The sequence below is a fragment of the Lysinibacillus sp. FW301-JW8 genome, assembly GCF_058788755.1.
Genome location: NZ_JBYTBB010000012.1, coordinates 1 through 57,186 on the forward strand (window position 1 = coordinate 1; position 57,186 = coordinate 57,186).

At 35.9% G+C, this 57,186-nt stretch carries 62 protein-coding genes, 1 pseudogene and 1 riboswitch (1 of these 64 only partly in view); of the genes and pseudogenes, 26 read left to right on the forward strand and 37 right to left on the reverse strand.

The window, feature by feature from the left end; translation table 11 throughout:
- Window positions 1-104: 104 nt before the first annotated feature.
- The 4 genes from AC3WOM_RS07000 to AC3WOM_RS07015 are packed head-to-tail and all read right to left on the reverse strand — an operon-like array spanning window position 105 to window position 2,158.
- Window positions 105-935, reverse strand: coding sequence for a helix-turn-helix domain-containing protein (locus AC3WOM_RS07000; protein WP_492445819.1), 831 nt, complete (start codon window positions 933-935; stop codon window positions 105-107).
- Window positions 917-1,411, reverse strand: coding sequence for a DinB family protein (locus AC3WOM_RS07005; protein WP_427537492.1), 495 nt, complete (start codon window positions 1,409-1,411; stop codon window positions 917-919). The genes AC3WOM_RS07000 and AC3WOM_RS07005 overlap by 19 nt, the downstream gene beginning before the upstream one ends.
- Before the next feature lie 16 nt (window positions 1,412-1,427).
- Window positions 1,428-1,994: a nucleotidyltransferase family protein gene (locus AC3WOM_RS07010; protein ID WP_492445821.1), complete on the reverse strand. Its 567-nt coding sequence runs from the start codon at window positions 1,992-1,994 to the stop codon at window positions 1,428-1,430.
- A gap of 17 nt (window positions 1,995-2,011) precedes the next feature.
- The gene (locus tag AC3WOM_RS07015) at window positions 2,012-2,158 is read right to left on the reverse strand and encodes a hypothetical protein (protein WP_427537483.1); all 147 of its coding nucleotides are present in this window, start codon (window positions 2,156-2,158) and stop codon (window positions 2,012-2,014) included.
- Between the two features lie 259 nt (window positions 2,159-2,417).
- Between AC3WOM_RS07015 and AC3WOM_RS07020 the strand changes: the two genes are divergently transcribed.
- Window positions 2,418-3,218, forward strand: coding sequence for a sulfite exporter TauE/SafE family protein (locus AC3WOM_RS07020; RefSeq protein ID WP_492445823.1), 801 nt, complete (start codon window positions 2,418-2,420; stop codon window positions 3,216-3,218).
- A 38-nt stretch (window positions 3,219-3,256) separates the two neighbouring features.
- Here AC3WOM_RS07020 and AC3WOM_RS07025 read toward each other — a convergent pair.
- From AC3WOM_RS07025 to AC3WOM_RS07035, 3 genes and pseudogenes are all read right to left on the reverse strand, one after another.
- Window positions 3,257-3,456, reverse strand: a pseudogene (locus AC3WOM_RS07025) (DUF4440 domain-containing protein); the annotation flags it as partial.
- Window positions 3,457-3,521: 65 nt separating this feature from the next.
- Entirely contained in the window at window positions 3,522-4,391 is an 870-nt protein-coding gene (locus tag AC3WOM_RS07030) for a DMT family transporter (RefSeq protein ID WP_492445825.1), read from the reverse strand.
- Window positions 4,392-4,420: 29 nt separating this feature from the next.
- Window positions 4,421-5,380 carry a proline dehydrogenase family protein gene (locus AC3WOM_RS07035; RefSeq protein WP_492445827.1) on the reverse strand — a complete coding sequence of 320 codons (960 nt, stop codon included), beginning with the start codon at window positions 5,378-5,380 and terminating at the stop codon, window positions 4,421-4,423.
- 113 nt (window positions 5,381-5,493) lie between these two features.
- Here AC3WOM_RS07035 and pdxR point away from each other — a divergent pair, with 113 nt between their 5' ends.
- Together pdxR and AC3WOM_RS07045 are read left to right on the forward strand one after the other, a co-directional pair.
- Window positions 5,494-6,894: a MocR-like pyridoxine biosynthesis transcription factor PdxR gene (gene pdxR / locus AC3WOM_RS07040; RefSeq protein ID WP_492445828.1), complete on the forward strand. Its 1,401-nt coding sequence runs from the start codon at window positions 5,494-5,496 to the stop codon at window positions 6,892-6,894.
- Between the two features lie 210 nt (window positions 6,895-7,104).
- The gene (locus AC3WOM_RS07045) at window positions 7,105-7,596 is read left to right on the forward strand and encodes an SRPBCC family protein (RefSeq protein ID WP_492445830.1); all 492 of its coding nucleotides are present in this window, start codon (window positions 7,105-7,107) and stop codon (window positions 7,594-7,596) included.
- Window positions 7,597-7,740: 144 nt separating this feature from the next.
- Here the strand turns inward: AC3WOM_RS07045 and AC3WOM_RS07050 are convergent, their stop codons facing one another.
- From AC3WOM_RS07050 to AC3WOM_RS07060, 3 genes are all read right to left on the reverse strand, one after another.
- On the reverse strand, window positions 7,741-8,568 hold the full coding sequence (locus AC3WOM_RS07050) for a hypothetical protein (RefSeq protein ID WP_492445832.1): 828 nt from the start codon (window positions 8,566-8,568) through the stop codon (window positions 7,741-7,743).
- Window positions 8,569-8,635: 67 nt separating this feature from the next.
- On the reverse strand, window positions 8,636-10,267 hold the full coding sequence (gene abc-f / locus AC3WOM_RS07055) for a ribosomal protection-like ABC-F family protein (protein ID WP_492445834.1): 1,632 nt from the start codon (window positions 10,265-10,267) through the stop codon (window positions 8,636-8,638).
- 348 nt (window positions 10,268-10,615) lie between these two features.
- On the reverse strand, window positions 10,616-11,065 hold the full coding sequence (locus AC3WOM_RS07060) for a hypothetical protein (protein WP_427537459.1): 450 nt from the start codon (window positions 11,063-11,065) through the stop codon (window positions 10,616-10,618).
- Between the two features lie 396 nt (window positions 11,066-11,461).
- On the opposite strand from AC3WOM_RS07060, the gene AC3WOM_RS07065 reads away from it, so the two are divergent.
- A complete protein-coding gene (locus AC3WOM_RS07065; protein WP_492445835.1) occupies window positions 11,462-12,322 on the forward strand; it encodes an endo alpha-1,4 polygalactosaminidase in 861 nt (286 codons plus the stop codon).
- A gap of 21 nt (window positions 12,323-12,343) precedes the next feature.
- Here AC3WOM_RS07065 and AC3WOM_RS07070 read toward each other — a convergent pair whose 3' ends face one another.
- Both AC3WOM_RS07070 and AC3WOM_RS07075 read right to left on the reverse strand, forming a co-directional pair.
- Window positions 12,344-12,862, reverse strand: coding sequence for a DNA-deoxyinosine glycosylase (locus AC3WOM_RS07070; RefSeq protein WP_492445837.1), 519 nt, complete (start codon window positions 12,860-12,862; stop codon window positions 12,344-12,346).
- A gap of 18 nt (window positions 12,863-12,880) precedes the next feature.
- A complete protein-coding gene (locus AC3WOM_RS07075) occupies window positions 12,881-13,675 on the reverse strand; it encodes a DUF2268 domain-containing putative Zn-dependent protease (protein ID WP_427537450.1) in 795 nt (264 codons plus the stop codon).
- 108 nt (window positions 13,676-13,783) lie between these two features.
- On the opposite strand from AC3WOM_RS07075, the gene AC3WOM_RS07080 reads away from it, so the two are divergent.
- Window positions 13,784-14,044, forward strand: a complete 261-nt coding sequence (locus AC3WOM_RS07080; RefSeq protein ID WP_427537447.1) for a hypothetical protein — start codon at window positions 13,784-13,786, stop codon at window positions 14,042-14,044.
- Between the two features lie 59 nt (window positions 14,045-14,103).
- On the opposite strand, the gene AC3WOM_RS07085 is transcribed toward AC3WOM_RS07080, so the two are convergent.
- The 3 genes from AC3WOM_RS07085 to AC3WOM_RS07095 all read right to left on the reverse strand — a co-directional run bounded on the left by AC3WOM_RS07085 (window position 14,104) and on the right by AC3WOM_RS07095 (window position 17,156).
- Window positions 14,104-14,841, reverse strand: coding sequence for a polysaccharide deacetylase family protein (locus tag AC3WOM_RS07085; RefSeq protein ID WP_492445840.1), 738 nt, complete (start codon window positions 14,839-14,841; stop codon window positions 14,104-14,106).
- Window positions 14,842-15,087: 246 nt separating this feature from the next.
- A complete protein-coding gene (locus AC3WOM_RS07090) occupies window positions 15,088-15,960 on the reverse strand; it encodes an RNA polymerase sigma-70 factor (RefSeq protein WP_492445841.1) in 873 nt (290 codons plus the stop codon).
- Window positions 15,961-15,974: 14 nt separating this feature from the next.
- The gene (locus AC3WOM_RS07095; protein WP_492445843.1) at window positions 15,975-17,156 is read right to left on the reverse strand and encodes an NAD(P)/FAD-dependent oxidoreductase; all 1,182 of its coding nucleotides are present in this window, start codon (window positions 17,154-17,156) and stop codon (window positions 15,975-15,977) included.
- Between the two features lie 177 nt (window positions 17,157-17,333).
- Between AC3WOM_RS07095 and AC3WOM_RS07100 the strand changes: the two genes are divergently transcribed.
- The 3 genes from AC3WOM_RS07100 (at window position 17,334) to AC3WOM_RS07110 (ending at window position 19,136) form a co-directional block, all read left to right on the forward strand.
- Window positions 17,334-17,636 carry a YunC family protein gene (locus AC3WOM_RS07100; protein WP_427537435.1) on the forward strand — a complete coding sequence of 101 codons (303 nt, stop codon included), beginning with the start codon at window positions 17,334-17,336 and terminating at the stop codon, window positions 17,634-17,636.
- 200 nt (window positions 17,637-17,836) lie between these two features.
- Entirely contained in the window at window positions 17,837-18,442 is a 606-nt protein-coding gene (locus tag AC3WOM_RS07105; RefSeq protein WP_492445933.1) for a DUF2238 domain-containing protein, read from the forward strand.
- A gap of 43 nt (window positions 18,443-18,485) precedes the next feature.
- The gene (locus tag AC3WOM_RS07110; protein ID WP_492445845.1) at window positions 18,486-19,136 is read left to right on the forward strand and encodes an SIMPL domain-containing protein; all 651 of its coding nucleotides are present in this window, start codon (window positions 18,486-18,488) and stop codon (window positions 19,134-19,136) included.
- 51 nt (window positions 19,137-19,187) lie between these two features.
- On the opposite strand, the gene AC3WOM_RS07115 is transcribed toward AC3WOM_RS07110, so the two are convergent.
- Both AC3WOM_RS07115 and AC3WOM_RS07120 read right to left on the reverse strand, forming a co-directional pair.
- Entirely contained in the window at window positions 19,188-19,835 is a 648-nt protein-coding gene (locus tag AC3WOM_RS07115) for a uridine kinase family protein (protein WP_492445847.1), read from the reverse strand.
- Window positions 19,836-19,845: 10 nt separating this feature from the next.
- A complete protein-coding gene (locus AC3WOM_RS07120; RefSeq protein WP_492445848.1) occupies window positions 19,846-20,385 on the reverse strand; it encodes a histidine phosphatase family protein in 540 nt (179 codons plus the stop codon).
- Window positions 20,386-20,678: 293 nt separating this feature from the next.
- On the opposite strand from AC3WOM_RS07120, the gene AC3WOM_RS07125 reads away from it, so the two are divergent.
- Window positions 20,679-21,455 (forward strand): hydralysin-2, encoded by a 777-nt coding sequence (locus AC3WOM_RS07125; RefSeq protein WP_427537420.1) that lies wholly within the window; start codon window positions 20,679-20,681, stop codon window positions 21,453-21,455.
- A 79-nt stretch (window positions 21,456-21,534) separates the two neighbouring features.
- Here AC3WOM_RS07125 and AC3WOM_RS07130 read toward each other — a convergent pair whose 3' ends face one another.
- From AC3WOM_RS07130 to AC3WOM_RS07140, 3 genes are read right to left on the reverse strand one after another with little or no spacing between them, the layout of a single operon-like run.
- On the reverse strand, window positions 21,535-22,395 hold the full coding sequence (locus tag AC3WOM_RS07130; protein ID WP_492445849.1) for a DUF4097 family beta strand repeat-containing protein: 861 nt from the start codon (window positions 22,393-22,395) through the stop codon (window positions 21,535-21,537).
- A 28-nt stretch (window positions 22,396-22,423) separates the two neighbouring features.
- A complete protein-coding gene (locus tag AC3WOM_RS07135) occupies window positions 22,424-23,122 on the reverse strand; it encodes an ABC transporter permease (RefSeq protein WP_492445851.1) in 699 nt (232 codons plus the stop codon).
- Window positions 23,115-24,038, reverse strand: coding sequence for an ABC transporter ATP-binding protein (locus AC3WOM_RS07140; protein WP_492445853.1), 924 nt, complete (start codon window positions 24,036-24,038; stop codon window positions 23,115-23,117). Before AC3WOM_RS07140 ends, AC3WOM_RS07135 begins: the two co-directional genes overlap by 8 nt.
- A gap of 158 nt (window positions 24,039-24,196) precedes the next feature.
- Between AC3WOM_RS07140 and AC3WOM_RS07145 the strand changes: the two genes are divergently transcribed.
- Window positions 24,197-24,919 (forward strand): response regulator transcription factor, encoded by a 723-nt coding sequence (locus AC3WOM_RS07145; protein ID WP_427537408.1) that lies wholly within the window; start codon window positions 24,197-24,199, stop codon window positions 24,917-24,919.
- Window positions 24,910-26,001 (forward strand): sensor histidine kinase, encoded by a 1,092-nt coding sequence (locus AC3WOM_RS07150; protein WP_492445854.1) that lies wholly within the window; start codon window positions 24,910-24,912, stop codon window positions 25,999-26,001. Before AC3WOM_RS07145 ends, AC3WOM_RS07150 begins: the two co-directional genes overlap by 10 nt.
- Window positions 26,002-26,056: 55 nt before the next feature.
- Here the strand turns inward: AC3WOM_RS07150 and AC3WOM_RS07155 are convergent, their stop codons facing one another.
- On the reverse strand, window positions 26,057-26,968 hold the full coding sequence (locus tag AC3WOM_RS07155; protein WP_492445856.1) for a DMT family transporter: 912 nt from the start codon (window positions 26,966-26,968) through the stop codon (window positions 26,057-26,059).
- A gap of 128 nt (window positions 26,969-27,096) precedes the next feature.
- Between AC3WOM_RS07155 and AC3WOM_RS07160 the strand changes: the two genes are divergently transcribed.
- Together AC3WOM_RS07160 and AC3WOM_RS07165 are read left to right on the forward strand one after the other, a co-directional pair.
- Window positions 27,097-28,434, forward strand: a complete 1,338-nt coding sequence (locus AC3WOM_RS07160; protein ID WP_492445857.1) for an aminotransferase-like domain-containing protein — start codon at window positions 27,097-27,099, stop codon at window positions 28,432-28,434.
- 77 nt (window positions 28,435-28,511) lie between these two features.
- Window positions 28,512-28,754 carry a group-specific protein gene (locus tag AC3WOM_RS07165; protein ID WP_492445859.1) on the forward strand — a complete coding sequence of 81 codons (243 nt, stop codon included), beginning with the start codon at window positions 28,512-28,514 and terminating at the stop codon, window positions 28,752-28,754.
- Window positions 28,755-28,819: 65 nt separating this feature from the next.
- On the opposite strand, the gene AC3WOM_RS07170 is transcribed toward AC3WOM_RS07165, so the two are convergent.
- The 8 genes from AC3WOM_RS07170 to AC3WOM_RS07205 form a co-directional block, all read right to left on the reverse strand.
- The gene (locus AC3WOM_RS07170) at window positions 28,820-28,978 is read right to left on the reverse strand and encodes a DUF1540 domain-containing protein (protein WP_283869956.1); all 159 of its coding nucleotides are present in this window, start codon (window positions 28,976-28,978) and stop codon (window positions 28,820-28,822) included.
- Window positions 28,979-29,265: 287 nt separating this feature from the next.
- Entirely contained in the window at window positions 29,266-30,531 is a 1,266-nt protein-coding gene (locus AC3WOM_RS07175) for an erythromycin esterase family protein (RefSeq protein ID WP_492445861.1), read from the reverse strand.
- 30 nt (window positions 30,532-30,561) lie between these two features.
- On the reverse strand, window positions 30,562-31,299 hold the full coding sequence (locus tag AC3WOM_RS07180; RefSeq protein ID WP_492445862.1) for an ABC transporter permease: 738 nt from the start codon (window positions 31,297-31,299) through the stop codon (window positions 30,562-30,564).
- On the reverse strand, window positions 31,300-32,010 hold the full coding sequence (locus AC3WOM_RS07185) for an ABC transporter permease (protein WP_492445865.1): 711 nt from the start codon (window positions 32,008-32,010) through the stop codon (window positions 31,300-31,302).
- Window positions 32,007-32,918: an ABC transporter ATP-binding protein gene (locus AC3WOM_RS07190; protein WP_492445867.1), complete on the reverse strand. Its 912-nt coding sequence runs from the start codon at window positions 32,916-32,918 to the stop codon at window positions 32,007-32,009. The genes AC3WOM_RS07185 and AC3WOM_RS07190 overlap by 4 nt, the downstream gene beginning before the upstream one ends.
- Window positions 32,919-33,061: 143 nt before the next feature.
- A complete protein-coding gene (locus tag AC3WOM_RS07195) occupies window positions 33,062-34,447 on the reverse strand; it encodes a sensor histidine kinase (protein WP_492445869.1) in 1,386 nt (461 codons plus the stop codon).
- Entirely contained in the window at window positions 34,444-35,112 is a 669-nt protein-coding gene (locus tag AC3WOM_RS07200) for a response regulator transcription factor (protein WP_492445871.1), read from the reverse strand. The genes AC3WOM_RS07195 and AC3WOM_RS07200 overlap by 4 nt, the downstream gene beginning before the upstream one ends.
- A 207-nt stretch (window positions 35,113-35,319) precedes the next feature.
- Window positions 35,320-35,760 (reverse strand): VOC family protein, encoded by a 441-nt coding sequence (locus AC3WOM_RS07205; RefSeq protein ID WP_492445872.1) that lies wholly within the window; start codon window positions 35,758-35,760, stop codon window positions 35,320-35,322.
- Between the two features lie 292 nt (window positions 35,761-36,052).
- On the opposite strand from AC3WOM_RS07205, the gene AC3WOM_RS07210 reads away from it, so the two are divergent.
- Window positions 36,053-36,898, forward strand: coding sequence for an aldo/keto reductase (locus tag AC3WOM_RS07210; protein WP_427537372.1), 846 nt, complete (start codon window positions 36,053-36,055; stop codon window positions 36,896-36,898).
- Between the two features lie 55 nt (window positions 36,899-36,953).
- Here the strand turns inward: AC3WOM_RS07210 and AC3WOM_RS07215 are convergent, their stop codons facing one another.
- On the reverse strand, window positions 36,954-37,337 hold the full coding sequence (locus AC3WOM_RS07215) for a winged helix-turn-helix transcriptional regulator (RefSeq protein ID WP_427537370.1): 384 nt from the start codon (window positions 37,335-37,337) through the stop codon (window positions 36,954-36,956).
- 109 nt (window positions 37,338-37,446) lie between these two features.
- On the opposite strand from AC3WOM_RS07215, the gene AC3WOM_RS07220 reads away from it, so the two are divergent.
- From AC3WOM_RS07220 to AC3WOM_RS07240, 5 genes are all read left to right on the forward strand, one after another.
- Window positions 37,447-38,631, forward strand: coding sequence for an MFS transporter (locus tag AC3WOM_RS07220; RefSeq protein WP_492445874.1), 1,185 nt, complete (start codon window positions 37,447-37,449; stop codon window positions 38,629-38,631).
- 148 nt (window positions 38,632-38,779) lie between these two features.
- Entirely contained in the window at window positions 38,780-39,745 is a 966-nt protein-coding gene (locus AC3WOM_RS07225) for an ABC transporter substrate-binding protein (protein WP_492445876.1), read from the forward strand.
- A gap of 70 nt (window positions 39,746-39,815) precedes the next feature.
- A complete protein-coding gene (locus tag AC3WOM_RS07230) occupies window positions 39,816-41,390 on the forward strand; it encodes a helix-turn-helix domain-containing protein (protein ID WP_427537361.1) in 1,575 nt (524 codons plus the stop codon).
- 566 nt (window positions 41,391-41,956) lie between these two features.
- On the forward strand, window positions 41,957-42,256 hold the full coding sequence (locus AC3WOM_RS07235; RefSeq protein ID WP_427537358.1) for a YuzC family spore coat inner layer protein: 300 nt from the start codon (window positions 41,957-41,959) through the stop codon (window positions 42,254-42,256).
- 357 nt (window positions 42,257-42,613) lie between these two features.
- Window positions 42,614-42,719: riboswitch (SAM riboswitch) on the forward strand.
- A gap of 117 nt (window positions 42,720-42,836) precedes the next feature.
- A complete protein-coding gene (locus tag AC3WOM_RS07240; protein ID WP_427537355.1) occupies window positions 42,837-43,574 on the forward strand; it encodes a cyclase family protein in 738 nt (245 codons plus the stop codon).
- Between the two features lie 45 nt (window positions 43,575-43,619).
- On the opposite strand, the gene AC3WOM_RS07245 is transcribed toward AC3WOM_RS07240, so the two are convergent.
- Window positions 43,620-44,210 (reverse strand): DedA family protein, encoded by a 591-nt coding sequence (locus AC3WOM_RS07245; RefSeq protein WP_427537352.1) that lies wholly within the window; start codon window positions 44,208-44,210, stop codon window positions 43,620-43,622.
- A gap of 235 nt (window positions 44,211-44,445) precedes the next feature.
- The gene (locus AC3WOM_RS07250; RefSeq protein ID WP_427537349.1) at window positions 44,446-45,219 is read right to left on the reverse strand and encodes a Cof-type HAD-IIB family hydrolase; all 774 of its coding nucleotides are present in this window, start codon (window positions 45,217-45,219) and stop codon (window positions 44,446-44,448) included.
- 361 nt (window positions 45,220-45,580) lie between these two features.
- Between AC3WOM_RS07250 and AC3WOM_RS07255 the strand changes: the two genes are divergently transcribed.
- The 3 genes from AC3WOM_RS07255 to AC3WOM_RS07265 all read left to right on the forward strand — a co-directional run bounded on the left by AC3WOM_RS07255 (window position 45,581) and on the right by AC3WOM_RS07265 (window position 48,261).
- Complete coding sequence (locus tag AC3WOM_RS07255) at window positions 45,581-46,276, forward strand: DUF2225 domain-containing protein (RefSeq protein ID WP_427537346.1); 696 nt, start codon at window positions 45,581-45,583, stop codon at window positions 46,274-46,276.
- A 22-nt stretch (window positions 46,277-46,298) separates the two neighbouring features.
- Entirely contained in the window at window positions 46,299-46,652 is a 354-nt protein-coding gene (locus AC3WOM_RS07260) for a hypothetical protein (protein WP_492445880.1), read from the forward strand.
- Window positions 46,653-46,836: 184 nt separating this feature from the next.
- Window positions 46,837-48,261: an erythromycin esterase family protein gene (locus AC3WOM_RS07265; protein WP_492445881.1), complete on the forward strand. Its 1,425-nt coding sequence runs from the start codon at window positions 46,837-46,839 to the stop codon at window positions 48,259-48,261.
- Window positions 48,262-48,309: 48 nt separating this feature from the next.
- Here AC3WOM_RS07265 and AC3WOM_RS07270 read toward each other — a convergent pair whose 3' ends face one another.
- Together AC3WOM_RS07270 and AC3WOM_RS07275 are read right to left on the reverse strand one after the other, a co-directional pair.
- Window positions 48,310-49,485 (reverse strand): DUF4272 domain-containing protein, encoded by a 1,176-nt coding sequence (locus AC3WOM_RS07270; RefSeq protein ID WP_492445882.1) that lies wholly within the window; start codon window positions 49,483-49,485, stop codon window positions 48,310-48,312.
- 28 nt (window positions 49,486-49,513) lie between these two features.
- Entirely contained in the window at window positions 49,514-50,791 is a 1,278-nt protein-coding gene (locus tag AC3WOM_RS07275) for an SMI1/KNR4 family protein (protein WP_492445884.1), read from the reverse strand.
- 288 nt (window positions 50,792-51,079) lie between these two features.
- Here AC3WOM_RS07275 and AC3WOM_RS07280 point away from each other — a divergent pair, with 288 nt between their 5' ends.
- Together AC3WOM_RS07280 and AC3WOM_RS07285 are read left to right on the forward strand one after the other, a co-directional pair.
- A complete protein-coding gene (locus tag AC3WOM_RS07280; protein ID WP_492445885.1) occupies window positions 51,080-51,721 on the forward strand; it encodes a TetR/AcrR family transcriptional regulator in 642 nt (213 codons plus the stop codon).
- A gap of 71 nt (window positions 51,722-51,792) precedes the next feature.
- Entirely contained in the window at window positions 51,793-53,202 is a 1,410-nt protein-coding gene (locus tag AC3WOM_RS07285; RefSeq protein ID WP_492445887.1) for an alpha/beta hydrolase family protein, read from the forward strand.
- Window positions 53,203-53,250: 48 nt separating this feature from the next.
- On the opposite strand, the gene AC3WOM_RS07290 is transcribed toward AC3WOM_RS07285, so the two are convergent.
- Window positions 53,251-54,081, reverse strand: coding sequence for a MerR family transcriptional regulator (locus AC3WOM_RS07290; RefSeq protein ID WP_427537328.1), 831 nt, complete (start codon window positions 54,079-54,081; stop codon window positions 53,251-53,253).
- 85 nt (window positions 54,082-54,166) lie between these two features.
- On the opposite strand from AC3WOM_RS07290, the gene AC3WOM_RS07295 reads away from it, so the two are divergent.
- Both AC3WOM_RS07295 and AC3WOM_RS07300 read left to right on the forward strand, forming a co-directional pair.
- Window positions 54,167-54,634, forward strand: coding sequence for a GNAT family N-acetyltransferase (locus tag AC3WOM_RS07295; RefSeq protein ID WP_492445889.1), 468 nt, complete (start codon window positions 54,167-54,169; stop codon window positions 54,632-54,634).
- Window positions 54,621-55,961, forward strand: coding sequence for an MATE family efflux transporter (locus AC3WOM_RS07300; protein WP_427537322.1), 1,341 nt, complete (start codon window positions 54,621-54,623; stop codon window positions 55,959-55,961). Before AC3WOM_RS07295 ends, AC3WOM_RS07300 begins: the two co-directional genes overlap by 14 nt.
- A 62-nt stretch (window positions 55,962-56,023) precedes the next feature.
- On the opposite strand, the gene AC3WOM_RS07305 is transcribed toward AC3WOM_RS07300, so the two are convergent.
- Both AC3WOM_RS07305 and AC3WOM_RS07310 read right to left on the reverse strand, forming a co-directional pair.
- Entirely contained in the window at window positions 56,024-56,224 is a 201-nt protein-coding gene (locus AC3WOM_RS07305; protein WP_492445890.1) for an excalibur calcium-binding domain-containing protein, read from the reverse strand.
- Between the two features lie 118 nt (window positions 56,225-56,342).
- Window positions 56,343-57,186 carry the 3' portion of an MDR family MFS transporter gene (locus AC3WOM_RS07310; protein ID WP_492445892.1) on the reverse strand. Its footprint extends 368 nt past the window's final position, so the window shows 844 of its 1,212 coding nt (coding positions 369-1,212); its start codon lies off the right edge, out of view; it ends in the stop codon at window positions 56,343-56,345.

A 57,186-nucleotide genomic window follows, 5' to 3' on the forward strand; every position in this document is an offset into this window, starting at 1 on the left:
TCGTTTTGAAAAAGAGCTATATTTTTTTATTTGTCACCTTGATTTCATTGACATAATAGTATTTCAACAACATGAAAGCTATTTCTTTTTCAAGAAATAGCTTTCTATACATATTTAGCTTCCTCCATTATTGCTTTCCGATAGACAGTTGGGGACATTCCCGTACATTTTTTGAAAACCCGGCTAAAATAAAAGCAATCTACGTAACCTACACATTCTGCTATCTCCGCTATCGTAGAATCGTGATATTCCAATAAATCCTTCGCTCTCCGTATACGGTATTCTGTTAAGTACGTGCTAGGATTCATACCCGTATGTTGCTCAAATAAATAAGCAAATCTACGACGCTCTACACCGAATTCCTCAGCTATCTTTGAAACTGATATTTGCTTAGCGTAGTTCTCATGTATATACTGTAAAGCTTGCTCCATAATGTCACTTGCTGTATCAAGAATCTTCACTTTTGCCGAAATAAGGATAGTCTCCAAGAGATTCATAAATAATGTTTTAGATTTCAATATTGCCATATTTCCAGGCAATGATTGACTCTCTATTAATTGCTGGACATAATCTATAATTTTTGTATGATAGCCTGTATCAATTAAAAAATGCTGATTTGCTAAAGGGTATTTGTTGATTTCTTCTATAGGGATATAATAATGGACAACTGCATATTCCCAAATCTGATTACCAATAACCTTAATTTCAATTGGCATTTGGGGTCCTGCATGTATAACCATACCAGGCTCCATTATGTATGGTACGCCATTGAAACTAAAGCTAGCATTTCCTGCAAGTGGAACAACTAGACCACACTTACCAGGGGCAGTTGTTCGCCCTCTATCTACTTGATTAGGCATCATCCTATTTGAAAAAATATCCGTAAATTTCACAGTTGCATGTGCATAGTAGTCAATTAAATGCTTGATATCCATTTTTCAGCTCCCACATTTTTTAAAGCACTTTGGATTTGTGAAAAATGATGAAGATCGTGATCTATTAAACCAGTAAAGTAACTTAATAATGTTAATTCAGAAGCCCCTATTTTCAATGATTGCTGCCATCGTTGGTCTTCTATCTGATGAATTGCACCAATTAGTAAATTTCTATTTTCTAAAAAAATTTCAATCGTTTCCTCTTTACTTTTTAACCGACTTTCCTTTGCGGCATGTGCATTTATTTCTTCAGCATTTGGTCCCTTTGGTAGAATTTCATCAGCCAAAAGAAATGGTAGCCGGTGATGGTACACGAATTCATCCCATGGAGTAAGATGTCCAATTACTTCTGCCACTGTCCATTTTCCAGGTTCAATAGGTAAACGCCATTGTTCCTCCGTCAGTTCCACTAAACCTTCCACAAATTGTAGAGACGCTTCATAATGAATGAGTATTTGATTTTTATCGTGATACAAACGCTATAGCTCCTTCCTAATCGTTAACAATCTGTAGCTTTGGCCAAATAGATGTCCAATTTTTCTGCTGAATTCTGCGCTTATAAATTTCATGCATTAGCGTGTCTTTCTGAAAATACGGTGTAGGAGCAACAATCCCAGAAATTAAATGCTGAATACCATGGGGTGCAGCGATTTGAAGAATTCCATTGGTAAGTCTTATACCAATAGCTGTTGGCGTTTCGGGAAAATGAGCAACTCCATCCATCGAAGAATGATAAGGTTTAGTGTTATTCACTACATGCATTCTCGCTTGATTTTTCACAGACCATGGCTCATTTGGTAATAATTCTCTCAGCTTTTGCTCATACTTTTTTTCATCTTTTTCTGAAAGACTTGCTTTATCAAAATATATCACATCAATATCAGCTAAAGGTGTTCTGCTTTCATAATGATGAAGATAATCCCATACCTTTGAACGAATAAATCCAGCACAAATCCAGGAATCTGGTAACTCTAGCCTCTCCACAGCTGCTACTATTTCCATCATCCAACTATCTGCTTCAATTAAGTGTTTTAACTCTGCTTCTGTTTTTAAAATCATCGTATCAGCCCCAATTTTCAACAATAAATCCATTTCTTTATTTCTGTAGCAACACTGTGTCCAGCAACAGTAATAGGCGCCACTTCTAGATCATATAGACTAGCATGTAAAAAGATTAAAGTTGGATTTTCGATGTTTCCCCATTGATAGACATGTTGCTGCATAATAATTCTCCTCTACATTCTGTTCCGAAATTTTTTCCATTAATTACTATAGTAATGATAATATTTGTTTTATCCAAGGATTGATATTATTTTTGCTCTACGTTATTAGGAATGAGTGAAAGTTGACTTCTTATAGCTATACCTTATAGCAATTAAGAGAAAATACATAAATTTTATTTATAGAAATCTAAAAATAATATATTAGATTTATCAATCGATTCCATCTACCCTTTAACTAGCAAAGCTAAAGGAGATGCTTATGAAAAAATCTTTTATTTTAATTGTCACACTTATTATTGTAATAGGACTTTTTTATACGAGGCTTTCACTAACACTTGTTAGTATAGGGGTTATTGCTGCTTTTATTGGTACCCTTGCGGGAGGTGGCGGGCTTATAACAATCCCAGCCATGATGCTTGTGGGTATACCTATCCATACAGGCATTGCTACAAATAAATTTTCTACAGGCGTCGCAGCATTATCTAGTATCTTTTATCTCCTTTATCAGCAGGAGCTTCGCCTAGCTTCTATTGTGAAATATGTCGCTATCGCATTTACTGGAGGAGTTTGCGGGGCACTTTTAACAGTAGCCATGTCAGAGCAGATCATGAATATGATTGCTTGTATACTACTCATTCTCGTATTGTTTCTAACGTTAAAAAGAAAAGAATGGACTGCACAGTCAGATGGAAATAAGGCAAATCATAGCTATACATTATGGCAGCCATTTTTTATTTCGGTATATGATGGTGGCTTTGGTCCCGGCTCTTCAACCTTCAGCATATTACACTATTTACGCCAGCATCATTCTTACATAAAGGCTGTACAGCTTACACGCGTACTTCTGTTCGGAAGCTGTACAGGGGCATTTTTAGTCTTTTATCAAACTGGTTTTATACAATGGAAATATGCGATTGCAATGGCAGTAGGCTCTATTATTGGCTCTCAGCTAGGGCTATTAGTTTTACCAAAAATCCCTATGAAAGCGGCGAGAATACTACTAACACTAATCATTTCATTGTTGCTAATTCAAGTTATAGTAAAAATCTTAACTACTTAGATGCTCATGAATTAACTTCCATTTATCGTTTTCTTTTTTTGTACATCAGTAGCCGAATATATTTCTTGCTCGATTACCTTCCATGCATGATTAAAATAATTGCCTCTATCCTCTAAGGTTGTGCATGTTTTATCGGTAAACCAATAGACCGCCTGTGGATGCAATATTTCCTTTACATTTTAAAATCATGGGAATTCGTATCTGTAATATATTGCGTTAAAGCTTGCTGATACGTCAAGATAACCCCCCCTTTTTTAACAAAAATAAGTCACTATAAAATATTTATTATCTCACCCAAACGATTCATTGAGTTTCTTCCATTTGAATCTGAGTCGATGGCCTTGGCAGTAAATAAAGGGCTCCCAAAATAAATACAAATCCTCCACATTGAAAGAATGAAATTTTTTCACCTAAAAATAACGAGGATAACACGATGCTACTAATCGGTAAAAAGCTTGTTAGGATACCTGCTCTTGTTGCAGAGATCCTTGCGAGTCCTTGCTGTATAAGAATAAATGCCAGCACGGTTACAATAAGCCCGAAATAGACTACTAACCCCCATTCAGCAAAAGTTACTTCTTTAAAGGCAAAGGAGCGACTTTCTGCTATGGCAAAAGGAAAAAATAGCACAGCTCCAAAGCAGCTTACCATTGTAGCAACCGTAAGAGCACTTACTCGCAAAGAGAGAGATTTGCCCAATATGATAAATAAAGATTCACAACAAATAGCTCCTAAAATAAGTAGATTACCCACTAATGAGATCAAATCTATCGTAGATAAGCTAGTAATATTTATTAACACTGTTCCAAAAACAGCCATTAGTACACCAAGCCCGTTATTTCTCGTAAAACTTTCCTTTAATAAAAGAACTGACAGAACAGCTGTACATGCCGGCAGTGTGCTCGTAATAATACCTGCCTCGATAGCTGTCGTTTGTGAAAGACCCTTGAGCATTAGAACATTAAATAGAAAAACACCAAACAATGCCTGTAGGAAGATTGATAAATAATCTTTTCCTTTCAGCACTGAAAATCCCTCTACTTTCAACCATAAAGGTACTAGAACAGCAGATGCTACAAGAAATCTCAGTTCATTTGCTAAAAATACAGGAAAGCTTTGTATGATGACCTTACCAGCTACAACCGAGCTACCAACAATACTCATCGCCAGCATAACTTTCCCACTTGCCCACATTTGCTTATTCAGTAATCCTCACTATTTTCTAAGATTGAGGGATTTATTATATCTGTTACGGCAAGATATAAATTTTCAGGATATTCTGCAATACGGTGGCATAAGTATAAAAACCACTCAGTTCCATAAGTCAAATAAACTCTGCATGGGTACCCGTTCTTTTTTAATTGCTGTATCAATGCTGGCTGTACACCATATAGCATCTCTATCTCCACATTTGGCTGTTGAAAGTATTGACGCTTCTCCATTTCTAAAATAAGCCCTTCATCATGTGTAGCAATTGAAATTGGATGCTTTGCTTCTAGTAACTGTCCAACAAAATGAAGATAACGTTCGTTTAATTCCTTTGATCTTGCCATCGCAATATCGTCAGGCTCCTGAAAAGCGCCTTTTACCAGCCTTATTCTTCCTGGATATTGAATCAACTGTTCAATATCCATCTCTGTACGATAAAGATGAGCCTGCAACGTAATCCCTATATTCGGATATTGCATAGCTATTTTTTTATAGATTTCGATAATGCTGCTCGTCTTGGAGGACTCCTCCATACTAATCATCAATGTAATACCGTACTGCTGTGCTTTCTGTGCTAGCTCCTGTAAATGTGTATAGGCAAAATCTGCGTTTACTGAAAGGCCTATATGAGACAAATCAAACGATACAGTTTGATTGAATGAAAGAGCCCCTGTGTCCTCTATAAGCTGTAAAAGTTCCTCCTTCGCCTTTTGACATTCCACAATATCCTTTGTATTTTCTCCCATGAATTCTAGTGATATTTGATAATCCTTTGAGACAAAATCTTGAGCAATCCTTATCGCCTCCTGCCTCTTTTCACCAGTAACATAACGTTTTGCCGCCTCCCATAATAACGGATAAAGCTCCGCTGATTGCTGAACGGTATGTTTCGTTCGCTCATTTCTTGCTGCTGATCTTAAAGCTTGAATCACTAATTCCTCTTCATTTCTCATCTTTATTCCTCCTCATTGCTATTTGTCAGTACTTTAACATGGTAAAATTGGTAGCTGTAGAGCCACTTTATAGAAACTTTTAAGGTACCAATTTCAAGAGGAGGCGAAATATATTGTTATGGATACCGATTGACCGTTCTTCAGCTATACCTTTAAATCGGCAAGTCTACCAGCAAATTCGTGAAAAAATTTTAAGCGGTGAACTACAAGCAGGCGTGAGACTTGCATCAACCCGTGAGCTTTCTACTCAGCTAAACGTTTCAAGAAATGTCATATTGGAGGCTTATGATCAACTTTTAGCCGAAGGTTTTTTAGCTGCACAGAGAGGTTCGGGTACATTTGTTGCAGAGGGCGCGTCTTTAACAAGAGTATATCCCCCACAAGAAATACAGGAAGTTGATCATATACATGCAAAGAATGATATCATTAATTTTCGCTCAGGAACCCCAGCACTAGATCTTTTCCCTCGCAAAACTTGGGCAAAGCTCTCACATCAGCTATGGAATGATAGCGAATCAACGAATTTGGGCTATGATTTACCTGAGGGTCGTCTAGAATTAAGACAAACATTGGCATACTACTTGAAGAGAACAAGGGGAGTTCATTGTCATCCAGAGCAAATCATCATAACATCCGGTGCTACACAAGCAATGACATTAGTGTCTAGATTACTTTTATCACAAAATGACATAGCCATAATGGAAGATCCTATTACCAATGATATTCAAACAATCTTTACATCCTCTGGTGCTACAATTTATCCCATCCCTGTTGATGAGGATGGGATGAAAACTACTTTATTGCCAGAAAGCATTGAACCAAAATTTATATTTCTCACACCTTCACATCAGTTTCCATTAGGCGGTACATTACCAATACAGCGCAGAATTCAATTAGTCCAATATGCAAGAAATCATCATTGTTATTTGATTGAGGATGATTATGATAGTGAATTTCGCTATGAGGGATTGCCCGTAAGCTCCTTACAAGGTCTAGATCCAGAGCATGTACTGTATATTGGGTCCTTTAGTAAGATTCTCTCTCCAGCACTACGCATCGGGTATATTGTTTTGCCGACACATCTTATTGAAAAATGCAGGAAGCTAAAATGGTTTACAGATTTACATACACCCTCTTTAGAACAACTTACTCTTGCACGATTTATAAGCGAAGGCTACTTGGAACGCCATATTGCGAAGATGAAGAAATTTTATAAAAGGCAACGTGACTTTCTTATACAATGTTTACATACAGCCTTTTCTACTAACATAAAGATACTTGGTTACTCTACAGGTTTGCATTTAGTTGCTGAATTTAAGGACATTCATTTTTCTCAAGAGATATTGTTAAAAATCGAACAATTTGGAGTTAAACTATACCCAGTGGAGGATCATACCATTGTAAAGGGAAACTATCATAATCGAATAATTATTGGCTATGGACATTTGAAGCAGAAGGAAATTGAAGAGGGCGTGGAAAGACTACTGCAAGCACTAAATTCAATGGTAAAATAAGAAAAACACCTTTTGTACAATTAATAAGACTAATAAATGAAAAAAACAGTGAATATAATTTACTTTTATAGGGGATCTTTTGAAAATAGATAATCAATATTATGAATCTAAAAATGAAATAAATACAAATGTATTGAAGAACTTAAAGTAATTTTGGAAAAGGCTATATCGAAAAGAAAGGCTTAGAGTTAAAAATAAGGAGGTTACCCTATGCTTGCTACAATTCAAAAACAACAAAATCATTATATCGTCAAGTTCAGTCGCTCATTGCCCCATCCAACGGAGAAGGTTTGGGCAGCTTTAACGGAAAATGATAAGCTTCAAAAATGGATGAATAACTTAGAAATCATCAATCTACAGAAAAATGGCAAAATCCACTTTAATATGAATGATGGCACAGATGACTTTTTAGAAATCCAGATTACAGATTATGTAGTAAAAGAGGTACTTGAATTTGATTGGGACAATGATACGGTCAGATTTGAACTCTCCCCCATTGACAACGGCTCGGTACTTCTACTAGCAGAATCAATTGGTGAATTAACGGAGCATACTCCTAAAGATTTAGCTGGCTGGCATATATGCTTGAACCTGCTGTCAGACTTATTAAATGGAACGATACATGAGGAATTTCCAATGGAAGAATGGCAAAAACGGTTTACAGAATATAAACAGCTCATAGCGAAGATAGAAAAGATTTAAAATTTTTTTAAGTTTGTTCGAAAAGCTCTTCTTCAAAATCTTCCTCTGGGGTCTTATCTTGATTCAACGGCATTTGTACGCTGAACAATAGAGGTATAAAACAACCCTCCTAGAGCCCTATACTCTGCTCTAGGAGGGTTTTAATTAATGATAAAATGCTGTTGCTATTTCAAGTGCTTTTAGCGGATCTTTTATGGAATCAAGTGTATAGACAAGAGTTTCATCCTGCCAAACAATTAAATTTCCTGTTTCATAAACATCTAAATGAGCAGAGCCGTTTTGCTTTGGAACTGGGAGCATATGCGTTTCTAAAAATTGTACTGCCTGCTTTGCAAGCTTTACGCCAGTTTCCGGATTGTCTGTTCGCGTATGAGTCGCTATTGCCCATCTCCCCTCATTCCAGCCAGTCCATAACGAACCAACGCCAGCATCCTGATAGCCTTTAATTTTATTGCCAAGATCAACCTCCTGACCGCCATTTTTGCTAAAGTTTTCAAAGGCAATCTGCTCATTGGCTTCTTTTGTACTTCCATATTGCTTCACAGTAAGTCTTGCAAGCACTGTTGCAGATTGTGGATTTTTAAGCTTAATATCATTAATAGGTAAATACTGTTCACTTTCATAAAATATAATTTCAACTTGTTGATTCTCAGCCTTAGTCGTCGCCGTTAGGAAAGCACCTTCTGGAATAGGAAGCCTTGCTGGCAGATAAATAGGAAGCTCTGTTTTAAGCTGGTCCTTAATATTTTTTAAAGCTTCAGCCTGTGTAATGGATGCTACCGTATTTTCGTTATTGCCATTCGTTTCAGGGCTATCATTCTGCTTTTCAGGTGTCTGTTGCTCTTCCTGTTGTTGATTTTCTTGTGGTGGAAGGTCTTTTTCAGGTTGCGTATTATTTTTTTCCTCACTGTCAGAGCAGGCGCTGATGATAGTGAAACTTACTAGCATTAATGCAAAAAGTAGTTTTTTCATGACATTGCCTCCTATTTTTAAATGCTTTATTATTTTATTTTTCCCTACCCATTATCGGCTTAAACGTTTATTTTAGTTCATTAATTCGCTTCGTCAGCTCATTAAACTTTTGATCTAGCGAGGCATATTCCTTATCCTTTGTTGTTAAAAAACTCAGCTTCCCTAATATCTCTTGTCTTTCTGTCTCAAGCGTTAAACGCAACGTCTCTTTAGTATCAACTGTTGAGGGAGAATGATCGCTCCATTTTATCTTGATACGCTGATCGCGTAGCTCCCACACACTATCCGTCACCTTTTCAAGAAAATATCGATCATGTGATACTACAAGCAATGTACCCTTGTATTGAGCAAGTGTTTTCTCCAGCTGTTCACGTGATGGTAAATCAAGATGATTTGTTGGCTCATCCAAAATTAGAACGTTTTTATTTTCTAAAATATACGCCATCAGCTTACATTTCACTCGCTCCCCCATACTCATCTTACCTATTGGAGATGTCCAATGGGCTGGAGTAAATCCTAAATGCTTCATGAGATTTCTTACCTTACCGCGCTCTTCAAAGGTTTCTTTATAAAAAAATCGCTCTGGTGTCTGCTCGAGTGGCAAATCAAATACCTCTTGTGTTAAATAGCCAATATTTGCTGCAGGGGATATCCAGATCTCTCCCTCAGCCTTTAACTGACCTAAAAGTATTTTTAATAATGTCGTTTTTCCACTGCCATTGGTTCCCGTTATAGCTATTTTATCTCCAAATTTAGCCGTCAAATTAACATCCTGAAACAGGAGCCGTTCCTCAAAGCACATCTTTAAACGCTTTGTCTCTAGCATCCTCTTGCCCACTCGTTGATTTGTACTTAAAGTAAAACGTATTTCATCTTCTGGGACAACCGCTTCAACCTTATTCTTTGCTAACTCCTTCTCTAATCTTTTTTTCTTTGACTTAATCTGTGAATCCATTCGCTTTGCTTTGACACGATGATACTCCTTAAATCCCTCCTGCTTTGTAGATTGCGTATGTGCCATTTGAGACCAAGATGTTAACGCCTGCATTTGGTCTTCTATTCGTTCAATATTTTTCTGCTGCTTTTCATATGCCCTTTGCTGAGTTAGTCTTCGATGCTCTTTGGCCACCATATAGCTTGAATAATTACCACTATGTTCAATAAGTTTTCCTTCTTCCAATGACCAAATTTTCGTTGCAATCTCATCTAAAAAATACCGATCATGGGATACTACAATAATTATGCCAGTGTAATTTTTTACTTGCTCTATCAATAAAGCCGTACTCTGCGCATCCAAATGATTTGTTGGTTCATCAATCAAGAGTATCTGGGCGTCTTTGGAAAAACCTTCTGCAAGCCGCATTTTCAGCTTTTCTCCACCACTTAAAGTAGAAAAAGGTACATTGGGAACTCTCCATTTTGCAAGTAAATCAGCCTCACTCGCAGTAACCTCCATCAAATCAAAATTTGCTAGCTCCTGCTCTACATACGCAACTTTTACAGAATGCAGCCAACGTAGCTGTCCTGTAGTAGGCTCTAATAACCCTGAAATTAATTGTAATAATGTGGATTTACCTGCTCCATTTCTTCCGATGATGCCAATTACCTCGCCTTGTTTCACGGTAACTGAAACATTGTCAAAAATCACTGTATCGTTTATTTCAAATCGCACATCCTGTAATTGCAAAATTTCTTTCATAGTATACATTCCTCTCCATTCAGAGGGACAAAAAAATCCCTCCAAGATTTTGGAAGGATTAGTCGCAACAATATCATGCACAAATAAGCTCTTTAACAGCTATCTTTGTGATCCATTACTAAAAATGCAGTTTTCTCGTTTTTTCACATAGGGAAAACAAGCACAACTAAGCATCAACAAATGATTATCGACACAAGCTGCAGTTATGGAATATGGGCAGACTAATCCTATTTTTGAGTCATTGAAAAACCTTTTTCATGTACAAAAATTAAGATTAGTTGTTCATTAGCCACCCATCGTCCCTTCATTTTTCGTTACAATCATTGTAACAAAAGCCAAATATTTATACTACCTAAAACATTCAAAGGAACGAATGCTATTCCTAGTAATGGTACGGAAGCGCCAGCCATAGCGATTGCTCCATCTAAAACCTGCTACAAATTCCCGCCCTACCGCAGTTGGGAAAAACCAAAAACTTCTTCCATTATTCATCCAAATAAACGTATTTCTAAATAGGCAGGATCGAATGCCACTTGAGCCTACTTGCCAGGCTGGAATAGGTGGTGAAAAGCCTGGTGGCGTGCTCATTGGCATTTGACCTGCTGGTGGTGGTCCAAAATTAGGCGGTCCAAACGACGATTCAAAATTAGGTTCATTCCAACCCGGGCGTCGGAAGTTCTCCCCATATGGATTATTATAATACAATATAAACTCCCCCCTTTTACTTAAGTCAGTATATGAAAAAGGGCGAATAACTGTTGCACCATTGCCTAGAGAATACATTTTATCTTCATTCAACAGAAGACTCCCACCTCTACAGGTGGTGAGATGAATGCGGTTTTGTTTCCTTTTCAGTGGGTGTTCAAACACCTACTGAAATAGAGGAACTCAGTCTAAGAACGCCACGTCCTGTGGCAACAACTGAGTGACCAACATCATGTTGCTGCCGCTACGTTAGCACTACGCTTTCGCACAAAAAAACATCTGTTGGCCCAAAGCCTCCGGCGGATGTCACGGATTTTCATAGGAATGAATTGTGAAGGCACAATTCAAAATCCGGACGCATTGTTTATCTGTGCGAAAGCGAAGCGACAGCAACAATTACGCCAAGGCGAAATTGATACTTAATCTTCTAACAACCAACTAACGAATCTTGTATAATAAAAGGGAGTTTTTTCAAAGAAAGGGGTACTTATGCGAAAAATCGCTTTTATTATCACTACGATTCTATTATCCTTGGGCATTTGCACCTATTTTTATACTGCTAATCATGCAGCTGAATCTACCAATATTTCAGAAAAACTAGCGGCAGTGAAGGATTACAAATATTATTTAGATAAAGGTAATGAAACAATTGATAAAGAAATGGCTAAAGTTGACCTAGTCATAGTGGAGCCTATTGAAATGCAACAGCACTATATTGATCGGGCTCAAAGAAACGGGACATTAGTGTATGGTTATATAAATGCTATGGAAGCAGACAAGTGGAATTCAGAGCTTTATAATCAATTACTGGAAGAGGATTTTTTTAGGGATGACCGTGGAGAGAAAATGTATTTCTCAGAATGGGATTCCTATTTAGTCAATATGACCTCTGCACATTATCAGGAGATTTTGCTAGAAGAAATTAAAACTCAAATTGTACAAAAAGGGTTAGATGGTGTTTTTTTAGATACTGTTGGCAATATCAATTCCTTCTTACCTGAAAAAGAACAGCAGGCACAAAATGAAGCAATGCTGTCCTTCATAAAAAAGATAAAGCAACAATATGATGGACTATCGGTTGCACAAAATTGGGGATTTCAAACGCTAGCTGATTATACAGCTCCATATGTCGATTTCATTATGTGGGAAGACTTTACATATGAAGTAGTTGGGAAAGATGAATGGTCATTAGATATGATGAAGCAATTAGTCCAAATTCGTGAAAAGTTCGGTACACAGGTTATGACAATCGGATTTAACGATGAAAAGAAAAGTCGTGCATTGGCTGAAAAATATGATTTTAAATTCTTTTTTAGTCCAGCAGGATCTTACTACAATACATGGCAGTAAAATAACCTCCGACAATGGAGGTTATTTTATGTTAGGTAAATAGGGGCTCATTACTTGCCAATCCTTGAGCTTTTCCTCAAAAGATTTAATATTTTTACCAGGTATAGGGCTAGTCGAGGGCATTTTTTGATACACACGATCAACTAAAACTTCAAAACCAATATGCCTTTTAAAAACATCAAAAGCCTTTGCTCCATTAAAAAGTACTAACTCAATATTAGGATAGTGCTCAAAAAGCATTTGAAAATCATTTGGTTTTTCATTGCGAATGGCTGCATCTAAGCTTCCTTTACGCTCACACGATGCTATTGTATCCCAAAGACCAATATGATTGTTCTTTAATAATTGTAACCTTTGTTCATAAACATTTGGGATTGTTATCTCTAATATTTCCCCAATAATCAACCAAAAGTGGTTGCGTGGGTTACCATAATATTGCTGCTTCTCTAATGATTGTTTACCGGGCATTGAGCCCACAATTAGCACCTTCGTTGACAAGTCAATAACGGGCGGTAATACATTTTTAAGTTCATCTGACACGCAAACCACTCCTTTCTTCTATTGTAACGGAAAATCAGAGCCAATAAGTATCTCCTTCGAATTTTTCAAATGAAGTTTGTTTGATGAATGATTTTTTATATACGTCCTTACAATTTCATAGCCAATGCAATATCCAATCCACTGTGGTAGCTTTCCACCATATAAAAACTCTGTATGTTGTGCCAATCCCTGACTATCCATCTGAGATAAAAAATACTTATTCCATATTTCCAGCATCTTTTCCATCGTGTAATACTTCAACCATGGTGCTAACCATTCGTCTCCATAAATTTCTTCTACTGCACATTCTGCCAAGCCCTCTAAAATTAAAGAATCCAACAAGGTCACTTCGTTTAAAGATTTTTTTAAAAAATGCAGACGACAAACATGATTGTATTCATGTGCAAATAATGCACGAAGTTCCTGTTTTTTAAGTTCCCCAACAAATAAAAAAATGGCATTAGGATAGGCTGCGCCATTTTTATTGGTCATTGTTTGTTCCAATGTTATAGGAAATATATAGATCGGTATATTGGGTCCATTCCATTTTTCTTTTAAGTAGTTAAATTCTTCTTGCACAACTAGCCAAACATTTTGACCTTCTAACTTTTGAATAGCTATGTTTTCATGCGGCAAATATAGCCCCTGCTGCTGCAATTCAAATTGTATTTCTTCTGGATTTCCATCATTAAAGATCTCTATTAGACGATTACAAATGATAGTGCGCTGTAATTCATAAAGATTCCGCTTAGGCATAAGCTTTTCAATCTCCATAATTTCATGTAACCACTCATTTGTTGGTATAACTGACATTCTCACACCTCCAACTATAGTTTATGTATCCAATAGACAATCGGCTAATGATGGGTAGATGAGGCAGCATATATTATCTTGTAAGGAAGCCGAAAGGAGGGATAATTTGTGAATCCAGCTGATACTTATAATCTTTGCTGTCAATATCAAGGGAAACGTGTAAAAATTACAGAATCATCCGGAAAAGTACATTATGGAGAAATATCTAGAGTAGATAGAAGACAGGTATGGATTCTACCTGATAGACGATTTGGTGGTTATGGTTTAGGTTTTTGGGGTTGGGGTTTTAGAGGAGCAGCAGCCTTCGGTGTTGGCATCGCATTTGGAACAATTGTTGGGATTGCACTTGCACCACTACTATTTTGGTAATTTAATTATATAGAAGAGAAATAAGCCATTCAAGCAATTGTTGAAATGGCTTATTTCTATTATTGCACTTGCTCTTTCTGCTGTTTGCTTTCTATCAGCTCGGATATCGTGACAAATGTATAACCCTGCTTTTTCAGCACTGGCAATATTTCCTCCAGCGCTTTAATGGTTTGACTGCGATCGCCGCCTCCATCATGGAATAAAATAACATCACCGGGCTTTGATCCCTTCAGCACCTTTTGTGTAATTTTCTTTACACCTGGCTGCTTCCAATCCTGAGTATCCTGATGCCAAGACCACATAACAACTTTGTATCCATCCTTAACAGCGGCATTAATCATTGAATCATTATAGTTACCACCTACAGGACGGAATAAAGCTGGGGAAAATCCAGTTATGCTATAAATTATTTCCTTTGTCTGACGCAGTTCCTTCTGCAATTCAGCTACAGAAACTTTAAACGGATGTGAAAACGTATGATTGGCTAACTCATGTCCTTCAGAATAAGATCGTAAAACAACCTCTGGATATTTTTCTGCATTTTTTCCAATAATAAAAAAGGTAGCCTTTGCATCATACTTTGCCAATAAATCTAAAATAGCTGCTGTATACTTAGGATGTGGTCCATCGTCAAAGGTGAGGGCAATTATTTTGTCTTCTGTATTGATATCCCACACAACTTCTCCTGTCTCCTCATAGTAGGGACGACCTTTATCCGCATACGTTATGAGCTCTGTAGAACATACCGATATGATAAAAAAACAAATGCTTAAAATCATTACATATTTACGTGTCATAGCATCACCTCCCAAGTCACATTCACATTACTCCGTCAACTTACTATTTACGAATTACAATGAATTATACTTGAGAAGGATTGGCGGTTTTCCCCTTTAATTATTACTATAATCTTCTTTTAATCGCTGTTAGAATTATTATTAATCATCCTAATTTAAGTTTGTTTAACAAAAAAAAGCCGACAATACTAATAAACTAATTAATTCAAGTATGAAAAAAGTTGATTCTTTTCTAAATTATTTCCCTTAAATGTATTTTATCTTGTCAGGATTCACCATATAATAGATGGCTTCAATTTGTCCATGTGCTATTTTAAATCCTATAATAGCCTGAATACTGTTATTTAATTTTAAGGCTAAGCCAGCTGCTCCATTGATATTCATCATATCGAATTGATAATTACTATCCTCAAATTTACGGGTTAGAGCAAATAATAAATGGGAAACCCTTTCACGACCGTAAATAGGATGTAGTGCAGCTGTAGCTTTTCCTCCCCCATCAGCATAATAAATAACATCCTCCTTTAAAATATGAACAAGCTGCTCCATCTTCCCTTGCTGAAAAGCAGCAACAAAATCCGAAACTGTTTTTTCTATTTCTAACTTGTTTGAAACAACACAGTTTTTATTCGCTAATTCTGGCAGCCTTCTTTTAATTCTACTTAAAATTTTCCTGCAATTTATCTCATTTTTTTGTACAATATCAGCTACTGTCGAATAATCATATTCGAATACCTCACGCAAAATAAAAATAGCTCTTTCAATTGGATTTAACTCCTCAAACAACATCATAATTGCCAATGAAATACTAGTATCTTGTAGAATACTAAACAATGGATCTTCTTCATGCATTGCTAATGGTTCTGGAAGCCAAGTTCCCGTATATATTTCTCTCTTCTTCCTTGAAGATTTTAATAAATCCAAGCAACGATTAGTCACCATTTTGCAAAGCAAGGCTTTCATATTGTCGGTATTTTTGACTTCCATTTTTCCAAGCTGAGTAAATACATCCTGTACAATGTCTTCAGCATCTGATGCACTACCAGTCATGCGATAGGTAATCGAAAATAACAGTGATTTATGCTCTTTATAAAGTACACTAATTTGCCCATTGTCCATAATTCACCCCGAATTTATTTGTGAAGACTAGCTAAATCCCATGTATAATTTCTTATTCTAGCCCCTAATTTTCCAGTGACCGTGAAATCAAGTCCCCATTTTTGGGTCCACATAAAACCACTATTTGGTCCTAAGCTAATACAGAAAAACTTTACAGGATAGGATTCATGCAATATCACTAATGGTACTCCATTAATGGCAGCCTTTAATATTTTACTTAATCTTGTTGCTTGCGTAATGGCTTCTTTACAGGTCATACCATCAGGCTGATTATTTTTATGGTCTACTATGAAAGCACAATCACCGATGGAATAGATATGAGGTTCATTTTTCACCTGATAGGAATGATTTACAATAATTTTATGTTGTTCAGTTAAAGGTAAATCCAATTTTTGAATTACCGGATTTGCCTCAACTCCAGGATTAAAAATACAAGTATCTACAGCATATTTTCGACCATCTGAGGTAAACAATTGACCATCTTTCCAATAGGATACCCTTGTTTTATGTTTGACCATTACACCATGTTTATTTAGTTGATTGATTAGTTTTTCGCTTACTTTTGCTGGCGCATCTGGCAAAAGACGATCCTTTGTATCAAATAGGAGGACTTCTACTGAACTCGATTGAACTCCTACTTCCTCCAATTTTTCCTTAGACCATACGGCAATTTCAGCGGCAGTTTCAATACCTGCGATTCCACCACCTACAACAGCTATCTTAAATAAACGTTGATCTTGCTCAGATTTCCCTAATGCCTGAAATGATTTCATACCTGCTACTAAATCTTCTTTAATCTTTAAGGCGCTGTGTCCATCTTTCAAGGTAATCCCACCAATTTCTTCAGGAATCGATCGAATAATACTGCCAAATGCTAACACAAGATAATCATATGAGACATTGATAGTTTTTTCATTCTCCACCTTAATTATTAGTTGCTGCTTGTGCTTATTTAATGTTAATGCTTCTCCTCGAATAAACTCTATTCCATCCTGACAATACTCACTAAATGGCACTTTCAAATTAATATCCCTAATCGCAGCACGAACAAGTAAGACCTTTTTAAAATGATAACTATTTTTATCAATTAAAAGAACTCTTACTGATTTTCCGATTTGACCTTGGAATTCTTTTTTTAGCCCCTCTAACAAATTTATTCCTGCGTAACCTCCACCAATAATAACTATGTTCTTCATCACAACTCCTCCTTTTTCCTTAAAACGATTACATCGCCTCCGTTGTGACATCATTTTCAACATTTCTTATCATTGATGAAATAAAAATACGTTATGACCTAATCGTATTTTTTATTGAAAATGTCGAACACCTTCTTAGCTCCTGCCATATGTATATAGAGAAAAGGAGTGATTTTGATGGTGACAATAGAGCCTATAATGATTAAGGGGCATTTTTTCACTGCGGTGGTTGTTCAATTACCCAAAACAACACTACTAACGGTTTCAAATGATACAGGCTATATTATGTGTGGGGCTTTAGATGTCGGTTTGTTAAATGACCGCCTGGCTGATCGAAAAATAATCGCTGGGCGAGCTGTTGGCGTAAAAACAATCGATGAATTATTGACAGCTCCCCTAGAGTCAGTGACCTATGAAGCACAACTGCTAGGTATTACTGAAGGAATGTCTGGTGTAGAGGCATTATTAAAAATGATCTAAAGCTATCAGTAGAAGTTTATACCTGACGCTTCACTTTAGGTACAGTAAAGATCTGCTGAATCAAGATAAACAAGGCGTCAGTGCAACACTTGACTAGACGCTTTTTTAGCTGATGTCATATATATATATTTGTATAACATAGCCACGCTTTCCCTATACTTTGGGCAAAGGAGTGTGCATGATGAAATAAAGATAGGAAAATACATGTCATCTTATTATTTATAGTAATGATTATTTTTCTGTGGTCTGTAATAAAGCCAGCCTCCTATTTGGATTGGCTTGCAGAGGTAAGTCCAGCCGTTGTAGCTATTATTATTATTACAGCCATCTATAATAAATTCCGCTTCACAACTTTTTCTTATTGTATTATCGCTTTTTTATCCATCTTAACGTTTATTGGTGGACACTATACCTATTCAGAGGTCCCTCTTTTTAATTGGATTAAAGAAGAATTCCATTTACAGCGAAATAACTATGATCGCTTTGGTCATTTCTTTAAAGGTTTAATGGCGATAGTTATAAGGGAAATATTAATAAGAAAGACGCCATTAACAAAAGGGGCTTGGTTATCAGGCATTACAATTAGTATTATGCTTGCTATTGCAGCTATCTATGAAATCATTGAATGGTTAAGCACAAAAATCTCCAAAGGTAGTAAAGGATCAAAGGATTTTGTCGGAATGCAAGGCGATCGCTGGGATGCACAATGGGACATGTTTTTAGCCCTTATTGGAACACTTTTAACATTGCTGCTATTTACCAAATTAAATGATAAATTATTAAAAAACATAAAAAATAAAGGATAGCAGGCAGCATAGTTAGTATGAGCCTTTAGAAAGGTGGTTTTCGATGTATTATTCAACTAGTAGTCAGCAAGTTCCTTATGCACAGCGTGTCATCATTGTGAATGGTCATGGAAGAGTAATGGCAAAGGCAAGCTATGCACAGTTTCAAGTTGAAGTAAATACGCGAGGGAAAAATGTACAGGATGCACAGAAGGAAAATGCGATAATAATGAATCGTGTTATGCAATCTCTGTTAGCACTTCAAATCCCAAGAGAACATATTCAAACAACAGGCTACACGATTTCTCCTCTTTATGATTTTGAGAATGGTAAACAAATTTTTAATGGCTATGAAGTGACCAATGCCATAACAGTAAAGGTGACTGACACAAATCAGGTTGGTGCAGTTATTGACACAGCTGTACAAAATGGTGCAAATCGTATTTCCTCCATTCAATTTAACATAGCCGATGCGGATGTCTATTACCAGCAAGCACGTACTTTAGCTCTCCATAATGCCCAAATGAAAGCTAAAACAATTGTAGCAGCGATGCATTTACCTTTACTGCCCCAGCCAATTGAAATTGTTGAGGAACATGAGGGTAGCCCCGTCCTCTATAAATCCATGGCGATGACCGATTCAGCAATTGCTACACCTATTGAACAAGGACAAATGGCAATTAATGCAACAGTACGGGTGAAATTTCAATATTAATGACAAGAGCTTTCTGCCCTTTTGAATTGCAGAAAGCTTCTTAAAAACAATTTAAAAATCAAATGTATTTTTTTCTAGGCAAACTATATCATCCGACGTTTTAACGATAATATCAAAATGCTGACTATATGAATGCATAAACAATTCATATTGAATGCGTCGTTCCTTATGAGACTGCCTTAAATAATCAATATTTGTTCCCCTTTTAAGTACATCTCGACCTGATCTTCTCATTAATTCCGTATCACCATCTGTATAAAAATAAATTTTCAAATCAAATAATTCCGGATTAATAAATGCCACACTCATTCCCTCTACAATCGTTACTTTTGCTTTTGAAGAAATTAGCTCACTTTTCATATAATGTGTATTTATGGTCAATAAATCTAGACCTTCTCTAACCATTTGAACATCTCTTTCCAAGGAAGGCAAATGATGTGCCGCTGGATGACAAGCAGTCATTTTAAAGTGACGATGTTCGTTTTGATATGTATAACTGATAATTGTTTGCATACGTATTTCCGAACTAACAATATAAGGGTCTGTATTGATATAATTCGTTTCATCTTGATTTAGTAGATGTATAAGCCTATTGGCAAACGTAGTTTTTCCTGCTGCACCATGTCCAGAGATACCGATAACGATTGATTTATCTTCCTTTTTGACCCAAGTAACAATTTCTTGTAATAACCTATCCATACTTTTCCTCTCATTTCCAAATATGTTCTAGTGTCACTGTATTATTCTTCACAGCTAGCTGATAGACATCTGGATTACTTAGATTTTTCCAAAATTGAAAATCTACATCCCTTTGATAATGTTTTAATAGTAAGGTAATAATATTTCCATGGCTAACAATAATTGTATGATCAGCCTCATTTCGAAATATCTCCTCGACAACATTTACGATACGCCTCATTGCCTCCTCGCTGGACTCTCCACCCTCAAATCTTATTGCCATATCTATAAAGGTTGCTTGTAGCCTTTCATACCAATCTGTTAAATCTCTAGTGCTTAAAATCCGTTCTGTAAGGCGTTCATCAACTTCAATATCGATATTTTTCCTTGTACTAAGCGGCTCTATCGTTTGAATTGCTCGTAAAAAGGGACTTGCAATAATTCGCTTAATTTCTTTGTCAGCAAAAAAATCAGCTAGAACTTCTGCTTGCTGAAAGCCTTTTTCTGTTAAATGAGCATCTGATGATTGCCCTTGGGCTTCACAATGCCTGATTACATAGATATGTTTCACAATCAGAACCTCCTAGAGAAAATATGGAAAACCTACATCCTTATAACTTATCACAGTTTCCAATTTTCTAGAGGATCTTTGTTACAAAGTTTTGGTACAGCTAGATAATGGTAAGTCTTATTCATAAGCTCCCCAACCATTTTGTCTATTTATGTAAAAATAATACTATTTTTGCAAAATATAAAGACAAATATGGTTAATTAAGGTAATATACTTGTGGGTTATAGAACGCATATATGAATTTAATACACATAAATGTGTTTATATAACAACACAAATTAGGAGGTAACATAATGACAATTCAAGAAAAATTATCATTTACAGATTTACCTGCACTAAATTCAAGCCCTGAGAGTGTAAGACAAGCTTTCACAAATAAGTTTGGTACAAAACCTGATGGCATCTCTGTCAACAGTGAAACTTATTTTAATGCTGTTAAACCTGCGATCACAGAACAATATGGTCATCCTTGTTATAAAAGACTAGGTGACTTTAATTATACGAAAGGCGATGGCAAGCCACCTACATCTGCAATCGTTGGGAGCAATGTAGCAGTAAATTATGGAGATGAAGAGGCTACAATGACTTTAGAAGTTCAAGGAAGCTGGCAAAGTGAGCAATCTTGGTCTTCTGAAAGTACGACTGGTCTAACAATATCCTCCAAATTTACAATTGAAGGATTCTTTGAATCAGGAATGGAGTTTTCCGTTAGTACTACTGTTGGGGAATCAAAAACGGAGTCAGAATCAAGAACAGCTACTGCAAGTGTACAAGTAACTGTTCCTCCTAGAAGTAAAAAGAAAGTGACAATGGTTGGTACATTGAAAAAAGAATCTATGAACTTCCGTGCACCAATTTCTGTAGATGGCATGTTTGGGGCAAACTTTCCTAAACGAGTACAAGACCATTATTTCTGGTTCCTTGGTGCAAGCAGTGTATTAAATCAAACAACAGGAGAAATTACTGGCACTATTAAAAATACAGCTGTCTTTGATGTTCATACTGAAATTGGCAAAACAGAGCCACTGACTACAGAAGAGCTTAGCAAACTTGCTGTACTAGCTAAGTAACCCTAAATCATAGCTTGTAAAAAACAAATTAAGTTTTTTACAAGCTTTTTAATTATCCTCCAACTTCTCAATGGTCAGATTAATTAATAGAAATAACACCTTCCTTGCTAATAGCCTCCACTCGATTTGATGCTTCCCCAATTTTCCACTTTGTTGAATCTCCTTTTACTTTTTTAAAGTCCTTTAAATTAATTGTAATATCGGATGATTCACTTTTAGCTATAAGCTCTAAAGATCGCGGTGCCTTTGAATAGGACAACCTAATATCTCCAGAGCCAGATTCAATAAATAACGCTTTTTCTTCATTCATTTCATTTAATACTATTTCACCGCTCGTTGAGGTAATGTTCATCTGTGGGCTAGAGACACTTGTAATGTAACTATCACCATTTGCAGCAGCTATTGTTAACTCCTTGAAAGCACTATCTGTTATCTTTAATTCACCATCCTGTGACGTAATCTTACCTCTTTCAGCTGAGAATTCTTTAATGATTTTTGTTCCTGAATTATTTAAAATCGAAATCTCTTGAGCCGTAATAGTATTGATTGTTATATCTCCATCACTACTATTTATTTCAATTTTACGCAATGTATTAGGTGGTATTGAAATCTGAATAGTACCCTTTTTTCCAATGCTAATATTTTTTAAGACCCCGTCATCTGTATCAAATTGATGTATGCTTATTTTATTGCCATCCTTTTTGATGTCCACTGGAGCATTCTGCTTCTTTTGCTGCTTACCATCAACAGCAATCGATAATTTTTTAGATGTAGTGCCTACTAATTCTACATTCCAAGACTCATTATTTATTTCTAATACATCAATTTGCTTTGCATTAAAGGATTGCTGGTTTGCATAGTCTTGTTGTCCACTTGCTTTTAAAGCTACTACCACAGCAATTGAAATAATTAATAGTGAGGCGATAATTCCCTTTTTCACTTGATCCCCTCTTTTCTAATGATAGATTTTAAGTTAAATCCACTTTATCGACCTTTCGATAAGATAGATAGCCAATTAAAAGTCCTAATCCACACAATAGAATTGGCACAGCCATAATTTGAAATAGACTAGATGATGTCACTCCATCAGAAACAGTTGCATTAATGACAAATCCAATAAGTACAGCTGATGTAATGGTAGAAGCGATAGATTTCTTTCGCATACCAAAGTACAAAGGTATTAGGCTTACGCCAGCAGTCATAAAAGCACTCATAAAAGTAGATGGCATTGTTGCCAACATATCTTGTACGTCCGCTGGCTGCTGAAATAGACCTATCATCGGATTCAGAAAATAAATTAGTATATTAATCATGAATACAGCACTAATAATACTGACAAAACAAAAACCAAAAACGAGCGACAGCTTGGCCAGTATAATTTTTTTTCTTTTCAATGGATACGTAAACAATAATTGAACAGTCTTATTTTTATATTCATCTATTACCAAGCGGGATAGGATTACACTTGAAAAAATAATAAATACAATACGAATTAGAATATTTGTTAAGGACATAAATTCCGTATAATTTAAAAACTCCCCTTCGCCTTCTCCCCCTTGAGCCATTAGAGCAACAGCTACAAAAATGCTGATAATAGAAATCAATAAGCCCTTTATATAACCAGACATTCGATGCTTTTTCCATTCAAGTTTTAGTAATTTAAGCATGTGGATGCCCTCCATTAATTAATTGTAAGAAGTAGTCTTCTAAATGCTGTTGTTGCTTTTCAAGACCATTGACAACTATACCGCTGAGAATGAGTTCTTTATTAATTTGAGACTGTGAAACATTTTGCTCAAAAATTCGAATACAGTGCTGATTGACCACTTCATAATTACGAATTTCAAGCTTATTCTTGAGAACTTCAATTGCTCCCTTCAAATCGTCTATCTGGATTTCTAGATACACCACGTTTTCTTTACGAATGTCCTCCATTTTAACTTCCTTTAATAATTTTCCATCATGAAGAATGCCAATAGTGTCTGCTATCGATTCAATTTCTGAAACGATATGACTTGAAATTAAAATGGTGATACCATACTTTTCTTTTAGTTGCATTAAAAGCTCTCGTATATCTTTAATGCCAATTGGATCAAGACCATTGATGGGTTCATCTAAAATAAGAATTTCAGGATTTGTCACTATGGCGCGTGCAATTCCTAACCTTTGCTTCATTCCCAATGAAAATTCATCTATCCTTTTATTTTCTACGTTATTCAGACCAACGATTCTAAGCGCCTCCTTTACAGCCCCCTTATCATTAACACCACTATACTCACAGTGAAGCTCTAAATTTTCCTTGGCTGTTAATCTTTCATAGAATTCTGGGTATTCAATAATGCTCCCTATTTTCTTCAAGTATTGATAAGAGGTTGTAGAGATTGATGTATTAAAAATCTTTATTGCACCTGAGGTTGGCTTTACTAGGTTTAAAATCATTTTCATAATCGTTGTTTTCCCAGCACCATTCGGACCTAAAAAACCATAAATCTCTCCTCTTTTAATGTTCATATTGACGTTCGAGACAGTTTCCGCTCCCTTATAGCTCTTACATAATTGATGTATTTGAATAATGGTTTCCATTTTATCTTCTCCTTACTGTTTTAGAATTCATTACATTAAGCTTAATCAGTGAAAGTAAAATCAAAGTAAAGTCAACGGAAAATAACAGTAATTTTTTTACTAGAGGAAGGATATACAACTCAGAAGCTGTTATGATGAAATTGAAATGAGGGATACAAATGGAAGATATAAAAATCCTAACAGTAGATGACGAAATCGGCATTTTGAAACTTTTGAACATTACACTAAGGAAAGAAAATTTTACTAATATCGATTCTGCCTCCACTGGAAAAGATACGCTACAGCTTATAAAGGACAATCATTACGATATTATTTTGCTAGATATCATGCTTCCAGATATTAGTGGCTTTGAGCTTTGCACAGCGATTCGTAATCATACAAATACACCTATTATTTTTGTTAGTGCTCGCTCCACAGATTTTGATAAATTAACAGGGCTGGGATTAGGGGGCGATGATTATATAACAAAACCCTTTAATCCTTTAGAAGTGGTCGCTCGAATAAAGGCTATCCTTAGACGTCAAAAAATGTATGAAAATGCTCAGCAACAACTAGAGGCAAAATTTGATTTTGGTTATTTTACACTTAACCCTGCGACCGCCACACTCATTGTTAATAATTTGCCTGTAGAATGTACCGCAAAGGAGCTTGAGCTACTACAATTCTTTTGTAAAAATCCTAATCGTATTTTTACAACCTCTCAGCTTTATGAACTCGTCTGGGGCAATGATGTGTTTGGGGAGGAAAAGACTGTAACCATCCATATTTCAAAGCTGCGGAAAAAGCTTGGAGATGATACGCGGAAACCACGAATTATTGTGAATTTAAGGGGTATAGGCTATAAATTTATCCCTCCAAAAGAGGAAGCCATATGCGAATAAATACACGTTTTACAATACATCTTGCGTTAGGTATTATGCTGTGGATGCTAGTAAGTGGAATTTGTATTCTAATAGGCATCGAAGGAATCCTGCCGCTCTTTAAGAAAAACGCTAGTGAGGAGTATGAAAATTTATGGGTACTATGGATTTTTGGATTTAGTACTGTCTCCTGTATAGCTGTATTTGGATGGTACTTTGGTGGTCCTCTTGGCTTTATCATGACCTGGATTCAGCAATTATTTGAGGAAAAGTATACACAGCCCAAAGGACTTACCAACATCTATAACCGTAAAGGAAAGCTCCCTATGCGTTATCTGCTCTATCAAGAGGTCCTTCAGCATCTACAATCCTTATCAGGCAAATTAAAAGCTGCCGAGACAGAACGAGAAGAAGTGGAACAAGCAAAGCAAGAATGGATTGCAGGTATTTCACACGATTTAAAAACGCCATTAACCTATATTACTGGTTACTCTACGCTATTATTAAACGATCAATACGAATGGTCTAAGGAGGAAGCACGTTCCTTTATTCAAGAAATTGCAGATAAAGGAAGGCATATGGAGGAACTGATCCAAGACTTAAGTCTCTTTATTCAACTTAATCACCCAAATCAATTACCATTGCACAAAACAAATCAGGATATTGTGGAATTTACTAGAAGAGTTGTTGCCACTATTAGTAATAATCCACAGGCAAACGACTATATTTTGCATTTTCAAGCAGATACACCTGCCATACAGGCTGAATTTGATGCTAAATTCATGCAAAGGATTCTACAAAATGTTCTTATGAATTCCATTATCCACAATCCTCCTAACACAAATATTTATACACATATTTTCGATCACCCTGAATATGTAAATATCCACATTGTGGATAACGGTGTAGGTATGCCTCCACAAATGGTCGAAAATATATTTCAACAATATTATCGTGGAACGACAACTGAATCTTCCTCTGAAGGAACTGGGCTTGGCATGGCAATCGTGAATAAACTCGTTCAAGCACATAATGGAACTATTTCTATAGAAAGCCAGCTCTCAGTGGGAACAACCTTTCATATTACCTTACCTAAAAAATAATAAACCCACCTCTTGGCTGCGAAAAGCATTAAAGAGGTGGGCGTATATCATCTTGTCACGAATTCCCCCTCCTATTCCCAAAATAATTGGTTCCGATAACACCAACAACAATGCTGACTCCACCAATTAAATGGTAAAGATGAAAAGCTTCCTTTAAAAAAATAACGCCTGCAAGTATAGTAATGAATGTAGCTAAATTACTAAAAACGCTCATTTTAGAAGCTTCCAAAATTGATAAGGAATAATTTGATAAATAGGATGTCACAAGTGACGATAAAATACCTAAATAAACAATGGCAATAACAAAATCACCATGCATAAAAGGCTGAAAAAATTGAGGAAGTGTTTGATTGATTACATGATTTCCTATTGCTACCCCATTGAAAATAACAAATCCACAAAATGTCATCATATAAGTTAGCGTTATTAAAGGGTACTGCCTTGTAAGCTTTCTTGCAAAAACGTTATAAAACGATACTGCCAATGCAGATAATAAAATAAATAAGCTACCTATTACATTCCCTGCGCTTGCACCCTCATTGCTCATAAAAAGCATAAAGATCACGCCCGCAACTGAAAGGCCAATGAAGAAAAGCTGCAGATGTGATGACTTTTCCTTTAAAAGCACACTGGCAAGAATTAATGTAAAAACAGGAATCGTTGCTTGAATAATACCCGCCTCTGAGGAAGATATTTTAGCAAGCCCAAGAACTTGAAACGTAAAAAATGCAAGTGGATACAATATAGCTAGTGGTAAAATCCTAATTATATCCTGCCTACCTATTTTGAAATGATTTTTTGTAAAGCTCATAAAAATCACAATGCTGATAAAAGCGATGGAAAAACGATGGGCCAGTGTATCTATTGGACTTGCTACTGTTAATGCCACTTTTACAAACATAAATGACAATCCAATAATAAAGGCATAGCTGATAGCCGCTAAATAGGCTTTTCTTTGTGCTGTCATAGCGATTACTCCTTTTTTAAAATTAATAAGCATTCTGATCAACGTAAAGCTATCATAATAAAAAGTAAAAGCTTACACGATATAAAAAATACCCATCTGTACCGATACAGATGAGTAGGAGGTAGTTTATGCTTAAATATGAGATTATCTATTCCAAACTATTGAATCAAATACAGCTGGGGCCTCTACAGGCTGGGGCAAAGCTTCCTTCTATTCGACAGTTATCTCAGGAATTTTCCTGTAGCAAGAGTACTATTTTGACAGCACTAAGAAAACTGGAAGATCAACATTTCATTTATGCCCAACCGAAAAGTGGATATTATGTTGTAGATCATCAACTTCCCTCTACTCCTAATACGAGCAATGAAATAGATTTTGCCACATCATCGCCTAGTTGGCATACATTTCCGTATAAAGATTTTCAGCATTGCATCAATAAAGCTATAGATACCTACCAGGCAGATTTATTTCGATATGGCACACCAAAGGGATTACCTTCGTTAATTAGAGAGGCTCAAAAATTGTTAGAAACTTATCAAGTATTTACAAAGCAAGAGAATATCTTTATTACATCTGGTGTTCAGCAATCTCTTTTCTTACTAAGTGTTATGCCATTTCCTACTAATCGGACAACCATTCTAGTTGAACAGCCTAGCTACCATTTATATATGGATTATCTAAAAACATATCAAGTTCAAGTCGTTGGCATTAAAAGGACTTCTAAAGGAATAGACCTTCAGGAATTAGAAAATATTTTTAATAAACAGGACATTAAGTTCTTTTATACAATGCCAAGACTGCACAATCCTCTAGGTACCTCCTATAGTAAGAAAGAAAAGGATGACATTCGTAAGCTCGCCTATAAGTACAATGTTTATATCGTTGAGGATGATTATTTGGCAGACTTCGACCTCAACACAAAATCTGATCCATTATTCACAGATGATATGGAGGCGCATGTAATATATTTAAAAAGCTTTTCCAAAATCATGTTTCCGGGCTTACGAATTGGTCTTGCTGTTTTACCGAATGCACTTATTGATAGTTTTCAGCGCCATAAAAATACCACTGATATAGATAGTTCAATGATTTCACAGGCTGCTTTAGAGCTATATCTAAAAAGTGGAATGTTTGAACGGTATCAAAAGGTAGTTAGTGAGGCGTATACGCAGCGAGCAAATGTGCTTCAACAATCTATTACGAAATATTTACCTGATTATCAAGCATCCACAGAAATTTGCATGCATAGCCATATTGTATTACCAAGGGAAATCAATACCAATAAACTCATTCAGTATTTAAAGCTAGAAGAAATCTATATAGACACCATTAATCGCAATTACTTAAATGGATTTTACCGCGAGCGCATTTTAAAGCTCAATGTATCCAATGTAGAGGACTATAAAATTGAAAAGGGCATCCAAAAAATAGCTCATGCCCTCAACCATCCACGAAACCATTTTTAATGAAACAAAATATTCATGAAAATTCATAACGAGGCATATATATAGACATCATAAATCGGTCTAACAAGGAGGATTCCATGCAATCTGAAAAAATACGACTTAGGAAGGTACAACACCTTGCTTATGAAATCATGGATGAGATGAACAAAGGCAAGGAGCTTACACAGTTGGAGATTTTAATCCCTATTATTGATAATTTATCGCGAGCAATAGGGGATTTAACAGATTCATATGGAAAATATTCATTAGATTATGTAGAAGAAAAGGTGAAAAATGCGCATGCACTTTTATTTCAAAAGGAAAAGGTAGATGCCTATTAAAAGCAAATCGGATAAAGTGGGGAGAAAAGGGTAACCATATATATGATTACCCTTTCAACCATTCATTAATGCGTTTCAGGTTCAAATGTTTTACAATCAGTTTCTTCGCTATTCGAAGCTTGTTGTCCCTTCTGGCTGACAACGTAAATTTTTTCTGCTGTACATTTATTTCCAGAATCCCAAAATGTGCAGTTATTGACTTCACATAGAATTTCTTGTGCCATCGTCTCACACCTCCTCTTTGTTATCTTTAACAAATTAGAGATAAACAATACGTAGATCAATTATGCCTCGGCATAATTGCGTCTGGAATCGGCTTTGTGCTTACACAAAGAACTCCTTTTCGATTCCGTGACATCCACCGAAGGCTGTAACTTCTTTCAGCGGGTGTTTGGATACCCTTTGAAAAGTAGCTTAAATTCGCATTCATCTCACCACCTAAGAGGTGGGAAACTTCCGCTGAAAGAAGTTACACAAAGTGATACGTCTATTTGCAGGTTGCTAACATGTACTAGTCAATAATTTCCGTTGGTGTTGCTTCTTGTATAATGATTATGCCATCATATGCATCAGCGGGCGTCATTTTTATTGTATAGAGCATTTGGGTAAGCTTGTACCAAGGGCGAAAATCATCTCCTATATTCCCCATTCTTTGTGCTTCAGAAAGGATGTTTGCAAGCTCTTTAGATTTTTTAGCATGTTCAAAATCTACATAGAAAATATTGTCTTGGACATCACTAAAAGCATCTACTAAAGCATTATGATGTTCAATTGTGTAATTTTTCCTTTCACCAGATCCTGCATTTTGTGCCTGAAATGAATTTTTTACAAAGTCAGTCCCAATAGCGAAATAATCATCCTGATACACTTCCTCTAAATATTGCCCCATTGATTTATATCCTGCTGTATTTGCAGTAGTTTTCTCTATATGCCCATTATGAGCAGACATTAGTACTTTACTATGACCTTGAGCCGCTTCAAAATCAACAATCCACTGCAAGTTGTCAGCTAAATATTCATCACGAAGATTCATATAATCACTGTCATTTAAAAATAATTGCGTGCGCTGCTTCATAATTTGTGCGTATTGAGCAGCAAATATATAAGTCTCTTTCGATGATTTTTTTATATAAGCATCTTTATTACTTTGCAAATCCGTTATGATGGCGCCTATATTTTCTTCAAGCTCTTTTAGCTGACTATTTGTTAAATCTCTCATAGTCTTATTTGTCACATCTTCAAGCTGTGCCTTATATTGTGCAGCCACTTCACTATTAACTATTTCATAATAATCTAACAAACCTTTTTTACTATAATCATAGCGCTGCATATCGTTACCATAAAAACAGACTTTATCTTTCTCATCAGCTGTCATATTATAATCGTGCATCCATTGCACAAACTCAATCATTTGATCGGTTTTATAAATACCATAATCAAGTGCTTTTACAGCTTCCTCAGCAGTACCCGTACCAGTTAAAATAAATTGGTTAATTTGCTGAGCTCCTCCAAAATCTCCTTCTAAAACAAAGACACGAACATTTTCATTTTTAACTAAAGCCTGAAATATATCCTTCTTTAATAATTGGAATTCAACGTTTCCATGAGTGGCTTCTCCAAAACCAATTACTTTCACACCATCTGGAATATCTATAGCATCTATAGCAGAAGTATATGTGGAAGCATCTTTAATGGCTTCTCCCTTTCCGCAGCCCGTTAATGCTAGCAAAAGAAAAAGTACTGAAATGAATAAAAAACTCCTTTTAACAAATACCATTTATAAAATCTCCCTTAATTTATAGAAAATTTATACAGCCTTTCGTTGAAAATATAAATAGCCTCCAAGGAAAAACAGTAAGAATCCCCCACCTACAACTGTTATTAATTGCTCCCAAGGCACGAAGAATATATCATCTGTACTACCGCCTACATACATCATAGCGAATGGCTGTGCCCAAGGATAATAAGGCCCAATAGTCTTAGAATTAATGGCTAATATAGAAGGTAATGTACAAATTACATTGACTGCAAAGGGTGCAGCAAAGCTCTTAAACATAATGGACATCCATAATTGTAGTGCTACTAATGGAAGCGTTGCTACCCACCCACCAAAAATGCTTTTCCATACAATCTCCATTGGAAAAGGGTCCACATAGCCCTCTATCATTCCTACTGCAATCATAGAACATAAATATAATAATTGCATCGCCATCACCAGAAGCATTATTAAAACGTACTTAGCTAAAAATACTTTCCCTCTTGTCACTGGTAATGCTAAAAGCTGTTTCCAACCACCAGATTGATGCTCATACCTACAAATAATGCCCGCAAAAACCCCTGTAATTAACGGCAAAAATAATAATGCATACGTTAAATTCATTGAAAATAAGGGGATATACCAATTATTTATAGGAAGGCCTTCCATATCAGATTCTAAATTCGATGTTAATCCAATAAAAAGTCCAATGATGGGCCCAGCTAAAATAATTGGTACCATTTTTGACTTTCGCAGTTTAAACCATTCAGCGCTCACTATTGACCACATTTACTTAACATCCCTTCTAGCGAAATCTATCATTCCGACAATATACAGCAAAACACCTATTCCTATTCCAAGCATGACATTTATAAGGGGCTCATCCCATTCATTCATTAAAGATGGCCATTTCCAAATCATCCAATCAGGTAATACATATGCGGAATAGGTAAAAATCACGCCAAAGATACCGATCGTGATAGGAATCCCCTGATTATGAAAAACACTTGCAATCCAAAGCTGAAGTGCTAAGATCGGCAATGCAGCAAAATATGGATAAAATCCAAATTTCATAATCTCTGAATATGGGATGCTATCGCCTAGATCTAGAGATAATCCATAGGCTAATGTCAATAACGTTAAAAGTGTGGAGGACAACAGCAATAATATAGCTAGCACAGAGAATTTAGATAAATACACCGTAAATTTAGAGACTGGCAGTGCGATTAATTGCTTCCACGCATTCGTTTCATTTTCAATGCTCGCCATAAAAGAAGTTAAAATAGCAATACCTAGCACAATTGCAAGTGGTGTAAATGAATGAATATTTAATAAATAGAAGCCCCAATCGTCCTCACTTTGCGCTAACAAATAGTCCTTTCTCACACCATAATTCACCATTTGTAAGGCAACCACTCCTATTGGACCTAGAGCTGTTAAAAACCATAATCCTTTGCGTTTAATTTTCAAAAAATCAGCAGTTAATAGTTTCCCTATCATATCAATTGCTCTCCTGTTGTCATTTGTAGGAATATATCCTCTAATGAACGCTTTTCTTCCTCTACTCGATAAACCAAAATGCCTTCTTGTACAAGAATTTGTACAATATGTGCTACTTTTTCATCTGAGCATTCATCTAATGAAATGAGCCCTTCCTTATGTTCTGCCTTTATGCCATGAGCTACTAATGAACGCCAGCCCTTTTCAGCGTCATTAACCTTAATAAATACCTTTGGCTGAGCAGATTTACGCATTGCTTCAATGGAATCTTGAAAGATCATTTTTCCTTTTGATACGATACCTACTTGTGTTGCCATCTGATCAATTTCTGATAATAGATGACTTGAAATAATAATCGTCATTCCATATTCAGAAGGTAGTCGCTTTATTAGGTTTCGAATTTCGATAATACCAGATGGATCAAGACCATTCGTTGGCTCATCTAAAATTAATAATTCAGGATTATGTAGCAGTGAAGCAGCAATACCAAGTCGTTGCTTCATACCTAATGAAAAGCCCTTTACCTTTTTATTAGCGGCATCCTTTAATCGAACAATTTCCAATACTTCATCAATGCGTGATTTCGGTACACCTAAAATCTTTCTTAAAGCCTCTAAATTTTCATAGGCTGTTAAATGGGGGTAATAGGAGGGGTTCTCTACTAATGAACCGACCTTTGCCAAAATATTGATTCGATCCCTAGTTACATCCTTTTGAAAGATTTTAATTGTCCCTGAGGATGGCTTCATCAGCCCAAGAAGCATACGTATAGTCGTCGTTTTACCTGCTCCATTCGGACCTAAAAATCCGTATATTTCTCCTTTACGAATTTTTAAATTTATATTAGATACAGCCTGCTCTTTTCCAAAACTTTTTGATAAATTTTCTGTTTGTACGATATATTCCATTGTCCTCACCTCTGTAATTATCATAAATTTTGAAGTTTAAATGCAGGTATGGACCAAGTTTAAATTTTGTTTAAAAAAATCATAAAAAAATCTGTGGACACGAAGTCTCACAGATTTATTTATGATTAAATTTTATGACCACTCTATTTTACTTTATGGCGTATTATCTTGATTTCTGTACCAGATTCACTTGAGCATATCTCCCAATCTAAGGACATGCCTTTTACCATAATATCAACGATAGATAGACCAATACCAGCACCTTTGGCATTAGATTCATTTTTCATGCCATTTCCGCAATCCTTAATGATAAATGCATCATAGTGCTCTGTTGACTCTGTTTTAACGCCAATATATTTTCCACTATTAGCATGGCGTAAAACATTTTGAAATAAATTATCAAAAATACGCCCAAGCCAAATTGGATCAACCTGCCATTCATTATTCTCAAACGAATGCAGCTCAATATCAATGTCAAAGCCTTCCTTTTCAAATACAGGATACCACGTAGACATTTGCTCACGAACAAATCGTAAGACATTGATTTCCTTCACTTCATATTTATATTTACTTGCCATCAGCAATGTATAAGACATTAGATTTTCTATTAAAGCATCGATGCTTATGATTGATGTGTCCATTGCCTTAATTTCCTGTCGTCCTTCTTCTGTAAGCTCCTCCTTACTAAGCGAATAGGATTGCGCTCTAATTTTTGTTAAAGGGGTACGTAGGTCATGTGAAAGATTAGCAATCAGCTCTCGCCGTAGCTGCTCCTCCTTCAGCTCACTATTTTTGCTGACCCTAAGTTCACAGACCATTTTGTTAAAGCTTTGCTGGAGCTGACCGATCTCGTCCATCTTTTTTGTATCTATTTCAACAGGTAGCCCATCAACATCACGAATCTCCATCGCTTCCTGTAGATGCAATAGGCGCTTTCGAATACCTTTGAAAAATAAAAAGGAGACAACAATGAAAAATAAAATAATCGCAATAACACCGAAAAATAAAAAAGTTCCATATGTATCATAAATATGTTTAAGTGGTGGAGTGAATACATCTCTAGAAATCTCAAAGACGATAAATCCATTTGATTCATCCTCACCTAAAAAGGCAATAATGGTGAATGGATCCCCTCCATAGCGTTCTTTAATGAACTTTGTAGTAAAAGCAGGTGTCCATTTTGATGGTAACTGTTCCATTACATTTAATGTGGTAAGCAATGTACCGTCCTCACCTACCCAAAACATTGATGCTTTAGGATATCTCTCCTGCCATTTTTCAAAGTGTTGAGAGACTACTTCATTCGTAAAGTTTTTTATACTTTTAGCTTCAGTATGCCATTTTCCCTCCACTTCGCTTGTAATTTCAGCTTTAGCTACTATTTCTCCATGCTCTTTTTTAGCAATCTCAAACACAAATACAGCTAAGATGAAATAAGCTATTTGAACAATAGAAATAGCGAGTAAAATAATCAGCATATACTTAGCTAATAAGGACCGCAGAAATTTAAACGGACGAAAAATTTTCATTGCTTCACCCTATAGCCAATGCCTCGAATGGTTTCAATAATTGTTGGCTTGGCTGGATTTATTTCTATTTTTTCTCTTAAGTAGCGTATATGCACCATTAATGTTTTATCGCCCTCTATATAGCTTTCACCCCATACACCTTCATAGAGCTGCTCTTTTGTTAGGATTTGATTTAAATGGCGAATAAAATATTGAAATAAATAGAATTGCTTGCCTGTTAATTGAATTTCCTCATCTGACTCTGTATGAATGATTCGCATTTCTTTTGTAAAAATTTTAAGATGCTGAAGCTCCAGTACATCGTCGTTCTTTTGATATCTTCTTAACAATACTTCGACACGTGCAACAAGCTCATCAGGATGGAATGGCTTTGTTAAATAATCGTCAGCAAAGTTCAGCCCCTCTATTTTATCCTCTACCGCAGTACGCGCTGAAAGCATTAAAATGGGAATTTCCTGATTTTCTCGCTTTATTCTTTTACCTATTGAAAAGCCATCTAACCCTGGTAGCATAACATCTAATATCGCGATATCCTTAAATGCTATATGCTTGTCGACCTCTTCACCTGATTCAAGCCACGTTACCTCGTAGCCTCTCTCCATTAAATCCCTCGTAACCCATTGACCAATCTCTTTTTCATCTTCTATGTACAGTATATGAAACAAGGCTCATCCTCCCAATCTATCAGAAAAATTATTGTAAAGAACCATATTTTGCATTATACATTTACCCTTAAATTAAAGACACTATAATTAACAAAAATCGGAATTAGCCCAAATAGTAGACTCTCAAAATCTTTAAGGACTTACCAGAAAACATAACAAAAAGATAGCAGACTAGATATTCTAGCTTGCTACCTCTGTATCAGATCATTATTGAATAATCAGCATATCATTTTCGTCAAATTGCCACATATCACCAAAAGCTACTTCCCAATAGTAGCCGTTTGGATCTTGGAAGTAGCCACTATAGCCACCCCAAAATACAGTTTCTGGTTCTTTCACAATCTTTGCCCCAGCCCTTTTAGCCAATTCAAATATTTGATCTACCTCTTCTTTTGATTTGCCATTATAAGCAAGAGTAATGCCTCCAAAGCCATGGCTGATTTCTGGTGGATTGGCTTCATTGATATCTTTGACCAAACGTTCAATTGGAAATAGCGATATTTTTGTTCCTCCATTATTAAAGAACATTACATCGGGATTTGTCTCCTCTCCGTATACCACTACTTCAAAGCCAAGCCCCTCTCGGTAAAAGTTAAGTGATTCCACCATATCCTTAACACCCAAAGTGATTAAATTTAAACGATTCATTATAATTTCTCCTTTAAAAAAGATTCTATTACTAATTTCTATATTAAACCTAGAATCCCTGTTAGTTCATGTTACTTTTATCAGTAAAACATCCATATTTATATACTTCTTCATTTTTCCTATAAATGCAAAGAATATACTATATAAAAAAATTTTCTCCTCATAACCATTGTCAGCTCTCAAAAGTTACCTCTACGTTTCTATGACACGAAAAAGTGCGTACTTTTTTTTGCCTAATCGGGACATCATAATGAAATAGCAATCAAGTCATCAAACAATTGGAGGCATTAAAATGATTAATCATTTACAAGATACAATCACATTAAATAACGGTCTACAAATGCCTGGTATGGGTTTGGGCGTATTTCAAGTAGAGAATGAAGCTACAGCGGAGATTGTTAAAAATGCCATTGAGGTCGGGTATCGAAGCATCGATACTGCCGCTATTTATGGCAATGAAGCAGGTGTAGGGGAAGGTATTAAACAGGCGCTAGCATCTACTGGCTTGCAACGTGAAAATCTGTTTATTACATCAAAAGTATGGAACGATGGATTAAGCTATGAGGAAACTATTGCTGCCTATGAAGAGAGCCTACAAAAGTTAGGTTTAGATTATTTAGATCTTTACCTTATTCATTGGCCTGGTAAAGATAAATACGCTGAATCTTGGAAAGCTCTTGAAGACCTATATGAACAAGGCAAGATCAAAGCAATTGGCGTATGTAATTTTACTGTGACACACTTGGAAAACTTATTATCATTTGCTCGTATTAAACCTGTAGTAAATCAAGTGGAGTTCCACCCACGTTTACAGCAAATGGAGCTTCGTTCATTCTGTGACAAGCACCAAATTCAGCTTGAAGCATGGGCACCTTTAATGCAGGGCGGGCTTCTAGATGATGAAACTATTTCAAAAATAGCAGAAAAATATAAAAAATCAAATGCTCAAGTTATTTTACGCTGGGATGTACAAAATGGAATTATCACTATTCCAAAATCTGTGCGTAGAGAACGCATGATGCAAAACGCTGATATCTTCGACTTTAATCTAACAGATGAAGAAATGACTATCATCAATGCGATGAACCTTGAACAACGTGTCGGACCTAATCCAGATGAATACGACTTCGCTCTATAAGCATTAAAAAAGGAAAAGAGACTGTCTTGTGTTTGACAGTCTCTTTCTCCCCTCATTAAGATGTTTGCTGCATTGCTATATCGTCGTCACGTTGTTTTAAAATGACATCTTCGCCTTTATCCTGTAATACTTCAACATGTTTTTCACCCCAAGTGCAAAGCATGTTCAGAATAGGTTCCATTCCCTGTCCATAGGGTGTTAATGAATATTCAACCTTTGGTGGCACTTGATTAAAGACCTTGCGATTGATTAATCCAGCATGCTCTAACTCTCTTAATTGATTTGTAAGCATTTTTTGTGAAATCCCTGGAATCAATCGTCGAAACTCATTTGTTCGAATTTTACCGTGGTGGTTTAAATGACAAAGAATAACTGGTTTCCATTTACCACCAATGACTTCGAGTGTAGCTTCAACACCAATATTATAAATTTTTTGCATTGTAACCTCCCGTAATATTCAAAAGTAACTAAAAGTACTCTACATAACTTTTGGGTATGTATGAATATTACTACACATAATAAAAAAAATCAAAGGAGAAATTAGTAGTATGTCACAATCAAAAAAGCCAAGTGCTAAATTAACATTACTGGCACTTGCAATCAGTGCATTTGGTATAGGGTCTACTGAATTTATTAGTGTCGGGCTTTTACCATTAATTACAGATGACTTTGGTATATCTTTAAGCACAGCTGGCTTAACCGTTTCTATATACGCACTTGGTGTAACTGTTGGGGCTCCATTATTAACAGCCTTAACATCTCGTCTTAGTCGAAAAACAGTTTTATTGCTGGTTATGACTATTTTTATAGTTGGTAACTTAACTGCAGCTATAGCACCTAATTTCTCTATCCTGATAATAGGACGCATTATTTCAGCATTAGCACATGGTGTGTTTATGTCCATCGCTTCTGTTATAGCAGCCGATGTAGTTGAACCAAATAAACGAGCAAGTGCTATTGCCTTCATGTTTACAGGCTTAACATTAGCTACTGTGACAGGTGTCCCACTTGGTACATTTATTGGACAAGTAACGGACTGGCGTATGTCATTCATCTTTATCGTCATTATTGGGATTATCGGTTTAATTAGTAATGCTCTGTTAGTACCCAGTCAATTATCGAAAGGTAATCCAATCTCTATCCGTGATATCGGCAAAGTATTAGGCAATATTCGAATGTTATTAATACTTTTCATTACAGCAATTGGATATGGTGGTGCCTTTGTTGTTTACACATATGTTTCACCAATTTTAGAACAATATATGGGGTATTCGCCACATGCAGTCGTTATTATTCTAGTTGTCTATGGTATTGCCGTAGCTATTGGTAATACATTAGGCGGCCATTTCGCTAATCAAAATCCACTTCGTTCAATCTTTATTATTTTTGTTGGGCTTGCCTTGGCGTTACTGGGCATTGGCTTCACTCTCGAATCACCAATTATCTTATTAATCATGGTACTGACAATGGGACTATTTATGTTCATGAATGTTCCAGGATTACAGCTATATGCGGTACTACTTTCTGAAAAATATATACCATCAGCTATTTCAATGGCCTCAGCTTTGAATATTTCTGCTTTCAATATCGGTATATTTTTAGGTTCATATATTGGAGGCTTTATTATTAGCCATCAATCGTTAGCGCATACGCCCTTGTATGGATTCCTAATGGTTATGCTTGCAGCGATTGTTACACTTTTATGGCTATTTTTCGATAACAAAAAACAATAATTCCTATACTTCATTTTGTATAAGAAAGAAGTAGAGAATGTGTATTGTTTGTTGAAATGATGTGTCTTATAATTTAGTAGAATTAATCGAGAATGATTATCATTCCGAATTACTATTACCTTTATTAAAATTATAGGAGTGAATGGCAATGCATAAGGTTCGGCACTTTTCGTTAGCATTATTTGGTTTAGTTATACTGACGTTTGTATTAGGAGCTTGTAATTCGAAGGAGGCCCCAAAGGAGAAAGCTGATGTTGCTAAAGAGGATCAATCAACAGTGGAAACACGGACTGTGGAAGATGAATTTGGTGAGGTAGAGGTTCCTGCAAAGCCTCAGCGAGTAGCAGCAATTTATTTGGAGGACTATCTAACGGCCTTAGAGGTAAAGCCCGTTGTCCAATGGTATCACCCGGCTTGGGGGAAACAGGATTATCTCAAACTGGATGCACCAGAATTTGATATTACAGGTAGTATGGAGGCGTTATTACAAGCCAAGCCAGATTTAATCATTGTAGATGGTGCGGCTGATAAAGCAAAATATGAGGAGTATTCTAAAATCGCGCCTACTTATCGCTTAAAAGAGGAAATCATTACAGATCCACAGGCAATAGTTAAGACAATTGCTGATGTCTTAAACATTCCTGATAAGGCAGATGAGATTGTTAATAACTATCAGCAACGTATTACGACTTTAAAGGCAGAGTTAGATAAGTCAGTCGGGGATGAAACAGTTGCTGTTGTCCGTTTAAATGTAGCCGATAAAACATTAGCATTATTTGGCGTTAAAAATCGATACACAGGCTATATTTACACTGAGGCAGGACTTACTCCTCACCCACTAGCTCGTGATATGATGGAATTTCAAGAGGTACTTTCAGAAGAAGCTATACCTAAATTAGATGCTGATCATATTATTCTTTTCCCTTCTAATGGAGCATGGGAATCTGAAGAAAATCAGGATGCAATTAAATGGTTAGATAGTACGCTCTGGAATACAGTCCCAGCAGTAAAAAATGGCAACGTGTATATTGCTGATCGAACATATTGGCAATCTGGAGCTATTACTGCAAACCTGTTAAAATACGATGATCTTGAAAAATGGTTCGTAAAATAATTCTAAAGAAAGCTCTTTTAGGGCTTTCTTTGCGTTGTTTAAAAACACTCTTAAGGAAAGGTAGAAAGATATGAGCAGTTTAACGCAAATATTTCAATTACAAGAAATTTCATATTCTATTCCACCAGCAATGTGGCAATTACATCATAGTGATCATTATATTATTCTTGTGGTTATTAGTGGCTCTGGAAAGCTAAATAGTAATCAGGAAACCATCCATCTTACTGAAGAAAAGTGTGTGCTCATTCCTCCTAATCAAAAAATAGATGTTTACAATGACACTGAGACGCTGTGCTTTTATCAATTAACATTTAAAATCATCCAACTACAAGATAGTCAGACGGGTTGCTTTCCTATTTTTACACGCTTTCAAGAACTGCGCTGCCATCCTTTTTCTCAGTGTAATAATCTGTTAGAAAGCATTTATCGATACCGTCTAGCAATGGATGAGCTATCATTATTTGAGCAGCATATACGCTTCCAAGAATTTATGCTGTTCATTTTGTATCAAAATGTACCTAATCAACAGCAGAAAAATGACCGTCAGTCCGTTGAGCAATCCATAAAATATTTACAAAAGCATTATGAACGGGATTGGACCGTGGAACAATTGGCAGAATTAGCGACTGTCCCACGCTGGAATTATTCTCGTATATTTAGGGATATTACTGGTCAAACCCCACTAAACTTTTTAAACAATGTTCGTATTGAGAAAGCCAAGCAATTACTAATAACAACGAATGACCGTATTTTTGAGATAAGCCAAACGGTTGGATTCAACAATGAGTATTATTTTAACCGCCGCTTTAAAGAGCGTGTTGGCATCTCTCCTGGACAATATCGTCGTAGCCAAAATAATAACCCTCGTATATTCGCACCGTTTTTAGAGGACTTTTTAGTGGCATTAGGAATTACACCCATTGCCCAATTTAGCCATTCAAAATGGGGCAAACAGGATTATCTAGGGTTACAAGAAATACCTGATATTGATATTGAAAACGGACAAATGGATCAGCTTTTTCATTATAAACCAACTTTAATTATGCTAGATGAAGGGATAGAGCGTTGGGAGGCTTATCATCAATTAAATCAATTGGCTCCCACTTATCAACTCTCACACCCAGGTGAGGATTGGCGTACTACATTGTTCCAAATAGCTGATTTAACAGGTAGAACGGCTATTATGAAGGATGTCATTAAGCAATATGAAGAAAAAGTGCAGATGGCAAAAAAAATGCTTCAAAAATCAGTATATGGACATAGTGTAGCCTTTCTTCGTATCTCTGCAATCGGCATTAGCCTCTATGCAGGACCCGAATGCGGCTATACGGGACCCATTCTATATCGTGATCTCGGCTTAACACCCCATCAGTCTGTATGGAATATTCCACCTCATACACGAAAAAAACATCTAACATTTGATCAGCTTATACATTTAGATGCTGATCATTTATTCATTACCTTCGACAAGCAACATTCAATTTTTGAAGGAGAGGAACGAGTATTGTTAAAATCCACTACCTGGAACAATCTCTCAGCAGTGAAAAACAACTGTGTCTATGAGGTTGATTTCTTAACATGGATGAACTACGGCATTCTCTCCCATAACAAAAAAATAGATGATGTTTTACGTGTTCTTGGATAAAATAATTGTGAAAGAAGGCTATTAAGAACGAAGCCTTCTTTTTTGATCGGGTTTCCTCCACTTTTAATCGGCTTGAGCTATACTTTGATCGGGTTCCGTTCTTTTTTGATCGGCTTGGGCTTCTCTTTGATCAGGTTCCGTCCCTTTGATCGGTTCGGCCCCCTCTTTGATCAGGTCCCCTCCATTTTTGATCAGCTTGAACTCTTTTTTGCTCAGGTCCCTCCATTTTTGATCAGCTTGAACTCTTTTTCGATCTGGTTTCCTTCACTTTTGATCAGCCCAGGCTCATCTCTGATCAAGCTCCATTATTTCCAATCGACTTAGTTACCTCTTCCTAGCTCATCCACTGTATTGTTCTGCTTCATTTGATAATGCCCTCCTTGATATCTAGAAACAGTGAACACCGAAAGTCTTTGCTGCACATAAGATAGGGTATCAGCTAGTGGATAGGAGGAATTAAGCTGTATTACAACCACCCTTATCCATATTTCGTCTATCCTACCTATTATCCAGAATTGGCAATAGTAAATCATCCAGCTCTTCACCAACCATCTAGATATTTAGCTATGCCGACAAATACTAATCCTTTTCCCGCTGTAAATACAAATAAATTAAAAATTTCTGCCAAGCGAGTAAAGGGAATTATGCAGCAAGCTCAGCTACTTACAGATAAAATTGATGGATCAGAACAATTTGCACATGATCTTATGGATGCTGCACAGAAATCAAATAAATCGGAGGTTGAAAAGTTAATCATTTCAACGGGTATTACTATGAAATTTGAAACAAACTATACACCTGATAATATTCGGATAGTATTTACAGATAGTGAATGCTGCAAGCTTACGTTAGTTTTAAGCTGGTGACAGCACCTTTTCTACAAGAGGGCTCTTTTCATAAGAACCCACTTGTATACTTAACTTTCCCCTAAGAGCCTCTAATCAGCGTGGCTCTTTCCCTAACAAATGCTTAACCGTATTAGTTGGTTTTTCTGGTACCCTAAAGACATTGTTTTTACGCTAACTAGATCAGCATCTCCCTTAATGTATCAGTTCCAGATCAATATAACGAACAGGGCGATTAAGAAGAGTTATTAACAACTGGATATAGCCGCTCTTTTTGTATGTAAAATATTAACCATGTATCCCTATTGAACTTGTAAACTATAAAAAAATATGCTAATGTATTTGTAATCGTTATTTCTGAAAATTCTTATATCGCATTTCTTATCAAGAGAGACAGAGGGATTGGCCCTATGAAGTCTCAGCAACCAGCCTCTGGGTATGGTGCTAACTCCAATTGGCAAAATATTTGCCTTGAAGATGAGAAGACCTACATCAGTTGCTTTGCACAAGAGTCCTCTTCTCCAAGAAGGACTCTTTTTTGTGGTTGTGATTGAACAAGAAGGAAATAACTCAAACTATTAATAGGAAGCAGGTAAATACGATGACTAATGAACTTTTACAAGCAGTGCAGCTATTGAAATCAAGAAAATGGGTAGATTTAACACATACATTTGGACCAAATTCGCCTCACTTCTTTATGTTTGAGGACGCAAAATTTGAAACCTTATTCTCTCATGATGATGGCTTCTTTGCACAGCAATTCACTTTTCCCGGACAATACGGAACGCATATTGATCCCCCTATCCATTTTGTAAGGGACACACGTTTTTTAGAAGAATTAGATTTAAAGGAATTAGTGCTACCATTAATCGTGATTGATAAATCGAATGAAGCCGATCAAAATAATGATTTTACCTTAAGTGTTCAGGGTATTCTTGACTTTGAGGCTGAGCATGGGGAAATTGAAGCAGGTACATTTGTTGCCCTACGCACCGATTGGAGTAAGCGCTGGCCAAATAAGGAAGCATTCAATAATAAGGATGCTGAGGGTCATAATCATATACCCGGTTGGGGATTAGAGGCTTTACAATTTTTATTCAAAGAACGAAAAGTTAGTGCTATTGGTCACGAAACTTTCGACACTGATTCAGCAGCAGATTTTCGTAAAAATGGTAAGTTAGACGGTGAATATTTTGTACTTGAGCAAGATACTTATCAAATTGAGCTTTTAACAAATTTAGATCAGTTGCCACCAAAAGGGGCTGTCATATTCAATATCGTACCAAAACCAGAAAAAGCATCTGGATTCCCCGTTCGTTCATTTGCCATCCTACCTTAAAAATAAATAAGGGTCTCATTCACTTCACTTAGAAGAATCAGACCCTTATTTATTTCTTTTTTTGAAAAAATAATAAATGATCAACATTAATATGATGAAGACTACAATTAGATAAATACTGTAATGAGATAAATAAAATCCTACATAGCGCCATTTCTCACCTAGTACTTTTCCTAGTGTAATAAAAGTAAATGTCCAAATAAATGCTCCTGCATAAGCAAAAAAAGCAAATTTCCTATATGGATAGTTATTAATGGCAGCTATATATGCGGTAAGATGGCGTACACCTGGAATAAAAAAACCTATCAGTAATAAGACTGGGCCTATTTTTGTAAACAATTTTTTAGTAAAATCAATTTTCTGTTTAGTAATATGAATCTTCGGTCCGTATTTATGCAATAAAGGTAGCCCGAACCGATAACCTATATAGTAACTTAAGGTAATGCCGCCTATTGCCCCTATGGCTGCGCTGAGTAATGCCGGAACATGTGCTAGTGTTTCGCGATATACACTATATCCTACATATGTTAAAAATATTTCATCAGGAATAGGCAACCCGACAATCCCTCCAACAAGGATAAGAATAATGCCAAAATACCCGTAATGTTCTATAAGAGATTGTACATGATGTGCCATAAATTCATCCCACCTAAAGCATTATTTATCGTTAGCTTTATCATACTCAATGTAGTTAACATTATGAGTTGTATAGCCTCAATCATTTTTCATTATTTTGCTAAAGAAAGTTTTTTCCTTTGTCATTTAGTGTCAAAAAACTAATAGCTCTTCCTTTAAACTCTAGTAAATTTAGGTTACATGTCATTCCTTTAAATTTACTAAAAATATTATTTGTTTTCAAATAATGACTTTCTTAAATTATTTGTAGCTCCTGTAAAGCATGATATATGCCATCTTCAATGGATTTCTTCGTTATATAATCAGCACTACTTTTCAAAGCCTCACTTCCATTACCCATTGCAATCCCAAGACCAACCTGTTCTAACATATCTATATCATTATCACCATCGCCAAACGCAAGTGCTTCCTCAGGGCTCAATTTGAAATAATCAAGTACAGCTTGAACAGCAATCGATTTGGAAACATCAGATTGCAATACATTTGTAATATATGGATGCCATCTTCTAAATTTTAAATGAGGAAATTGTGCTATATATTTTTGCTCAGTATCCTCATTAGCATATAAACACATTAAATAAACCTCCTGCTCTACAATATTTTCATGGGCTTCTGGAAATTTGGATAAAGATAATGTTTCTTGCAAGGCTTTTAGAGTCCTCGACTTATGTACGTTATTCATAAATAAATGTTCTGTAAAAAATGAAAGACTCTGTTTATTCTCTTCAGCAAAAGCTTGAACTGCTTGGACAAAAGTTTTGTCAATTGATATTTTATGTATCACCTGATCTTGATGCTTAACATACGCTCCATTAGCGGTTATAAATGTCTCTATTCCTATGCTTCTTAAACTTTGACACATTGATAATGGTCTACCTGTAGCAGCAACAATGCGAATTCCCCTCTGTTTTAACTGATGTATTGCCCTCCTCGTACTTTCCTCAATACAACCATCTTCATAATTAATAAGTGTTCCATCTACGTCAAAAAAAACAATTTTACAATCCATCTTGTACACCTCATCTTTATTCATCGGCTAAAATAGTCGTAAATACCCATTATCGTAATTTTAATTCTTAAACCTGGTTCGATAACGGCAGCAACATTTGTACGTAATTTGACAAATTTAAAATAAATCATATAACTTCTGTTCACTATACCGATAAACACTATTGCGAATACATATAAAAACATCTGCAAACAAAAAAAAGTATTAATTTTTTCATTTTAATAATTCTAAAGGAGTATACCAAAGAACACAGAATTGATAAAATGAAAGATAATAAATTAAATACATTGAACGATAATACCCATCGTATAAATAGAACAAAAGAAACAACAATTAATTAAGAGTAAAGGAGTTGATTCTTATGGCATTTAACATTTACTACTATGAAAGTAGTGTGGATTGTAAGTTTTGCAAAAAGCACTTTACCACATATAAGGTACGTCCTAATCGTTATAAAATTGTTGAGGAGCAAACAGATTTCATGCCAGTCTATGAGGGCTTAAATCCATTGTTATATGAAGTTGCTGTTTGTCCGCATTGTGGCTATGCCTACCATAAATCCATGACAAGAACGTATGGACCTTTCATGCTCCTTATCGATGAATTGTATATTAAAGAGCTTCAAAAACCTATGAACATCTGTCAAGAGCGAACAGTTGAAGATGCCATTATAAGTTTTAAGCTTGCTTATTTAGTGTCCAGAGCTTCTATGGAAGAATCACTTCTTATGGCGAATTTCGCTTTAAAAATAGCCTGGTTATATCGCTTAAAAGAGGATCAGGAATCAGAATTGCGCTACCTCTTTGCGGCAAGAGACTTTTACAGTAAATCATTTGCATCCAATCAAGAAGGCAGTGAAAGAATTCAATTTTTACACGCAGAATTAAGCCTGCGACTTGGCGACATTACTGAAGCGAAAAAAGGATTCTCTCGATTAATAGCAGATCGAAATGTTTCCAATAAATATCGTAAATTGGCTCGCAATCGCTGGGAGAATTATAAATATGATGAACAGCCAGTCATCTTAAACGAAGATATTGGAAAAATCATCAATTGAAAGGATAAGGAGAGGAATTACTATGCACCAATTTGCAAAAAAAATTGATGTGCGAGAGGAAGATATTTTTTCGGAACTACATCACTTTTTACTTAGAAAAAATAATCGCTATTTAACAAATGATGAGGTCGTTGCATTAACAGGGGTTTCTTCTGAGCTGCTTTATAAATGGGTGAAGGCAGGAAAATTAAAAAATTCAATTTTTCCTAATCTAGGCGCCCCTTGTGAACGATGTGGTCAAATTACACAGGCAAAAATTTGTATTAACTGCTCATCAACAATCGTTAGTACATTAAAGCAGGAAGAAAAGGATCGCGCATGGTTTAATCAAATACAACGCAACAATCACAGAGCTAGCACATATCACTATAAATGAGTTAATTACAGCACCTCCACAGTGACTTATCGTTTCGATATCACACTTTTGGAGGTTTTTTAATTCTATCTTCCTGATTTAAGACATAAATCCAAATTTAAACAAAATTTAAACAGAAGCCCCCTTAACTTTAAACTTACCTGCGTATAATTGGTCTCAATCTATTGTGAGGGATTGATGGACAATGACAAAAGGAAAAAGAAATAAAATACTATTATCATTCAGTATTGCATTAACAAGTTTTATAGCGTTTAACGGGGATGCAAATGCAGCAGTGGCTGCTCCAAGAATAGCCGAGCAGACGAGTTTAGAGCAGGTATCAGAAGTGAAGCAAGCTCGTACATCCAATGAAGCACTACAAGACTGGAAGAATTGGGTGAATGACCATGCATATAGTTTAAATTCCATTCAGCCTGAATCCTTTGAATCAGCAAAAATTGCATCCGGTAAATTTGAAGATTTAGAGATGCTAAAGCCCTTATTACACGATAAGCGTATTGTTTTTTTAGGGGAAAGCTCGCATGGTGTAGCCGAGTTTAGCCTTGCAAAAACACGTATCATTCAGTTTTTACACCAAGAAATGGGCTACAACGTCCTTGCCTTTGAAAGCGGCATGGGAAACGTTATGAATGCTCAGGGGCAAATTGACAAGCAAGCGGCTCTGCAGACGATGAAGGATGGGATTTTTGGTGTATGGTGGTCAAAAGAGACCCTACCGTTATTTGAGTATGCTAAGAAAACCCAAGCTACAGAGCAGCCTCTAATGTTAGCTGGCTTTGATATTCAACAACAAGGTGCATTTACAGATGGGGGCTGGCTACAAAATAATCAGCTTGCTAAACAGTTCAGTGAAGTAGAGAATCAGCTTGTAGATTGGAGCTACAGCAAGGATTTAAAAGGATATCAAAAGGCCAAACCAAGCATTATCGACGTGTATAAACAAGTAAAATCACAAGTCCAGCCTAAAGAGAAAGAGTTAAAAGCAGCTTATCCGAGCGAGCCTCATATTACAATGCTTATGGAACGTACATTAGCTGACCGTATACGCTTAGCAGAAGAGTATGTGGAACTATCTATTCAGTCAAACATCGAAACTGAGCAAAATAAATATGATTCATTCTTTAAAACTATGGAATGGCGTGATCAAGCCATGTTGGAAAATTTGCTTTGGCTAGCAGAGGAGATTTATCCGACTGAAAAATTTATTGTTTGGGCGCATAATGACCATATTCGCAAGGCTCAATCTAAAATAATGGGTTCCCCTTATGCGTTAAATTTAATGGGTGAACGTCTACCAGACATCTATAAAAAGTATAGCTATGTACTTGGCCTGTATATGGCAAGTGGAGAAAATGCAAGCAATGCACGTGAAACTTGGTCTGTACTACCTCCAGTCAAAGGATCTACTGAGGATATTCTTTCCTCAGCAAAAAAACCTTACACTTTTATTGATTTAAGAAATCGCCAAAACGAAAGAGGAAATTCATGGATGTTTGAGCCACGTATATCCTATAGTTGGGGAGTTATACAGGAAAGCTTTGTTCCTCGCGATCAATTTGATGGCATTCTTTTAATTGATAAGGTAAGTATTCCAAATTACATCAAGTAACAATAGATAATACATGTAGCAAACTAGTTAAAACTAGTTTGCTATTTTTTAAGTATCCATCGAAATCGTATCCCAGTTTTCATTTTGATGACCAATTAACCAGAATAAGCCTCTGCGTCTTTCCATAACAATACTTTCATTCATACCAGCAGGAGCCGTTCGTTCTTGTATACGACTATCTACGCAAGCCCAATGCAATCTGTATATCTTATCGGCTTCATCCAATATTACTTTCTGGCTACGCATTGCAGTTTGAAGATAAAATTGCTCAAATGTTTCGCAGTTAGAAATAACTTGTATAGCATACTCACAATCACATACCTCATCAGGAAAATCAAGCTTGTCAACAAACCCAAGTGCCCAAATTAGTGTCCAATAAGCTTCATATTGCCATGAAATATTAATGGCTTCCTGTGCGTTTGGTTGCTTACTATATAAAAAGGCTCTTTCATTATCAGTTAGAATGTCTTCCACCTCATATTTACGCAACATACTGATGAAAAAGTCTCTTGATTCCTCTACATTTTCTCCTTGTGCCACATCACAAGCAAATTGGATAACAATAAGTAAGGCTACAGCTCTCCTAGCAATATCCTCTTTGGCTTTAAACTGACAATCCTCAATTGGTGGAAGTTGCGGGAGTGAATCTGTGTATGGAATACCTTTCTCTTTTAAATAAGCTATCGCTTTATTCTTTCTTTGATGACCTTCCTCTGATGTCACCTCTTGTCCCCTCACCTTTCGTGTACAGGCATGAGGTCTAAAGTTGGATGGTCCCGATTTCCCATCAGGATAAACAATAACAACTCCTTCTTTGTCTAGTAAGGTACCATTTGGTACAAAGCCAATACCCCCTATTACTGATAGTAGATTCGTAAATAATAGCATCTGTTCATCCTCTATCTCTTTTTCAGTTTCAATGGAAATTACTGTATTTAACACAGAAATTTGTGTTAAAACCAATTCTTTTAAATTGTCATCTTCAAAAGGCATACTATTGTAATAGCCCATCATGCCAGGAATATTATTGGCAAAGTATTCTGGGTTTGTATCTTCTGACATCACTCTAATCATTAATTTGTATTTATTAAATAATGCTTTGGACTTTATGAGAAACTCATCTTCATTTTTTTCAATAGCAAAACCTTTACTAAAAACATCGGAAATCTTAAATTCAATATCTTCGGTATTATTCATGGAAGCGAATATAGTGAAATAGTTCAATCATTTCTCCCTCTTTCAATTATAGATTTCACCAATAATCCAAGCCTTCTAGAGCTTGGTTAAATAGCTGTTTATGTTTTCGTAGTATTTCATTGTCCTTCCAAAATGCAAGCAATGGCAGCCATTTCTCCTTATTTGGTGAAGTTGTTGGCTTTATTCCTTGCTGCATCATTTTACATACTGCTCGTATAGCTGTTAGGCGCTCTACTTCACTGCCATTCAACCACTCAAGTAAAGTTTCTCCACTCGGCTGTGATTCTACTAAAAGTGTATCCCATCCATCGATTGGAAAGGAAACAAAGGATTTCATCCAAGTTATCGTTTTTGGGCTGTGAAAATGACGTAGTCGATGTAAAGCTGTATAGGAATCAATTTGCTCATTCTCGATATCTTGAAGAACAAGAGAAAGCCCCTCTTCTTCTGATAGACAGTAGGCTGTTAAATAGTCTCGAATCGAACTAGGCATATCATTTTGGTCTTTCCAAAGTGTCCTTACCCAATCGCTTGCCTCTATTGCACAAACCTTTACTAGCACCTTACACCATGCTTCTTTATCTGATAATCGCAGTGATTGTTCAATTTGATTTCGAAGTGCAACATACACCTTTCTGGAATCAAACCATGTAAATGCTTCTTGAACTTTTGCTTCTTTCACACTATGCATCGATACATATATGAGTAAGAAATCCAAGTGATACATAGCTTGGTTCCATGTTGTAGTTAAATATTGTTCAAACCACTTTAGCCAGATTTGAGAGTTGTCCAAACTTATATCCAAGCCATCCTCACTACAAAACTGTCGATGCTGACCACAATCTACTCCTATACATCCTAAAGTCGTAACCCTCTCTATATAATCATTAAAGCTCCAGGCAAGAAGGTCAAACTCACCTTCCTCATGACTCCAATACCAAACAGAACCATCCTCAATCTTTATAAGAAGCGCATCACCATTGCCAGCCGTATGATATTGTAGGTATAGTTGTTCATCTGCATTATCACTATCTCCACCAAAATCAGGGAATTCGAGTTCTTCCAAGCTCCAACCAAAATTACCTAGAGGTGTGTCTTCCAGCTCAATAGGAAGTAGTGCCTCTTCAGGTAAAGACCAATACACCCCTACTTGTCTAGAACAATGAAGTAATACATTACGGAATTCAGAAGGAATCGGAACGCCAAGCCGCATCTCTACCATTGAAAGCTCTTGCTCAGTCGCTACAGGCTTTATCTCAAGTGGACGCGTCCAAGCTCCTTGCTGTTCAAGTTGTTTTAATAATTGCTTCCATCGTTCAACCCACACTTGCATGACTGTTCCTCCATATACAGAAAAGTACTTTTGGGTAAAGTGCTACATTTTTTCCCCATTAATGTATCGTCAGGAGTTCATTTACTTATTAGGAGTAAACTTTAATTTACCTAAAAACACTCGGATCTTACCTCCGTTTAAACTCAAAATATATGCTAAATTGCTTACCTTTACTAGTTCTTTTCTAATTTTCTTAAGTGATGCTCACAAATAGTATATTGTTGACAATTTGGAAAACTGTCTCTATCATTATAAATACATTCGAATGTATCTATAAGGAGATATTTTATGGCCAGAAATAAATATCCAGAAGTAACGAGAAAAAGAATTATTGAATCAGCTGTTAAATTATTTACAGTAAACGGTTGGGATAATGTAACGATTCAAGAGATTGTAGATGATGTGGGAGATATTACTAGAGGAGCCTTCTATCATCATTTTAAAACGCGCGCTGATGTTATTGATGCCATCACAAAGGAAATGCTGACAGCAAATAATTATTTTAACGACATATCAGATTTAAAAAACTTAAATGCTTTAGAACGTTTAAGACAAGGAATTTCCTTTTCAATTTCTCAAAGCATAAAGGAAGAAGATTTATCCACAATCCCTTTTAAAATGAATTCTGCTGAATTTGTTTATAGTCGCATCACGGAAGGCGTACAAGTTGTTGCACCAGGTATTCAAAAAATTATTGATGAGGGTAATCAAGACGGTTCACTGCAAGTTGCTTTTCCCAAGCAAGCAGCTGAAACCTTTACAATGCTTTTTGATATTTGGATGAATCCTGAAATATTTCGTGTAAGCCGAGCTGAATTTATTCAAAAAATTGAACATTTAAATTTGATGTTCAAAGGAATCGGTATGCCATTTGTGAATGATGATTTGAAAGATGTTTTTTTAGCATTATTTGATAAAGTTCAGGAATAGTAGACTACTATATGTAGTTTATTATTTTAATTTTTTACATACATTCGTATGTATGTTAAAGGAGATAAATGATGAAAACTTTAGAAGTACTATTTACAATTATTTTAATACTCTCAAGCATCTCACTGATTTTGAGACAACGTGGGGTAACTAAAATAAATCTATTTGTGATAGCAACCAATTATATTTTGTTAATAGGAACAATTATGACAATTGGTGCTAACTGGCGTATGATCCCTGCTTATACTGTTTTGCTGTTATTAACACTACAGGTTTTTGTGAAGCCAAAAAGTACAATTGTTTCAAAGAAATTAAGCATGAAAATAATTAAAATATCCGGTATTGTTGTAGCATCTTTTGCAATGTTCACATTACCAAAGCTATTTCCAATCATGTCTTTTCCAGAACCGACAGGAGAATATACAGTAGGAACACAGACATTTCACCTTATCGATAAAAATCGCAAAGAATTTGTTGTACCTAACCATCAGGTGAATCGCGAATTGATGATTCAGGTATATTATCCTGCTGAAAAAGGGACAGGACAGCCTTCTCCCTACTTTGAACATATGGATGCGTTAACAGAGCAATTAGCAGCAACACAGGGATTTCCCTATATTGCTACAACTCACTTAGGACTAACGAAAACCCATTCTTATCAGGATGCGACGCCTATAAAGTCCAAAGAAAAATTTCCACTTCTATTATTTGCACATGGCATGAGTTTATATAGTCGCCAAAATACCTTCCAGTTAGAGGAATTAGTGAGTCATGGCTATATTGTTGTTGCTCTAAATTTTACAGGTGACGCGACAACAACCATATTCCCTGATGGCGATCGTGTTGATTTTACACCAATTGAAAACACAATTACGTTCTTGAATAATCGAATCAAACTTTGGGAGCAGGATACATCATTTGTTTTAGATGAAGTCATCAAAGGGAATTTTGATAAGAAATTCCATGCAATTGCCTCACTAATTGACTATGACAATATAGGTATGTTAGGTCACTCTTTTGGTGGTGCTACTTCTGCTCAAATGCTTGTAAAGGACAGTCGCATTAAAGCAGCAATTGATATGGATGGTGGATTGTTTGGTGATTCAATGCCATCAAATGGTCCTGAAAAACCATTTATGTTGATGAATGCTGAGGCATCTATTAACTTTATGAAGGAAGCATATAGCAAGCAACCAGGTAATCGTGATGAATTGTTTGTAGAATCTTATCTAAGAAATAAAACAATTGAAAAGCCTAGTGTCTACACAGCTATTATTCCAAAAACAAATCACGGAAGTTTTACAGATTTAGCAGCCGTTTCGCCGATTATTAATGAATCTGGTGCAGATGTAAATGCAATCTATAAATTAATCAATGAATTATCACTTGGCTTTTTTGATAAAAATTTAAAAGGAGTCCATGAAAATAAATTAAATGAAATACAGAAGGCACATCCGGAAATAAACTTAACTTTGCACTAAGGCATATGAAGAAGCATGTTAATTTGGGTGTTGATAGTCAAAAATGCTTCAACACCCTTTTTTTATTTCCACCATAATTTTTGTTACATATTCCTCTTCACGATTTTTAATAACTGCATCATAAATATATTCCTCATAAACGTATTGCCCCAATTCATAGCCCTTTTCGCTCATAACCTTAAATAATCGCTTGTAGGATTCACCAAGTGTCGTGGATGGTCCAACATGGTATCCCACAATAAAATCTCCTTCAATCGCCTTGAAATAAGGATGTCCTTCCTGTGGATGAGGTTGCTCAATATACAAGTAACTATAATTATCATAGTTACCCGCCAGCACCTGCTCCCTCCTTGTAATCCCCCCAATTGGATAACCAGTATCTAATTGGGAGCGATCCAACTCATCTATAAAATCAGAGACAGCCTTAACAAATTGCTCCTCCGTTGAATCCTCAATATTTCGACTTAAGTACAACGTTGCCTCTGGTAAATGCTCAATTGTAATACTATCAAAATCAAGGTGCAGAGCCTCCTCTGTTAAATCAATCTTGACATCAATAATGCCTTCAATCAGCTCCAGCTCTCTTCGTTTTTTGGCAACAATCTCCTTTTGCTGATGCATTAAGTCTAGAAAATTTTCAGGAGATTTTTCAGCCATATATTTTTGAATTTCCTTTAAAGACATACCTACTGCCTTCAACAGCTCAATGACACTAAAAAATTCATATTGAGCAATGGAATAATAGCGGTAGTCCTTATTATCCTTCATGATGGGCGATAATAAGCCAATTTGATCGTAATAAATAAGTGTTTGTTTATTGACCTTACAGATTTTCGCAAATTCACCAGTTGTAAAATATTTTACATTTTTGTTAAACATTTTTAAGTTTCTCTCCTTGACTATATAGTAACTATATACATTAAATTGTAGCTATTCACAATAAAAATAGAAAGGTTTTGACATTATGTTCACGGAGATACGTGACATCACAGCTTTAAACAAAGAGGAAATTTTAACATTACGCATCGCAGATAATCAGAAAAACTTTATTGAAAGTACGGATCAATGCTTAGCAGAAGCTGAAATCGATAAACGCTTTATACCTGTTGGCTTATACAGAGAGAATACGGCAGTCGGCTTTGCTATGTATGGTATGTTCCCTCATATGGACAATTCAGCACGCGTTTGGTTAGATCGTTATTTTATTGATGAGCGATATCAGCACAAAGGATTGGGGAAATGCTTTTTACAGCAGCTTATTAATCATCTGGTAGCTACATATGGCTGCCAAAACATTTATTTAAGCGTTTATGACAACAATCTTGCAGCCATTCAGCTATATAAAAATTTTGGATTTGTTTTTAATGGGGAGTTGGATGACAAGGGTGAAAAGGTAATGGTCAAGGAGGTGCAAGACCATGACAACCATTAATCCAATCGAAACAAGACCTCTAAAGCCTCTGTTTTTATCATACCTATTCCCAGCTATGGTCGGTATGTTGCTAATGTCAGTAAATATTTTAGTTGATGGAATTTTTGTTAGCCATGGTGTTGGACCTACGGCTTTAGCAGGTGTAAATATCTCTGTTCCTATTTTTTCTATTCTCCTTTCCATTTCTCTTTGGATTGGAATGGGTGGAGCTACACTATATTCGATTTCTCTTGGTGAGGGCAATAAAAAGCGAGCACATCAAATCTTTACATTAGCATTTACAACAATGATTGTTGTTGTTCTAACACTGATTCTACTACTTCTGTTGAATCTAAAAGAAGTCTCCTATATATTTGGGGCAAGTGATGCTACTTACCCTTATGTTCAAGAGTACCTACACATTATTTTAATCTTTGGTGTGTTTTATACAATTGAAAATTTACTAAGCATTTTTATTCGTAATGACGGCAATCCAAAACTTGCAATGATGGGTTTAATCACTACATCTGTTTTAAATATTATCTTAAACTACATCTTTATTTTCGTATTCAATTACGGTGTAACTGGCTGTGCATTAGCTACAGCACTCTCCACAATTATCGGTATGTCAGTACTCTGCCTACATTTCTTCAGAAAGCAATCCGAATTAAGATTTGTACGTAATTTTTTCATCATCTCTGATTTAAAGAAAATATTTTCGATCGGGCTACCGAGCTTTATTGTTGAAGCTTCAGTGGCAATAATCGTCATTCTTTATAACGTGACATTCTTATACTATTTAGGTTCAGATGGGGTTACTGCCTACGCAATGGTGAACTATATTCATACGGTTCTGTTAACCGTTTTTCTTGGTATTGGTATGGCACTTCAACCTCTAGTTAGCTATCATCACGGTGCAAGATTGGTAACAAGATTAACGGCACTCTTAAAAATCGGCACTGCCACAGCACTAATTTTTGGCTTAACAACTGCTATTATCGCAATGTTATTCCCATCACAGTTAATGGCGTTATTCGGAGAAAGCACATTCGAAATTCGCAATATGGCTGCACAAGGCTTCGTTCATTTCGCTATCGGTTATATATTCCTTGGCATGAATATGGTGTATGCAGAATTTTTCCAATCAATTGAAAAAATTCGACTTGCCACAACTATTATGTTATTAAGGAGTATTATATTATTCATACCTACACTTGTGCTATTACCAAAGATTCTTGGTCCTCAAGCTATTTGGTGGACCTTCCCTGTTGCTGAAGGAATTACCGCTCTGCTAATTTTTATATTTATGAAAAGAAAATCACATACAATTTTCAGGCCAGTAGTTTAAAATACAGTGCTAAAATTGAGAAAACCCCTTTCGTAATATTGCAACGAAAGGGGTTATATTAGTTATTTTTCACAAGCCCAACCATCTTTATCTCTATCAAGATTTGCTGAATACGCTGCATGACCCTTTTTTACACCTTTAGGATATTTTTTGTTTAGCTCTTTGCAGTTTTTAAATGTCTCTTTCGCTTCTACTTCAGCATTTAATGATGTGAACGAAAATACTAATATTGCTGTTAATAAAGTTAAAATTACTTTTTTCATTATAACACCCCCCTGTGGATAATTTTACATAATCTAGAGTATTAATACTATAGTAATAGATGAAATATAAAAGGAGCCCTTAAAAAGAAGCTCCATTTTCTTAACTATACATTTTGTATCATAATTTTCCATTTACAATTAAATTTTTAGTATAATTTCTTTTCCCTAAATAAAAGAAATAGCTACCTAAAAGGGATATGAAGGCCATAAATAAAAACATCGTTGTTCCTCCATATACTGACAGCAAGATGCCTCCAAACCAAGGACCTACAAAATTTCCAAACTCCCCTAAACTTTGAGCTCCATAGTAAGTTCCACGTAAATGTGATGGTGTAATTTCATCTACCTGAGCATATTCAGCGGGAATAACAAGAATTTCACCTAAAGTAAATATAAGCATCGAAATAATGAAGGGTGTCCAATTGGTTGAAAAAGCAAACCCAGCTTCTCCAATCGCAAATAAAATACATCCAAATAAAATTCTTTGTGTAAATGTAAATCTCTCCGACCATCTCGTTACTGGTATTTGAAGTATTAATACAGTGAATCCATTAATGCTCATCAGCGCCGCAAATAATTTTATGCCATCTACGATATTTGCCTGTAGGTGTTGAGAAAGTGTCACTGACATTTGACCATGCACGGTAGTTAATAACATTCCCCCAATAATAAACAATAGTAATGGCGTGTCCTTACGCATTGTTTTCCATAATAATGCTATATTGATGCTCTCCTCAGATACTGATGCATTATCATCAATAGCTCTAAGCATAAAAAATAAAACTACTGCATAGATACTATAGACAATGGAAGTTAATACAAATGCTATCGTACTGCCTCCAATACCTAAAAATGCTCCTAGCATAGGACCTATAGAAAAACCAATATTCAATGCTAAATAACGATTAGCGAACATTTTATATCTTTTATGATCTGGTGTTAAATCAGCCATAAGCGCCTTA

Bases quoted from the DNA above. Each gene is read 5' to 3' on its own strand.
- AC3WOM_RS07185 (WP_492445865.1), bottom strand. From the start codon at position 32,010: ATGATAGGGAAACTATTAACTGCTGATTTTTTGAAAATTAAACGCAAA.
- AC3WOM_RS07145 (WP_427537408.1), top strand. From the start codon at position 24,197: ATGGAAGATATAAAAATCCTAACAGTAGATGACGAAATCGGCATTTTG.
- AC3WOM_RS07075 (WP_427537450.1), bottom strand. From the start codon at position 13,675: ATGTCAGTTATACCAACAAATGAGTGGTTACATGAAATTATGGAGATT.
- AC3WOM_RS07220 (WP_492445874.1), top strand. From the start codon at position 37,447: ATGTCACAATCAAAAAAGCCAAGTGCTAAATTAACATTACTGGCACTT.
- AC3WOM_RS07045 (WP_492445830.1), top strand. From the start codon at position 7,105: ATGCTTGCTACAATTCAAAAACAACAAAATCATTATATCGTCAAGTTC.
- AC3WOM_RS07150 (WP_492445854.1), top strand. From the start codon at position 24,910: ATGCGAATAAATACACGTTTTACAATACATCTTGCGTTAGGTATTATG.
- AC3WOM_RS07135 (WP_492445851.1), bottom strand. From the start codon at position 23,122: ATGCTTAAATTACTAAAACTTGAATGGAAAAAGCATCGAATGTCTGGT.
- AC3WOM_RS07085 (WP_492445840.1), bottom strand. From the start codon at position 14,841: ATGACACGTAAATATGTAATGATTTTAAGCATTTGTTTTTTTATCATA.
- AC3WOM_RS07170 (WP_283869956.1), bottom strand. From the start codon at position 28,978: ATGGCACAAGAAATTCTATGTGAAGTCAATAACTGCACATTTTGGGAT.
- AC3WOM_RS07180 (WP_492445862.1), bottom strand. From the start codon at position 31,299: ATGTGGTCAATAGTGAGCGCTGAATGGTTTAAACTGCGAAAGTCAAAA.
- AC3WOM_RS07160 (WP_492445857.1), top strand. From the start codon at position 27,097: ATGCTTAAATATGAGATTATCTATTCCAAACTATTGAATCAAATACAG.
- AC3WOM_RS07265 (WP_492445881.1), top strand. From the start codon at position 46,837: ATGACAAAAGGAAAAAGAAATAAAATACTATTATCATTCAGTATTGCA.
- AC3WOM_RS07280 (WP_492445885.1), top strand. From the start codon at position 51,080: ATGGCCAGAAATAAATATCCAGAAGTAACGAGAAAAAGAATTATTGAA.
- AC3WOM_RS07190 (WP_492445867.1), bottom strand. From the start codon at position 32,918: ATGGAATATATCGTACAAACAGAAAATTTATCAAAAAGTTTTGGAAAA.
- AC3WOM_RS07285 (WP_492445887.1), top strand. From the start codon at position 51,793: ATGAAAACTTTAGAAGTACTATTTACAATTATTTTAATACTCTCAAGC.
- AC3WOM_RS07250 (WP_427537349.1), bottom strand. From the start codon at position 45,219: ATGGATTGTAAAATTGTTTTTTTTGACGTAGATGGAACACTTATTAAT.
- AC3WOM_RS07050 (WP_492445832.1), bottom strand. From the start codon at position 8,568: ATGAAAAAACTACTTTTTGCATTAATGCTAGTAAGTTTCACTATCATC.
- AC3WOM_RS07215 (WP_427537370.1), bottom strand. From the start codon at position 37,337: ATGCAAAAAATTTATAATATTGGTGTTGAAGCTACACTCGAAGTCATT.
- AC3WOM_RS07030 (WP_492445825.1), bottom strand. From the start codon at position 4,391: ATGCTGGCGATGAGTATTGTTGGTAGCTCGGTTGTAGCTGGTAAGGTC.
- AC3WOM_RS07205 (WP_492445872.1), bottom strand. From the start codon at position 35,760: ATGAATCGTTTAAATTTAATCACTTTGGGTGTTAAGGATATGGTGGAA.
- AC3WOM_RS07295 (WP_492445889.1), top strand. From the start codon at position 54,167: ATGTTCACGGAGATACGTGACATCACAGCTTTAAACAAAGAGGAAATT.
- AC3WOM_RS07020 (WP_492445823.1), top strand. From the start codon at position 2,418: ATGAAAAAATCTTTTATTTTAATTGTCACACTTATTATTGTAATAGGA.
- AC3WOM_RS07095 (WP_492445843.1), bottom strand. From the start codon at position 17,156: ATGAAGAACATAGTTATTATTGGTGGAGGTTACGCAGGAATAAATTTG.
- AC3WOM_RS07155 (WP_492445856.1), bottom strand. From the start codon at position 26,968: ATGACAGCACAAAGAAAAGCCTATTTAGCGGCTATCAGCTATGCCTTT.
- AC3WOM_RS07175 (WP_492445861.1), bottom strand. From the start codon at position 30,531: ATGGTATTTGTTAAAAGGAGTTTTTTATTCATTTCAGTACTTTTTCTT.
- AC3WOM_RS07300 (WP_427537322.1), top strand. From the start codon at position 54,621: ATGACAACCATTAATCCAATCGAAACAAGACCTCTAAAGCCTCTGTTT.
- AC3WOM_RS07255 (WP_427537346.1), top strand. From the start codon at position 45,581: ATGGCATTTAACATTTACTACTATGAAAGTAGTGTGGATTGTAAGTTT.
- AC3WOM_RS07210 (WP_427537372.1), top strand. From the start codon at position 36,053: ATGATTAATCATTTACAAGATACAATCACATTAAATAACGGTCTACAA.
- AC3WOM_RS07195 (WP_492445869.1), bottom strand. From the start codon at position 34,447: ATGAAAATTTTTCGTCCGTTTAAATTTCTGCGGTCCTTATTAGCTAAG.
- AC3WOM_RS07000 (WP_492445819.1), bottom strand. From the start codon at position 935: ATGGATATCAAGCATTTAATTGACTACTATGCACATGCAACTGTGAAA.
- AC3WOM_RS07010 (WP_492445821.1), bottom strand. From the start codon at position 1,994: ATGATTTTAAAAACAGAAGCAGAGTTAAAACACTTAATTGAAGCAGAT.
- AC3WOM_RS07230 (WP_427537361.1), top strand. From the start codon at position 39,816: ATGAGCAGTTTAACGCAAATATTTCAATTACAAGAAATTTCATATTCT.
- AC3WOM_RS07305 (WP_492445890.1), bottom strand. From the start codon at position 56,224: ATGAAAAAAGTAATTTTAACTTTATTAACAGCAATATTAGTATTTTCG.
- AC3WOM_RS07140 (WP_492445853.1), bottom strand. From the start codon at position 24,038: ATGGAAACCATTATTCAAATACATCAATTATGTAAGAGCTATAAGGGA.
- AC3WOM_RS07235 (WP_427537358.1), top strand. From the start codon at position 41,957: ATGCCGACAAATACTAATCCTTTTCCCGCTGTAAATACAAATAAATTA.
- AC3WOM_RS07165 (WP_492445859.1), top strand. From the start codon at position 28,512: ATGCAATCTGAAAAAATACGACTTAGGAAGGTACAACACCTTGCTTAT.
- AC3WOM_RS07100 (WP_427537435.1), top strand. From the start codon at position 17,334: ATGGTGACAATAGAGCCTATAATGATTAAGGGGCATTTTTTCACTGCG.
- AC3WOM_RS07110 (WP_492445845.1), top strand. From the start codon at position 18,486: ATGTATTATTCAACTAGTAGTCAGCAAGTTCCTTATGCACAGCGTGTC.
- AC3WOM_RS07125 (WP_427537420.1), top strand. From the start codon at position 20,679: ATGACAATTCAAGAAAAATTATCATTTACAGATTTACCTGCACTAAAT.
- AC3WOM_RS07290 (WP_427537328.1), bottom strand. From the start codon at position 54,081: ATGTTTAACAAAAATGTAAAATATTTTACAACTGGTGAATTTGCGAAA.
- AC3WOM_RS07245 (WP_427537352.1), bottom strand. From the start codon at position 44,210: ATGGCACATCATGTACAATCTCTTATAGAACATTACGGGTATTTTGGC.
- AC3WOM_RS07065 (WP_492445835.1), top strand. From the start codon at position 11,462: ATGCGAAAAATCGCTTTTATTATCACTACGATTCTATTATCCTTGGGC.
- AC3WOM_RS07225 (WP_492445876.1), top strand. From the start codon at position 38,780: ATGCATAAGGTTCGGCACTTTTCGTTAGCATTATTTGGTTTAGTTATA.
- AC3WOM_RS07275 (WP_492445884.1), bottom strand. From the start codon at position 50,791: ATGCAAGTGTGGGTTGAACGATGGAAGCAATTATTAAAACAACTTGAA.
- AC3WOM_RS07115 (WP_492445847.1), bottom strand. From the start codon at position 19,835: ATGGATAGGTTATTACAAGAAATTGTTACTTGGGTCAAAAAGGAAGAT.
- AC3WOM_RS07240 (WP_427537355.1), top strand. From the start codon at position 42,837: ATGACTAATGAACTTTTACAAGCAGTGCAGCTATTGAAATCAAGAAAA.
- AC3WOM_RS07260 (WP_492445880.1), top strand. From the start codon at position 46,299: ATGCACCAATTTGCAAAAAAAATTGATGTGCGAGAGGAAGATATTTTT.
- AC3WOM_RS07090 (WP_492445841.1), bottom strand. From the start codon at position 15,960: ATGGACAATGGGCAAATTAGTGTACTTTATAAAGAGCATAAATCACTG.
- AC3WOM_RS07015 (WP_427537483.1), bottom strand. From the start codon at position 2,158: ATGCAGCAACATGTCTATCAATGGGGAAACATCGAAAATCCAACTTTA.
- abc-f (WP_492445834.1), bottom strand. From the start codon at position 10,267: ATGAAAGAAATTTTGCAATTACAGGATGTGCGATTTGAAATAAACGAT.
- AC3WOM_RS07035 (WP_492445827.1), bottom strand. From the start codon at position 5,380: ATGAGAAATGAAGAGGAATTAGTGATTCAAGCTTTAAGATCAGCAGCA.